This is a genomic window from Mesorhizobium sp. P2_E9 (assembly GCF_056403815.1).
Window position 1 is genome coordinate 398,297 of the sequence record NZ_JBFUET010000002.1, and the last position, 57,671, is coordinate 455,967.

The following is a 57,671-nucleotide window of genomic DNA, read 5'->3' on the forward strand; positions in this document are numbered from 1 at the left end:
ATCCTGATGGCAGGCTTCCTCGCCATTAATCTGTCGCTGGCCGCCCTGTTCAACCGCCTCAACAAGGCCATTGCCCTCAAGGGCAATCAGTTGAGGGGCTGAGCCATGGAGATTGCCGCTCCACCCGCCCCCGGAAAGCTCGAGGATTTGAGGCGACGTTTTTTCGCGACGCCGCTTCAGGCCGTGATGTCGCTGATCTCCCTGGCGATCATGGCTTTCATCGTCTGGAAGCTGCTCAACTGGGCTGTCTTCTCGGCCGTCTTCACCACCAGCGGCGGACCGGAGGCCTGCCAGGCCGCGGCCGGGGCCTGCTGGTCGGTCATCGCGGCCAGGTGGCGCATCATTCTCTTCGGCCTCTATCCCTACGAGGAGCAGTGGCGCTCGGCACTGGCCTGCGTGGCCGTGGTGGTGATGACGGTGCTGAGCTGTATTCCAGCCTTCTGGACGGGCCGCCGCATCGCGCTGGTCTGGGGGATCGGAACCACCGTCTTCTACGTGCTGATGAAAGGCGGCGTGCTCGGCCTGCCCTTCGTCGGTGAGGAAGCGTGGGGCGGGCTGGCGCTGACCTTGTTCATCTTCGTCACCACCTGCCTGATCGGCTTCCCCCTGGCGATCTGCCTGGCTTTGCTGCGCCGGTCGGAGCTGCCCTGGATTTCGCGCACCACCGGCCTGATCATCGACGGGGTGCGTTCGCTGCCGCTGATCTCGATCCTGTTCACCTTCGCCATCGTGCTGCCGTTCGCGCTGCCGCAATGGCTGCAGGGCGACAAGCTGTACCGGGTGATCCTGGGTTCGGCGCTGTTCTTCTCCGCCTACCAGGCGGAGATCGTGCGCGGCGGCATGCAGGGCGTCGCCAAAGGACAGGAGGAAGCCGCCATGGCGCTCGGCATGCGCTATTGGCAGCGCATCGGCCGCATCCTGCTGCCACAGGCCATGCGCAATGCACTGCCGGCGACGATCAACCAGTTCGTCATCTCCTTCAAGGAGACCTCGCTGGTAGTCATCGTTGGCTTCTTCGAGATCCTGGCGTCCGGCAATGCGGCCTATGGCACCGGCGAATGGCGCTTCGCCTATGTCGAGGTCTACGCCTTCATCGCCTTCATCTACTTCGTGTTCGTTTTCAGCCTATCCCGCTACGGCGCCTTCCTTGAGCGCCGCATGTCGGTCAGCGAACGGTAGGGGCGCGGACATGATTTCAGGTAAGTCCACGCAATCGGCCGGGCCTGCGCTCCGCATCGAAAATCTCGACAAATATTACGGGTCGTTTCGCGCACTGCGGGGCGTGAACCTGTCCGTGGAGCGCGGCGAGAAGATCGTCGTCTGCGGTCCCTCCGGCTCGGGCAAGTCGACCATGATCCGCTGCATCAATCGTCTCGAACAGCATAATGGCGGCCGCATCACCGTGCTCGGCACCGAGCTCAACGACGATGTCGGCAACATAGACGAGATCAGGCGGGAGGTCGGCATGGTGTTCCAGCACTTCAACCTGTTTCCGCACATGACGGTGCTGGAGAACTGCATGCTTTCACCGATGATCGTGCGCAAGCAGCCGCGCGCTCAAGCCGAGGCGACCGCCCGGCGCTATCTGGAAAAAGTCCGCATTCCCGAACAGGCGATGAAGTTTCCCGGCCAGCTTTCCGGCGGCCAGCAGCAGCGGGTGGCGATCGCGCGCGCCCTGTGCATGCAGCCGCAGATCATGCTGTTCGACGAGCCGACCTCGGCGCTCGATCCCGAAATGATTTCGGAAGTGCTCGACGTCATGGTGACGCTGGCTTCCGAAGGCATGACGATGATCTGCGTCACGCATGAGATGGGCTTTGCCCGCCGCGTCGCCGACCGCGTGGTCTTCATGGATGGCGGCGAGATCGTAGAGGAGGCGCCGCCGGACGAATTCTTCACCGCATCCCGCAACGAGCGCACCCGACAATTCCTGTCGCAGGTGCTGGGCCATTGAACGGCATTTTTGAAGATGCAACGTTCAGCACGATGCACACCTTCAGGTATTTCCATGACTGATCCCACAGCCGCGTTGCGCGCGATCCTCGGACCGAAAGGCTGGCTTTCGGGCGACGATGCCGCGCCCTACCAGCGCGATTGGCTCAACCGTTATGGCGTCGCGCCGCTGGGCGTTGCGAGACCCTCGACCACCGCTGAAGCGGCCGCGGTCGTCGCGGCATGCCGGGAGGCCGGGCTGGCGGTGGTGCCGCAAGGCGGCAACACCGGGCTTTGCGGCGGTGCCGTCGCGGAACAGCCGAACGCCATAATCGTCTCGCTGTCGCGCATGACGGCGATCGGCGAACCGGATCGGGAGAGCGGATCGATCACTGTCGAGGCAGGCGTCGTACTTGCCGCGCTGCACGAGGCGCTGGAACCGCATGGCCTGATGTTTCCGATGCATCTTGGGGCGGAAGGCAGCGCTGGGATCGGCGGCCTGGTCGGCACCAATGCCGGCGGCAGCCAGGCGTTCCGCTACGGCATGATGCAGGATCTCGTGCTCGGCCTCGAAGTCGTCACCCCGGACGGCGCCGTGTGGGACGGGATGCGCGCGGTGCAGAAGGACAATGCCGGCTATCAATTGCGCAAGCTGTTCTGCGGTGCGGAAGGCACGCTCGGCATCGTGACGCGCGCGGTGCTGCGGCTCTACCCCACGCCAAGGCAGCAGGCGGGCGCGCTTCTCGTCATGCCCGACTTCGCCGCCGCCGTTTCGTTCGGCGCCTTCCTGCGCGGCGAGGCCGGCGAGTTTCTCACCGGCCTCGAATTCTTCAGCGATGTCGGCTTGACACTGGCGCTCAAGCACTTGCCCGATCTCGCCTATCAACTGGGGACACGGGGCGATGTCTATCTGCTCGTCGAACTGGCTTCCGGCTCACCCAGAGTTCCCCTCGACGAAATCCTGAATTCGGCGTTGGAATGGGGGATGGAGGAAGGCCTGGTCCTGGATGGGGCGCTGGCAACATCGGGCGCGCACCGGGCGCAGTTCTGGCGGCTGCGCGAGGAACAGCCGGAAGGGCAGCGTCTGGAAGGCGAACAGCTCAAGCACGACATCTCCGTGCCGCCGGGCGCGATCGCTCGCTTCATCGAGGCGGGCGCGACGATCTGCCAAGACATTCTGCCCGGCGTGCGGATCAACCCGTTCGGCCATCTCGGCGACGGCAACATCCACTACAATCTGTCGCCGCCGGAAGGCCGTGCCGATTTCGACAGCAAGGCCGGACGGTTTGCCGAGGCACTGTCGGCGCTTGCCACCAAGATGGGCGGCAGCTTCGCGGCCGAGCATGGGCTTGGCCGCGCCAAGATCGCGCTGGCAGAGCGCAATCGCGGCGCGGTGGAGCGGGAGCTCATGGCGCGGCTGAAGGGCGCGCTCGATCCGCTGGGCACGATGAACCCCGGTGTTCTGCTACGGACTGCTGAGTAAAGAAAAACTTTCGAATAGACGGCATTTCTTGATTTCGTCCCACTGCGCCAGCGTGCAGGTATAAATCCGAAAGGCAGGCCGGATCCGCTTGCCGCCAGACCGAGGATGTCGAAAACATGATCCGCAACGGCGGCCGCCTTCTTGTCGAATGCCTGATCGCGCTCGGCGCGACCAAGAGCTTCGGTGTGCCCGGCGAAAGCTATCTGGCAGTTCTCGACGCGCTGCACGACACGCAGGGCAGGCTGGACTATGTGCTGTGCCGCAACGAGGGGGGTGCGGCGTTCATGGCATCCGCCTACGGCAAGCTGACGGGATCACCGGGCATCTGCTTCGTCACACGCGGCCCGGGCGTCACCAATGCCAGCATAGGCGTCCACACGGCCATGCAGGACAGCTCGCCAATGATCCTGTTCGTCGGCCAGGTCGGCACCGACATGAAGGGCCGCGAAGCTTTTCAGGAGATCGACTACCGGGCCGTCTACGGCACGGTCGCCAAATGGGCGGTCGAGATCGACGACGTCTCGCGCCTGCCCGAGATCGTCGCGCGGGCCTGGACCACCGCCCTGACCGGACGGCCCGGCCCCGTGGTGGTCGCGCTGCCGGAAGACATGCTGACCAGCCTGACCGAGGCCGCCCCGCTCAGCGGGCCGGCCACGATCTTCGAGCCGGCGCCGAGCGCGGACGCGATTGTCTCGGCACTCAAGCTGCTGGCCTCGGCCGAGAGGCCGGTCCTGCTGATGGGTGGCGCCAACTGGACGCAGGAAGGGCGCACGGCGCTGCAGGCTTTCGCCGAGGCGTCCGACATCCCGGTCGTGGCCGCCTTCCGCTACCAGGACCAGTTCGACAATCATTCACCCGCCTTCGTCGGCGAGGCAGGTGTCGGCATGGTGGCGCATGTCAAAAACCTGATCCGCGATGCCGACGTGATCCTGGCTGTCAATGTGCGCTTCGGCGAGATGACCACGGATGGCTATACGCTGCTGTCGGTGCCGCAGCCGCGCCAGAAGCTGATCCATGTCCATGGTTCCGACCGCGAGATCGGCAAGATCTATGTGCCAACGATTGGTATCCATGCCGGCCCGAACGCCTTCGCCAAGGCGCTGACGCCGGTCAAGGGCGCCTGGACGGAATGGCGTGCGGCGGCGCGCAAGGCCTATGAAGCGACATTCGCGGCACCCGTCCAGCCCGGCCCGGTGGATATGGTGGCGGTCAGCGCCTGGCTGCGCGAGACCTTGCCCGCCGACGTCATCCTCACCAACGGCGCCGGCAATTTCACCGTGTGGCCAAACAAGTTCTTCAAGTTCGGACCGCAGGCGCGGCTGCTTGCGCCGCAGTCCGGGGCGATGGGCTACGGCCTGCCGGCGGCCATCGCGGCGAAGGTCGCATTCCCGGAGCGCGCGGCGGTCTGCTTTGCCGGCGACGGCGATTTCCAGATGAATTGCCAGGAACTGGGAACCGCCATGCAGGCGGGCGCGCAGCCGATCGTGCTGATCCTCAACAACGGCATCTACGGCACGATCCGCGCGCACCAGGAACGCCACTATCCGGCCCGCATTTCAGGAACCTCGCTCGAAAACCCCGACTTCGTCGCGCTGGCGAAGGCCTATGGCTTCCATGCCGAGCGGGTCGAATCCACCGGTGATTTTGCCGCCGCCTTCGGTCGCGCGCTCGCCTCGACGACGGGCGCGGTTCTCGACATCGCCATCTCGGCGGAAGCGCTGACGCCCCGACAGACCCTCTCCCAGATGCGCGAAGCCGCGCTCGCTTCGCAGAAGGCCAAGGCATGACCTCAGGAATCGACGACATCCGTCTTGGCGCTGACATAGGCGGCACGTTCACCGACATCGCGCTTGAGCTCAGGGGAACGCTGTTCTCGACCAAGGTGCTGACCAATTATGCAGCGCCCGAGCAGGCGATCCTCGACGGCATTGCCGTCGTCACCCGCGATGCCGGCATTTCGCCGTCCGAGATCGGCATCATCATCCACGGCACGACGCTCGCCACCAACGCCCTGATCGAGCGGCGCGGCGCGAAGACCGCGCTGGTCACGACCGAAGGCTTTCGCGACGTGATCGAGATGCGGACGGAAAACCGCTTCGAACAATATGATCTGAACCTGCAGCTGCCGACGCCACTCATCCCGCGCGAGCACCGCTTCACGGTCAAGGGCCGGATCGGCGCCGAGGGACAGGAGTTGCAGCCGCTCGACGAAGCCGCGCTGGAAGAGATTGCAGAGCGGATCGCGGCCGGCGGCTTCGGCTCGGCGGCGATCGGCTTCATCCACGCCTACGCCAATCCGGCGCATGAGCGCCGCGCGCGCGAAATCCTGTCCCGCCAGCTCAACATCCCGATTTCGATCAGCGCCGAAGTGTCGCCGCAGATGCGCGAGTTCGAACGCTTCAACACGGTCTGCGCCAACGCCTATGTGCGGCCACAGATGGCCGACTATCTCGCCCGCTTCCAGACGCGGCTGAAAGATATGGGCGCCGAATGCCCGGTCTTCATGATCCATTCGGGCGGCGGCCTGATCTCGGTGGAGACCGCTTCCGAATTTCCGGTGCGCCTGGTCGAGTCCGGCCCGGCCGGCGGCGCCATCTTCGCCGCCGATATCGCCCGGCGCTTCGGCCTGGAGAAGGTCGTTTCCTACGATATGGGCGGCACGACCGCGAAGATCTGCCTGATCGAGGATTTTGCGCCGCGCACGGCGAGAACTTTCGAGGTGGCGCGCACCTACCGCTTCTGCAAGGGCTCGGGCATGCCGATCTCCATTCCCGTGATCGAGATGATCGAGATCGGCGCTGGCGGCGGTTCCATCGCCTGGGTCGACGCCATGGGCCGGATCCAGACCGGGCCGGAAAGTGCCGGCTCGGAGCCGGGACCTGCCTGCTACGGCCGTGGCGGCAAACGCCCGGCGATCACCGACGCGGATCTCGTGCTGGGCAAGCTCGACCCCGACAATTTCGCCGGCGGCGCGATCCGGCTCGACACGACAGCTTCCGAACAGGCGATCCTGCGCGATGTCGGCGAGCGGCTGTCGCTCGACGCCATGTCGACGGCCTTCGGGATCTGCGAGGTGGTGGACGAGAACATGGCCAATGCCGCCCGCGTCCACGCGGTCGAGAACGGCAAGAACATCTCCGACAATGTGATGATCGCCTTTGGCGGTGCTGCGCCCCTGCACGCGGCACGGCTCTGCGAAAAACTCGGCATCGAACGCTGCATCGTCCCCAAGGGGGCGGGTGTCGGCTCGGCGATCGGTTTCCTCAAGGCGCCATTCGGCTACGAGGCGCTGGCGTCGAAGCTGACCCGCCTGTCGCGGTTCAAGCCGGCCGAAATCAATGCCTTGCTCGGCGACCTCAAGGCATCAGCCGAAAGCTTCGTGCGCAGCGGCGCCAGCGGCAGCATCACCTGCGAAATCACCGCCTTCATGCGCTATGCCGGCCAGGGCTGGGAAATCCCCGTGCCGCTGCCGGACAAGCCGTTCGGCGACGATGCCGCCACGGGGCTCAAGGATTTGTTCGAGGCGAACTACCAGCGCTTCTTCGGCCGCGCCATCGAAGGGCTCGACGGGCTGGAGATCGAGATCGTCACCTGGTCGGTCAAGGCGACGGATATAAGGCCTGATGTCGCCAGGCATGAGCTCACGGCAGGCACACGGACCAGCCAGCCGGCCACCACCCGCGCGGTGTTCGATCCGGCAAGCGGCGCACCGCAAACCTACGGTATTGTCGAACGCGATACGCTCTGCGCCGGTGATCGCGTTGCCGGTCCGGTGGTCATCGTCGAACGCGAGACGTCCACCGTCGTCACCACCAGTTTCGACGCCGTCATCCAGAGCGACGCCGCCATCCTTCTGATCCGCAAAGGCAGCCAGTCATGAGCGACATCAGCGACATCCGCATGCAGGTGATGTGGAACCGGTTGATCTCGGTGGTCGAGGAGCAGGCGCTGACCTTGCTGCGCACCGCCTTCTCGACCTCGGTGCGCGAGTCCGGCGACCTGTCGGCCGGCGTGTTCGATCCACGCGGCCAGATGCTGGCGCAAGCGGTGACCGGCACGCCCGGCCACGTCAACACCATGGCCGAGGCCGTGCTGCATTTCATGCACGAAATCCCGCGCGACACCATGTTCGAGGGCGATACCTATGTCACCAACGACCCCTGGCTGGGCACAGGCCATCTGCACGACATCACCATGGTGTCGCCATCCTTCCTGAACGGCGAGCTGGTGGCCTTCTTCGCCTGCACGGCGCATGTCGTCGACGTCGGCGGGCGCGGCTTCGGCGCCGACGCCAAGTCCGTCTACGAGGAAGGCATCCAGATCCCGATCATGAAATTCGCGGAAAAGGGCAAGGTCAATCTCGACCTGGTCAGGATCCTGCGCGCCAATGTCCGCGAGCCGAACCAGGTGGTCGGCGATTTCTATTCGCTCGCCGCCTGCAACGAGGTCGGTCATCGCCGCCTCGTCGACATGATGAAGGAGATCGGGCTCTCCTCGCTCGACGGGCTCGGCGACTTCATCTTCTCACGCACACGCGACGCCATGCTCGAGCGCATCAAGGCGCTGCCGAAAGGCAGCTGGTCGAACGAGCTTGTCACTGACGGCTATGACGCGCCGGTGAAACTGGCGGCAAAAGTGTCGGTCCGTGACGACCATGTCGAAGTCGATTTCACCGGCACCGACCCGATGAGCCGCTGGGGCATCAACTGTCCGATCATCTACAGCAAGGCCTATGCCTGCTACGCGCTGAAATGCGTGGTGGCGCCCGACATTCCCAACAACGCCGCCTCGCTTGCCTTCTTCACAGTGACGTCGCCGGTCAACATCCTGAACGCGGTGCGGCCGGCGCCGGTGGCGCTCAGGCACATCTTCGGCCACATGGTCCCCGATCTCGTGCTGGGCGCGATCTCCCAGGCGCTGCCGGGCAAGATCCTCGCCGAAGGCGCCGGCGCGCTGTGGAACATCCACATCTCCGTGCGGCCGGTCGCGGGCGGCCAGGGCCGGCGTGCCGAAGTGCTGATGTTCAACTCCGGCGGCATGGGAGCCCGGCCCAGCCTCGATGGCCTTTCGGCGACGGCGTTCCCCTCTGGCGTCCACACCATGCCGATCGAGGCGACGGAGCACACCGGGCCGATCGTCATCTGGCGCAAGGAGCTGCGGCCGGACTCCGGCGGCGACGGCGAATTTCGAGGCGGCCTGGGACAGATTATCGAGATCGAGGCGATCGAGGGCCATGAGTTCGACTTCTCTGCCATGTTCGACCGCGTCAATCACCCTGCCCACGGACGCAATGGCGGCGGGCCCGGCGTCGCCGGCGTGGTCAAACTGGACGATGGCACGCAGATGCGGCCAAAGGGCTGGCAGCATGTTCCGGCCGGCCGGCGGCTGATCCTCGAATTGCCGGGCGGCGGCGGCTATGGCGATCCGGCCAAACGCAGCACCGAGGCGCGGGCGAACGACCGCTCCAAGGAATATATTTCGGAGAACGGCAAATGAGCTACATCGCCTCGCGCCTGTCGGCGGTGAAGCCCTCGGCTTCCATGGCGGCCTCGCAAGCCGCCAAGGCGCTGCGCGCCAAGGGCGTCGACGTGATCGATCTCGGCTTGGGCGAGCCGGATTTCCCGACACCCAGCCACATCATCGATGCCGCTCATGTCGCGGCCAAGGCGGGACAGACGCTGTACACGGGTGCGGCCGGCACGGCCGAGGTGCGTGAAGCCATTGCCGGCAAGTTCCGACGCGAGAACGGGCTGGATTACACGGCCGACGACATTGTCGTGGCCAACGGCGCCAAGCAGATCATCTTCAACGCGCTGATGGCAACGCTGGAGAGCGGCGACGAGGCTATCCTGCCGGCCCCCTATTTCGTCTCCTATCCGGAAATGGTGAAGCTGCTCGGTGGCACGCCCTTCGTCGTCGAATGTCCGGAGACGTCGGGCTTCCGGCTGACGCCAGAAGTGCTGGAGGAGGCCATCACGCCGAGAACGAAGTGGCTTTTCCTCAACATGCCGGGCAACCCGTCCGGTGCGGTCTATTCGCAATCGGATCTGCAGGCGCTGGGCGCGGTGTTGGCAAGGCACCCTCAGGTGCTCATCCTCTCAGACGAAATCTACGAGCACATCCTGTTCGACGGACGCGAATTCGTGTCCTTCGGCAAGGCCTGCCCGGAACTCAGGGATCGCACACTGATCGTCAACGGCGTTTCGAAATCCTATGCGATGACCGGCTGGCGTGTCGGCTACGCCGCCGGACCGGCGCCGCTGGTGAAAGCGATGTCGACCATCCAGAGCCAGTCCTGCACCTCCGTCTGCTCGATCTCGCAGGCAGCGACGGTCGCCGCGCTCAACGGCCCGCAGGACGAAGTGGCGCGTTTCCGGCAAGCGTTCGAGGCGCGCCGTGATCTGGTCGTCGGCGGGATCAGGAAGATCAATGGCCTCGCGCTGTCGCCGCCGGATGGCGCCTTCTATGCCTATATCGGCTGCGCCAGCCTGATCGGCCGCAAGACGCCCGGTGGTGTCGTGCTGGACGACGACACGGCGGTGGCAAACTATCTCCTGAACGAAGGCCGCGTAGCTTCGGTGCCGGGTGCTGCCTATGGACTTTCACCCTATTTTCGTATCTCGACCGCGACCAGCGAAGAGGTGCTGACCGAGGCGATCGCGCGGATCAACGCCGCCGTCGCGCAAGTGGAGTAGATGATGCCGCATTACGACCGTATCCTGATCACCGGTGCTGCCGGCCGCCTCGGCTCGGAACTGCGCAAGGGGCTGGGGCCGCTGGCGAAGACGATCCGCCTGGCAGGACGTGAGCCGTTCGACGATCTGGCGCCGCACGAAGAAGAAGCGGTGTTCGATCTCGCCGACATGGAGGCGACGATCGCCGCCACCAGGGACTGTGACGCGATCGTGCACTTCGGCGGCGCGCCGCTCGAATGCGAATGGCAGACCATCCTCGATTCCAGCATCCGCGGCTCCTACCATATCTACGAAGGCGCCCGGAAACACGGTGTGAAGCGCGTCATCTACGCCTCCTCCGTACACGCCATCGGCTATCATGAGGTCGAGGCCCATATCGGTGTCGACGCGCCGGTGCGCCCCGACAGCCTCTATGGTGTCTCGAAGAATTTCGTCGAAAGCCTCAGCCGGCTCTACTGGGACAAGTTCGGCATCGAGACGGTGTGCCTGCGCATCTTCTCATCCTTCCCCGAACCGGCGGACCGCCGCATGCTGTGGTCCTACCTCTCCTTCGCCGACTGCGTGCGCCTGGTCGAGGCAGCGCTCACCGCGCCGCGCGTCGGCCACACGATCTCGTTCGGCATATCCGACAACAGGCTGAAGATGGTCGACAACAGCGGCGCCAACCATCTGGGGTACATCCCGCAGGACAGCGCCGAGCCGTTCCGCGCCGCCGTGGAAGCAAAGACCCCCGTCCCCGATCCGAAACGGCCGTCGGTAAAATATCTCGGCGGCTGGTTCTGCGAGCTTGGCCATCCGGACGACAAGCCGGCGTGACGGTCAAGTCGCGTCACAGCCGGCCAGTTGCGATGCGCGTTGCACGTCTGCGCCGCCTCAAAAGGTACCGTCACCACCCCTATCGCGGACGCAGCCTACATCCTGGCTTCGAAATCGAACCGGCAATGGTCATGCTGGCCGTCGCAGGCACAATACGTCTCCTCGCATGCGACTGCCGTTGGATCGGCAATGCCGAGCAGGAATGAGAAGGCGCCGGTGACGAAGCCTTCGAACATGTAGCAGACGCGCTGGCCGGGTTGCTGCCCGGCCTCCAGCGCGAAGATCGAATTGCGCAGGCTGATGCTGCCGCGACGGCCGGCGACATCCAGCACGTCGATCGAGAACTGACCCCAGCCGCGCTGCGACAGGCGCTGGAAATAGTGGCGGAACGTCGCCTCGGGATCGAGGCCCCTGACCCGCACCTGCGCCTGGCACCATTCGATGGCGGACTTCGCCGTCGAAATCAGCAGGATGGCGCGGTAGGCGTCGCGGCCGAGGGCTGCCTCAACCGCGAGATGATTGTTGACCAGGAAATGCCTGGGCAGATAGACCATCGGCAGCCCGTCGGTCCGCCAAATGCCGGTCGTCTCGTCGACATCGATCGGAACCACGGGCTGCATGATGGCTAGGCCTAGGCCGCTTGCCGCTGCAAAGCGACCGAGGCCGACTGGTCCTTGTAGAGCTCGCCATCCTTCATGATGACGATGAGGTTCTTCTCATGCACCATCATGTCGAGGTCCTTCAGCGGATCGCCATTGACCAGCAGCAGGTCGGCGATGAAGCCTTCCTTGACCATGCCGAGTTCGTCGCCGAGGCCCATCACCTGGCCGCCGAGCCGCGTGCCGCATTGCAGGGCTTCGCTGGGCGAATATCCGAGCAGGTCGACGAAGTGCTTTAGATCCCGCGCGTTGGTGCCTTGCGGCGTCTGCGCGAAACCATAGTCGCCGCCGATCAGCGCGCGCACGCCGCGCTTGCGCAGTTCGGTGTAGACCTTGCGGCTGTCGTCGAGGATGCGCTGCATGCCGAATTTCACCGCCATCTCATGGGTGAAGCCGAAGGGCTCGCCCTCATAGAGCGTGCCGTAGATGATGCCGATGGCCGGGCCGACGAAGATGCGGTCCTTTGCCGATTCCAGCGCGTCGAGCGCTTCCTCGTCGGCGGACTCGCAGTGGTAGATGACGTCGACGCCGCATTTGACGGCGCGCTTGACCGAACCGGCGGCACGGGCATGGCAGTTGATCTTCTTGCCGAAGTCGCGCGCCACCGACACCGCCGTCATTACCTCGGCCTCGCTCATGACGGTGAGGCCGCCATGCGCGGCCGGGCTCAGATCATCACCCGAAATGTTGATCTTGATGTTGTCGGCACCTTCGCGGCAGCACAGCCGCACCGCCTTGGTGATCTCCTCGACGCCGTCGGCGATCATGCCGAAGCTCTCGTGGTACATATGCTGCTGGCGCTCGTCGCCGAGGCCGCCGGTGACCGTGATCTCCGGGCTGCCGGCGCGCATGCGCGGGCCCGGCAAGCGGCCGGCATTGATTTCGTTGCGGATGACGATGTCGAGCCTGAGCTTCGAGGTCGCGGCGCTGTAGGCGCTGGTGAAGCCGTGGTCGAGCAAGGTCTTGGCGTTGCGCATGGTGAGCAGCAGATGCTCCTCGGGCGGGATCAGGCCGAGGTCGGAATCCTTGATCGCGCCGCCGAATGAGATGTGGGCATGGCCTTCGACAAGGCCGGGCATCAGCGTCATGCCGCGGCATTCGACCGTCGTCGCGCCCTCGCCCGACAATTGTCCCGGCGTGCGCGCGATGGTGACGATGCGGCCATTGTCGACCAGCAGATCGGCCGGATAGGCGTCAGCGCCCGTGCCGTCCCAGATCATGGCATTTCGAAACATCACTCTTGTCATGACTTCGTCCTTTCGGAGTTGGCGAGGGTTATTGGTTGACGGCCTGCGCTGCGATGACGTCGTCGGCCACGACATTGGACAGGATGCCGACGCCTTCCAGTTCGACTTCGCAGACATCGCCATGCTTCATGAACAGCTGCGGCTTGCGCGCCACGCCGACGCCGGACGGCGTGCCGGTGACGAGGATGTCGCCGGGCTCCAGCGTGATCGCCTCGCTGATGATCGAGATCAGCGAGACGACATCGAAGATCATGTCATCGGTCGTGGCGTTCTGGACGATCTCGCCATTGAGCCGCGTCTGGATGCGCAGGCCCTTGCCGCCCGGCGGCAATTCGTCCGCCGTGACGAAGATCGGCCCGAACGAGCCGGTGCCATCGAAATTCTTGCCGACGGTCCACTGCGGCGCCTTGGTCTGGAAGTCGCGGATCGAGCCGTCGTTGAAGATGGAATAGCCGGCGACGTGGCTCAGCGCCTGGCTGGGGGCAATGTGGCGGCCGGCCTTGCCGATGACCGCCACCATCTCACCCTCATAGTCGAGCTGGATCGAGGCCTCCGGCCGGCGGATCGCGGCGCCATGGCCGATCAGGCTGGTCGAGAAGCGGGCGAACAAAGTCGGGTAGGTCGGCGGCACGAAGCCGCTCTCGATCGAATGGTCGACATAGTTCAGGCCGACGCAGATGATCTTGCCCGGCCTCGAGATCGGCGGCAGCCATTCGACGGATTTCGCATCGATTTTGCGCCCACAGGCCAATTTCTCGCCGGCGGCCTGCAGTGCCGGCGTGCCTTCGGCGATCAGTTGGTCCAGCCATCCGGGAAACATCGCATCGCTGGCGTCGATGCCGCGGAATTCGCCTCCGGGCAAGGCGATCGCCAGCCCAGGTCCCCGCGACGATTTATAGGCTGCAAATCGCACTGGCCACATCCTTGCTCGTGAAGACTGGACTTTGTTGAGAAATTATATATCTGTCAACAGAGAATATATTATTTTCCATTCTGATTTTCCGCTGAGATAATGTATCAAGGCCCCTCGAAGGACGGATTCGCCCGCAGGCAAACGAATGGCTAGGGAAGGCTCGATCAATCTCACCCAGGGCGCGTATGAGGATCTGCGCGCCGACCTGCTGTCGTGCCGGATCGCGCCCGGCAGCCGGCTCAAGGTCCAGGAACTCTGCGACAGGCTGTCCGTCAGCCTCGGCGCCATCCGCGAGGCATTGTCGCGGCTGACCTCCGAAGGCCTTGTCGTGGCCGAACCGCAGCGCGGCTTTCGCGCCGCACCGATCTCGGCCGAGGACCTGCTCGATCTCACCAAGACGCGCATCCAGATCGAAACGCTGTGCATCCGCCGCGCCATCGAGGTCGGCGATGTCGCCTGGGAATCGCAGTTGGTCGCAGCCCTTCACCGGCTGTCGCGCACGCCCGAGCACACGCCGGACGATCCGGTGCATTCGAGCGACGAATGGGCGACCGCGCACGCGGCCTTCCACAAGGCGCTCGTCGCCGGCTGCGACAGCCGCTGGCTGCTGCGCCTGCGCGACCAGCTTTACGACCAGAGCGAGCGCTATCGCCGTCGGTCGGTCTCGCTGGCGCCAAAAGCCCGCAACATCAGCAAGGAACATCAGGACCTCGCCCATGCCGTGCTCGACCGCGATGCGGAGAAGGCATGCGAATTGCTGGCGGCGCACCTGGCTGTCACCACCGACATCCTGCTGGCGGCCGAAGCCGACGACCTGCCGGCGCGCAAGACGATCGAGCGGGCATAGCGTTTCATTCGATCTCCTCGGACAAACGCCGCCCGCGCGAGCGGGCGGCGTTTTGCGTCGCGCCCTACTGGCGCAGATTGGTCCAGATCCGGTCATAGGCGCGGATCGCCTTCTCATCGCATGACGGCGCGAAGGTGATCTTGAGATCGGCCGGCGGATTGAATTCAGGCGAGCCGCCAACGTCCGGCGCCAGCAGTTTGTTCGATCCGGCGATCCCGCTCTGGTAGCCGGTGTATTTCTGCTGCAGCGCGATGTTTTCGGGATCCATCAGGAAGTTGAGGAATTTCTTGGCATTGTCGAGATTGGGCGCCGTCGAGGGAACCGCGACATTGTCCATCCAGCCAACCACGCCTTCCTTGGGGTAGACATATTTGACCGTCGACTTCTGCTGGCGTGTCGCCAGCGCCTTGCCCGACCATTGCTCGTGCATGACCGTCTCGCCGGCGACCTGACGCTCGACGATGCCGTCGGAATTGTAGACCTTCACGAACGGCTTCTGCGCCTCGAGCAAGGCATCGAGTTCCTTGAGGTCGGCCGGATTGCTGTTGCACTGGTCCTTGCCCAGATAGACCAGCGCCAGCGATATCACCTCGGTCGGCGAGCCGAACATGCCGACCTTACCCTTGAGCTCGGCTGGCGGATCGAACAGCGGCTTCAGGCTGTCGGTCGGGCCCTTGTAGACGGCGGTGTCGACCGAATAGGAGGTGGTGCCCCACACCCATGGCACGGTGTACTTCGCATCTGGATCCCACGGCCGGTGCTGCCATTTCGGATCGACGTTCTTGAAGTTCGGCATCGCCGCAGCGTCGACCTCCTGGAACAGCTTCTGCTTGACGAAGATCGGCACGAAGTCGTTGCTGATGATCATCACGTCGTAGCCGGCGGCGCCCGAGCTCAGCTTGGCGAGCGCGGTTTCGTTGGAATCATAGGTGTCGATGGTCACATTGATCCCGGTCTCCGCCTCGAACTTCTTGATCATTTCGTCCGACGTGTAGTCGGTCCAGTTGTAGATGTGCAGTTCGCCGGCATCGGCGAGCGCGCTGGTGGTGATTGCGCTGAGCATGGCGGCGGCTAAGGCTATTCCTGAAAGTCCTTCTTTCCATTTGGTCACGGTCGTTCTCCTCTGGTCTGGTTCTTTATTTTTCTAGGCAAGTTTGTTGCGTCGTCCGACGAGCAGGGCGGCGGCGACGAAGATGATGGAAACGGCAAGCAGGATGGTGGAGATGGCGTTGACCTCGGGCGTCACGCCAAGCCGCATCATGCCGTAGATGTAGACGGGAAGCGTGGTCGAGCCGGCGCTCGACACCATCATCGAGATCAAGAAATCGTCGAGCGAGACGACGAAGGCCATGATGGCGCCCGCCGAGATCGCAGGCCGCAGCAAGGGCAGCGTGACGCGCCGAAACAGCCGCCATTCGTCGGCATAGAGGTCGCGGCCGGCCTCCTCCAGTGTGCCGCCCATGTCGCGCAGCCGCGCCTGGATCGGCAACAGCGCGAACGGGATGCAGAAGACGGTGTGGGCTATCATCAGATTGATCAGCCCGTGATGCATGCCGAGCCCGGAGAAGAAGATCAGCGTGGTGATCGCCACGACGATCTCCGGCACCACCAGCGGCATGGCGATCAGCGCCGTTGCCGCCCCTCGCCCGAAGCGCAGCCGGCCGCGTTCCAGCGCAATGGCGCCGGCCGTCGCGATCGCTGTCGAGGCGATGGTGGCGACGATGGCGATGATGACGCTGTTGAAGGCGGCGTCGCGGATCGCCTCGTTGTTGGCGACGGCGACGAACCATTTGAAGCTGAAGCCGGCCCAGACGGTGACCAGCCGGCTGGAGTTGAAGGCGTAGATCACCAGGATCAGCAGCGGCGCGTAGAAGAACACGAAGATCAGCGCCGTGTAGGCCGACAGGCCGGGCGTATGCCGCCAGTCGAAAGGCTTTGCGCCGTTCATCGCCGCTCCTCCTGTACCCTGCGCGAGCGGATGACGAAGACGGTCAGCACCACGACCGTCACGACGGTCGACAGGGCCGCGCCAAACGGCCAGTTGCGCGAGGAGGTGAACTGCATCTGGATCAGGCTGCCGATCAAAAGCTTCTTGCCGCCGCCGAGCAGGTCGGGCGCCAGGAAAGAACCCAGCGCCGGCGCAAAGACCAGCGTGGCGCCGGCCAGCGCGCCGGGCCGCGCCAGCGGCCAGACGATGCGGCGAAAGACTGCGGCGCGGCTGGCGTAGAGATCGTGCGCCGCCTCGATCAGCCGGGGGTCGATGCGCTCCAGCGTCGAATAGATCGGCAGCACCATGAAGGGCAGGAAGGTGTAGACGAGGCCGAGCAGGATCGAGCCGTCATTGTAGAGCAGTGGCAGCGGATCGGAGATGATGCCGGCATGGCGTAGCGCGCCGTTCGCCAGCCCCTCGTCGCGCAAGATCAGGATCCAGCAATAGGTGCGGATCAGCGTGTTGATCCAGAACGGCAAGGTGACGGCGAACAGAAGGATGCGCCGCCGCTCCGGCGTCTGGCAGACGATGTACCAGGCCACGGGAAGGCCGAGCACGAGGCAGATGATTGTGGTAGCGATGGCGAGGTAGATCGAGCGCAGGATGATCAGTGCGTAGCTCGGCGAAAACACCAGGCTGTCGTCGAAGTCGCGCTGGTAGAGGAACTGCAGATAGGCATCGAAGGTCGCCGGTGCAGTGACGCCGCCATAGGGGTTGGCGGTCATGAAGGAATAGGCGACCGCCAGGAACAGCGGCAGCACCATGAAGATGCCGATGACCAGCATGGCCGGTGCAATCAGGAGCCAGGTGCGGTTCGGACCCATCTCAGTTCGCCAGCTCGCGTTCGACGGCATGGGCCCAGTCGACGACGACCTTGTCTCCTGTTGCGAACGACGCACCGCCGCGCGAGCGCGAATGCAGTTTTGCCCCCTCCTCCAGCACGACCTCATAGAGCGTGTCGGAGCCGAGGAAAGTGATGGCCGAGACCGCGCCCGTGGCGTGGCCCCTGGCGCCGTCCGATATCGGCGACACGACGATGTGTTCAGGGCGCACGACGATCGTCTTTGCCGGATCGCGGCCAAGGGCGGCGCCGGGTAAAAGGTTGGACTCGCCGATGAAGTCGGCGACGAAGCGATCCTGCGGATTGTCGTAGATGTCCCTCGGCGTGCCGACCTGCAGCACGTCGCCGCTGCGCATCACCGCGATGCGGTCGGACATGGCCAGCGCCTCTTCCTGGTCGTGGGTGACCAGCACGAAGGTGATGCCGGTCTCGCGCTGCAGCCGCTTCAACTCGCTCTGCATGCCCTTGCGCAGTTTGAGGTCGAGGGCCGACAGCGGCTCGTCGAGCAGCAGCACGCTTGGCTTGGGTGCGAGCGCGCGCGCCACCGCGACACGCTGCTGCTGACCGCCCGACAATTGTGCGGGGCGCCGCATGGCGAAGCTTTCGAGCCGGACCATTTCCAGCGCTTCCCGGACGCGCTCCTCGATCAGCGTTTTCGGCGCGTTCTGCATTTCCAGACCGAACGCGACATTCTCGGCGACGCTCATATGCGGGAATAACGCGTAACTCTGGAACACCGTGTTGACCGGCCGCTTCTGCGGCGGCAGGGCGGCGACATCCTTGCCGGCGATACGGATGGCGCCCGTGCTTGGCGCCTCGAAACCGGCGATCAGACGCAGCAGGGTCGTCTTGCCGCAGCCCGACGGGCCGAGCAGCGTAAAGAACTCGTTGTCGTAGATTTCCAGGCTGACCTTGTTCAGCGCATGCACTGGATCGGCGTCCCTGGTCACGAAGGATTTTGACACGCTTTGGATGTCGATCATGACCGGCGAATTCCTGCACTGCGTTGACATGGCGTTGCGTGTCGAAGGCCATCACGGCCGTCTGGTGCCGCGCCTAAAAATTCGCTCCAAAATTATATTTGTCAACAAATAATATATTGTTTTCGTATTTCGACACGCGAATGTGTGGCGCTCAGAGAACCTTGCCGGTTTCCAGCTCGAGCAGGTGCATGTGGGCCATGCCGAGTGACAGCGTTGCCGTCTCGCCAGGCCTCGGCGTCGCTGCCGGATCGATGCGCGCCGTCGCCTCGGCCCCGGCGACCAGCACATGCAGCAGCGTCTCCATGCCCATCGGCTCGACCACCTCGACCGGCACCTTGATGTCGACGCTTTCGGGCCGCTCGCGCTGCTCGGTGATGTGCTCGGGACGCAGGCCGAATTCGAGCGCGCGCCCGACATGGCCGGCATAGCGCGCGGTGCGGGCAGCCGGAACGCCAAGTGCCGTGCCATCGCCGAGCACCACCGCCAAGCGGTCGCCACGCGCTTCCAGCCGGCACTTGAAGAAATTCATGCCGGGGCTGCCGATGAAGCCGGCGACGAAACGGCTGGCCGGCTCATGGTAGAGATCGTTGGGCGGGCCGATCTGTTCGATGCGGCCCTTGTTCATCACCACGACGCGATCGGCCAATGTCATCGCCTCGACCTGGTCGTGGGTGACGTAGACCGTGGTGGTGGCGACCATCTGGTGCAGCTTCTTGATCTCGGCGCGCATCTTCACCCTGAGCTTGGCGTCGAGATTGGAAAGCGGTTCGTCGAACAGAAAGACTTTCGGCTGGCGCACCATGGCGCGGCCCATGGCGACGCGCTGGCGCTGGCCGCCGGACAGTTGGTGCGGCTTGCGCTGCAGCAGCTCGCTGAGATCGAGGATGTCGGCGACACGGGCGATGCGTTGCGTCACCTCGGCGTCCGGCACCTTGCGGATGCGCAGGCCGAAGGCCATGTTCTGCGCCACCGTCATCTGCGGATAGAGCGCATAGCTCTGGAAAACCATGGCGATGTCGCGGTCCCTGGCCTGGACGTCGTTGACCAGCCTGCCGCCAATATGGATCTCGCCGCCGCTTGGCCTGTCCAGTCCCGCCACCATGCGCAGCGTCGTCGACTTGCCGCAGCCGGAGGGGCCGACGAGGACGACGAACTCGCCCTCGACGATCTCGAGATCGATATCGTGCACGACCTTCAGGTTCTGAAAACTCTTGGAAATCTTGCGCAGTTCGACATCGGCCATGGCGCTATTCCTTTGTCGTGGGCGCGAACATGTCGAGCGCCAGTGCCGCGGTGCCGATCACGCCGGCATCGTTGCCGTGCTCGGCCGCCACGATCACCGGCGGGCGGCCGGGCTTGAGCAGCACGAAATCTCTGACATTTTTGGCAATGCGATCGATGAAGAAGGGACCAGCCAGCGACAGGCCGCCGCCGATGATCGCCGCCTCGATGTTGAGCATGTTCGACATGATGCCGATCATCTGGCCGAGCCAACGGGCCACCTCGTCGACCACCTGCAGCGCGATCGGCTCGCCCTGTTTGGCGAGATCGACAACAGTCTCGGCATTCGTGGCGTCGGCATCAGGCTTGAGCTGGCGATAGCGGTTGACCAGCGCGCGGGCGCTGGCCAGGTTCTCGACCATGCCCGGCACCGGATCGGCGATGTCGGTGCGAGCCGGATCGAGCGAGATGCAGCCGAACTGCGGCGGCAGTCCGTCCGGGCCGTCAATAACCTTGCGGTCGATGACCATGGACCCGCCAATGCCGGTGCCGAGGGTCAGCAGCGCAAAGCGCGAGTACGGACGCCCCGCACCATGGCGCATTTCGCCATGGGTGGCGCTGACGGCATCGTTGCGGACAACGGCCGGCACGCCGAAGCGGATAGCGAACAGCTTTGACAGCGATCCTTTCAACAGCGCCGGGATTGCCGGGCAGCGGCCGTTGAGCATGCCGGTCTCGGGATTGGGCGTGCCGGGCACGCCGATGCCGATGGCGGCGATGTCGGGAAACGCCTTTTTCAACTCTTCGGTCGCCTCGGTGACCAGATGGACGAAATCCGAGAATTCGATGTCGCGATGCACCGGGACAGTGCCGCGCGCCAGCACCTTGCCTGAGCCGTCGACGACACCGAGCTTGACCAGGCTGCCGCCAATGTCGATTCCAACAGCGGTTACCATCAGGCCTCCTTGCGGATGCGCACGTTGAGCCGCCGTCCGAGGTTGGGGTAGATCATCTTGTCGGGATCGATGCCGCGCGCGATCGCCAGTTCGCAGCCATACCATTGCAGCGGCATCGGCGCCCAGCAGCCGGCGAGCCATTGCTGTTTTGGCTCCGTCGGCCAGCTCACCGCCAGGTCGAAGCGGGTCGGGTGGCCGGAGAGGTTGAGGACAACTGTGCGCGGTCCGAGCTCGGCCAGCGCTTCGCCGAGATTGGCGGCGACCTTCGCCTCGGCCTCGGTCTGCGCGATTGATATCACCAGGCTGTTGTTGGTCGTGCCATAGACATGGCCGTGCAAGGCCTCTTCGGTGTCGAAGGCCGATGTCGGTACGCCGCTGATCTCGGCGATCTTGAGCGATGCCTCGAGCGCGGTGCCGAGATGCGTCGCCTGGCCTGCGACCAGTATGTAGTCGGGCACACCGAACCGGGCGACTAGGTCTTTCGCAGCCGCCAAACCGGTTTCGGCTGTCTGCTCCAGTTGCGCGACCAGACCCGACAGATCGATCGTCTTGTCGGCGAGCTTGGCGGCGACCGCCAGCACCGAGATGACGGTGGCGGTATAGCCCATGGTCTTGGGGCCGACCGTCTCGGGGCCGATCGGCATGACGATGATTTCGGCGCCGGTCTCGGTGATGAGGCTGCCGGCCTCTCCGGTGATGACAAGGGTGGGGAAACCCAGCTGTACCGACAGCCGCACCGCCTCGATCGTGGTGATGCTCATGCCGGACTGCGAGGCAGCCAGCACCAGCGTGCGCTGGTCCGATACTTTGGGCGGCAGGCGCAGGAAGGCTTCCGGCTCCTTGGCGATCACCGAGGCACCCGTGCCCTCCTCCAGCGCCTCGGCGCCGGCCAGAAGCGCATTCATGGACGAGCCGGTGCCGAGCAGCACGATCCGTTCCGGCCTCTGGCGCAAGCTGGCGAAACCAGCGAGATCCGCGCCGATTGCCGCTGGCAGGCCGGTGAGGGTCGCGGGCTGGCGGCGGATGTAAGTGCCTATCTGCATCTCAGTGTTCCATCAGTTCGAAATGGGTGGTGGGTATGAAAAATCGTCTGTCGTGATCGTCCGGTTATTTGCTGTAGCCTTTGCTCAGGCCGCTGATGAATTGCCGCGAGAACAGGGTGAACAGCAGCACCAGCGGCACCGCGCCAAGCGTCAGTGCGGCGAGCAAGGCCGGATAGTCGTTCATGAACTGGCCGACGAATTGCTGCACGCCGAGCGTCACCGTCTGGTTCTGCCGGCTTGGCGCCAGGATCAGCGGGAACCACAGGTCGTTCCAGACCGGCAGCATGGTGAGTGCCGCGACCGCCGCCAGGCCCGGCCTGACCAGAGGCAGCACGATCCAGAAGGTGCGCAGCTCGCTGGCGCCATCCATGCGCGCCGCTTCCTTGAGATCGGTCGGCACGGTGCGGAAATAGGTGACCATCAGCGTCACCGCGATCGGGATGCTCATAGCCGTGTAGACGAGGATGAGTGCGACAAGCGTGTCCATCAGCCGCCAGGCCAGCATCATCTGGATGAGCGGGATGGTGCCGAGCCTTATCGGCAGCATGATGCCGAGCACGAACAGTCCGCTGAGCAACGAGGCGACGCGCACGCGGTATTCGACCAGCGCAAAGGCGGCTAGCGTCGACAGTACCACCGTCAGCACGATGGTCGTCACCGTGACGATCAGGCTGTTGCGGTAGTTGACGATGAAATTGCCGCGCGTGAAGACCCGCTTGTAGCCTTCGAGGCTGAAGGTCTTGGCCGTCGGCAGGTCGAACGGCCCGCCGAAAATCGCCGGCGTCGTCTTCAGCGAGTTGATGATGACTATCAGCACCGGTCCGATGGCCAGCAGCACGAAGAGGATTAGCAGCGCGTGCACGATGATGCGCTCGACCGTCCAGGGCTCGCGGTCCTGGCGGCGGCGGGCGGCTGGTATTGTGAGGTCCGGGGCGCTCATCTCAGCTCCTAGACCGAATAGGATTTCAGGCGGCGCTGGATCAGCCAGAAATAGGCCGCGGTGACCAACAACACGGTGAGGAAAATGACCGTTGCAACCGCGCTACCCAGATCGAGATCGGCGAGCTGTCCGCTGGAGCCGAAGAAGGTGCGGTAGAAATAAGTGCCGAGAATGTCGGTGCTGTAGTTCGGGCCGGGCGCCGAGCCGTTGAGCGCGAACACCAGGTCGAAACCGTTGAAGGTCCAGATGTAGGTGAGGATGGCGATCAGCCCGAATTGCGGCGCGATCAGCGGGAACTTGATCTTCCAGAACGTCGTCCAGCCGCCGGCGCCGTCGATGTTGGCGGCCTCGACAAGCTCGTTGGGCACCGCCAGCAAGGCGCTGTAGAGGAAGACCATGGGGATGCCGAAATACTGCCAGACCGACATCAGCGAGATGGTGGTGAGTGCGGTCGATTCCGTGCCCAGCAAGGGAAAGCCGACCAGGCCCCAGAGCGGGTTGATGATCAGGCGCCAGACGAAACCGACGATGACCACCGACAGCGTCGCCGGAATGAACAGCAGCGTGCGGTAGATGCCTTCCGAGCGCGCCAGCTTTCCTGACGTCAGCAACGCCGCCAGCAGCAGGCCCATCGGCACTTCGACAATCAGATGGATGGCGAAATACTGCATGTTGTTGAGCAACGCGTTCCAGAAGCGGGCGCTGATGGTCGGGTGGGTGAACAGCCGCTCGTAATTGGCGAGGCCGACGAAGACATCACCCGAAGCGCCGTTGGTCTGGAAGAAGCTCATGACGATCGAGGTCGCCAGCGGCAGCACGGCAAAGACCAGATAGACGGCCAGCGCCGGCAGCACGAACAGCAGCAGGTTTCGATAAGCGGCAGCGGGAGATATCAACTTAAAACCTCATCTTCACGCCGGCATGGATATGCCGGCGTGCCGAGAAGCTTCGGGCACACCTTGCCGACTGGCAAGGCATGCACGAGGCGTTCGTGGATTACTTCTTCTGCGGTCCGTACCAGGAGGCGAGGCCGGCCTGGAGTTCGGTCGCGACCTGCTGCGGCGTGACGTCGGACTTGGTGAACATCACCTGCAGCAGACGCCAGGTCTCGTCATCGAGCGGCGGCGTGCCGGCACTCAGACGATCCAGCGCCAGGCGTGGCGTCAGCTCAGCGCCCTTCTTGAGGTCGGCAAAGTCCTGCGCCAGCTTGTTCTTGTAGGTCACCGGCTTCGAGCTCATGGCAAAGAAGCCGGGGGCTGCGTTGACATAGAGTTCTTGGAATTCAGGTCCGGCGACCCAGTCGAGGAAGGTTTTTGCCGCTTCCTTGTGCGTGCTCTTGGCGTTGATGCCGATGCCCATGTCAGGCATCTCCTGCAGGTAGCGCTGGTCGCCGGCCTTCGGCACCGGCGGGCCGAACACGCCGACATTGAGGCCGGTCGAGGTCGCCTGGTTGATGTCCCACGAACCATCGGGAAGGATCGCCGCCTTGCCGAGCGTGAACAGCTGCGTCATGTCGGCATAGTTCAGGCTCTCCTGCCCGGCGGGCAGGAACGGCTTCCAGGCCGCGAAGGCGGCGATGGCATCGACGAATTCGGGATCGGTGAGCTTCTTCTTGCCGTCGATCAGGCCAAGCCGGCCCTCCTCACCTTTCCAGTAGGCGGGGCCGATCGAGTAGAGGCCGTTATAGGCGAGCTGCCAGGATTCGGCCGCGCCATAGGCCAGCGGCGTGTAGCGGCCATCCTTCTTGATCGCCTGGAGGACATCGATGAACTCGGCGCTGGTGGTCGGCACCTTGAGGCCCAGTTCCTTGAAGATGTCGGCGTTGTAGTAGAAGCCGGCGAGCACGGCGGCGACCGGCAGGCAGTAGGCCTTGTCGTCGGCACCGCTCCACGCGGCCCGCGACGTCTTGTCGAAGTTCGCCAGGCCCGGCAGGCCTTCCAGCAATTCGAAATAGCCGCGCTTGATCCATTCGCGGTTCACGTCGAAAGGCCGGCAGGTGATCAGGTCGCCACCGGCGCCGCCTTCGATCTGCGACTGGATGGCGGCGTTGTATTCATTGGTGTTGATGGGCGCGAACTCGACCTTGATGTCGGGATGCTTGGCCTCGAAGGCAGGCAGGATGGTGTCCTGCCACACCGCGATGTCCTCGGTGCGCCAGCTGTTCAAGGTGATGGTGACCGGGTCGGCAAACGCGGCACCGACACCGCCTGAAAACATCACGCCGAGCGTCGCCGCCAGCGGGATCGATACATTTATGGAACGCATTGTCCTGCTCTCCCTCGAGATGGTGCCTCGTGTGGATTCACGATTTTGCACTGTTGCCTCGGACCATACCTACTGATACATCTTGTGACAAGTGGTATTGTGTTGTCTTTTCCATCGAATGGTCGCTGCCGGGCTGGGCAGCAGCAGGCTGAAGGACAAAAAAGCCGGGAGGATTTGAATGATTGGTGTTGGAATTCTGGGCTCGGGCTTCATCGCCGAGACCTATGCCGACTCGCTGCTCGACGTGCGCAATGCCGAACTGGTGGCCTGCTCGTCGCGCAATTTCGAGCGCGGCACGGCCTTCGCGAAGAAATGGGGTCCCAAGGTCACCGCGCACAGGGATATCGACGCGCTGTGCGCAGATCCGGCGGTCGAGCTGGTGGTGATCGCGCTGCCCAACGAGATCCATCTCGAAGCCGTCCGGATTGCAGCGAAGCACGGCAAGGCCGTCATCTGCACCAAGCCGCTGGCGCGCACCGGCAAGGAGGCGCAGGAGATCCTCGACATCGTCCAGCGCGCCGGCATCTGGCACGGCTATGCCGAATGCGCGGTGTTTTCTCCCAACATCGCAAAGGCCCACCAGATGATCCAGGCCGGCGGCATCGGCAATCTCTTGACCATGCGGGCGCGCGAGGCGCATTCGGGGCCGCATGCACCGCATTTCTGGAATGCCGAACTCGCCGGCGGCGGCGCCCTGCTCGACATGGGCTGCCACACCGTCGAGAGCGCGCGTCACTTCTTCGGCAAGGACAACGAAATCACCGAGGTGATGGCGTGGGGCGCAACGCTGGTCCATGGCGACAAGACGACCGGAGAAGACACGGCGATCGCACTGTTGAAATTCGCCGGCGGCCAGCTCGCCACGATCGAATCCTCATGGATCGAGAAAGGCGGCATCCAGCTTCGCCACGAACTGGTCGGCTCGGCCGGTCGTATCGTCACCGACACGTCGGTCGGGCCGGTCTGGGGCTTCATCGAAAAGCCGGTGGGTTATCTCGTCGAGAAGGCGGATGCCGAGACCGGCTGGGTTTATCCGGTGCCCGAGGAAACCCGCGCCTACGGTTTTTCGCAACAGATGCGCCATTTTGTGGAACACTTCGCGGCGGGGACGACACCGCTGGAAACGTTCGAGGACGGCGTCATCGTCAACCACATAATTGACGCCTGCTACCGTTCGATGCGAACGGGCATGTGGGAAAAGATCAGGGGTGACTGAGATGGAGGGCTCGCCACTGCAGTCGGACGGACCGGAGCCACTCTGGCGGCAAGCGGCCGATGCGATCCTGCAGGAGATCGCCAGCGGCAAGCTTGCCTCGGGCGCGCGCCTGCCGGCCGAGCGCGACCTGTTCACGCGCATGTCGATCTCGAGGGTAACGTTGCGCCGGGCCCTTCAGAGCCTCGTCGAGGAGGGCGTGCTGACGCCCTCGCATGGACGCGGCTGGTATGTCTCGGCCAAGGTGCCGAAAGAATTTCCCAACACGCTGGAATCGTTCAGCGAGACCGCCAGGCGTCTTGGCCTGACGCCCTCCTCCGACGTGCTGCGCGCCGAACAGGCGCCGGCCTCGCTGGATGAGGCCGAGGAACTGTCGATCGCGCCCGGCGCGACCCTATTCCACCTGCAAAGAATCCGGCGCCTCGACCAGGTTCCGGTCGCCGTCGACACCTCGTTCTTCGCCGCAGCGCTTGTTCCCGATCTCAGCCGCATCGACTTTCGCAACGCGTCGCTGTTCGGCCTGCTGATCGATGCCGGCGTCGACCTGGCGCGCGCCGAAACCACGATCGAAGCGCATGACGCCGATCCTGTGCTGGCGCGCCATCTCGACATCGATGTCGGCAAGTCCACGCTGGTCATGCGCCAGCTCATTGTCGATACTGCCGGGCGACCGCTGCTGTCCTCGACGATCCGCTACGCCGGCGATCGCTACCGCCTGCGCACGTCGTTCTCCCGCACCGGCAAGACCGCCGCCCCTCGCATTGCGCCGGCACGGGTGGATCGCGAGTAGCGACCCGGGACGGCAGGAGCAGAGGGCGAAGAGGTCATATCGGGTAAGCCAGCCACGATCAGAACCTACTCGAAGGAATAGGTGAAACCTTCCTTGGAGGCGCCGACGGTGACCTTTGTCATCTTTTCGCCGCCGAGCGAGCGGTTGAGCACGCCGCGGCTCAGTTCCGGCAGCAGCGTGTTGGTCAGGATGGCATCGATCATCCGCCCGCCGGATTCGATCTCGGTGCAGCGCGCCTTGACCAGATCCATGACACCGTCTCCGATCACCAATTCCGCATCGTTGGTTGCCCGTAGCCGGCGAGCGATCTTGGCAAACTGGTGACGGGTGATCGCCTCGATCATTCCATCTGAAAGCGGATAGTAGGGAATGGTCACCACCCGGCCAAGGAAGGCGGCAGGGAAGACCTTCAGCAGCGGGCTGCGCAAGGCGGTATCCAGATCGTCGAGGCCGGCCCGCAGCGTGCCATTCTTCGTGCGGTCCATGATGACCTCGGAGCCGACATTCGAGGTGAGCAGGATCAGCGTGTTCTTGAAATCGATCCGCCGGCCCTCGCTGTCGTCCATCATGCCCTTGTCGAAAACCTGGAAGAAGATTTCGTGCACGTCGGGATGCGCCTTCTCGACCTCGTCGAGCAGGATCACCGAATAGGGTTTTCTGCGCACCGCCTCGGTCAGGATACCGCCCTTGCCGTAGCCGACATAACCGGGCGGCGCGCCTTTGAGTGTCGAGACCGTGTGCGCCTCCTGGAACTCGGACATGTTGATGGAGATCAGGTTCTGCTCGCCACCGTAAAGTGTTTCGGCCAGCGCCAAGGCCGTCTCGGTCTTGCCGACGCCCGAGGGGCCGCAGAGCAGGAAGACGCCGACCGGCTTTTCAGGCGCGCCGAGCCCGGCGCGGCTGGTCTGCACGCGTTTGGCGATCATCTCCATGGCGTGATCCTGGCCGACGACCCGCTCCGAAAGCGTGGTGGCGAGCTTGAGCGCCTTTTCGGTCTGGCTGGACAGCATCCGTCCGGTCGGGATTCCGGTCCAGTCCTGAACCACGGCCGCCACCGCATTGCGGTCGACGGACGGCAGGATCAGCGGCGTCTCGCCTTGCGCCTCGGCAAGCTCAGCCATGAGTTCGCGCAACCGGGCGAGATCGGCGGCAGGATCTGACGGCAAAGGATCGGCAACCGCCGGCGCCTCGGCCTTGGCTTTGGCCGCTTTGGTCTTCGTGGTTTCAGCCTTCCCCGTTTCAGCCTTGGGCGACCCAGTCTTGGGCACCTTGGTCTTTTCTGCGTCCGCCGCTGGCGTTTCGGCATCAGCCTCAGCGGTCGCCGCCGTATCGAGCTGCACGCCCTCGCCGCGCAGCCGCGCGCGCAATTCGAGGATATTGGCAACCAGCGCCTTTTCGCGCTCCCAGCGCCCCTCGGCGGCGGCCAGCGTGGTCTCGGTTTCGGCTAGCCCGGTGTCGACCCGCGCCTGCCGGTCAGTCACCTCGATGCCGATCGCGGCCTCGCGACCAATGATGCCGCGCTCGACCTCCAGCGCTTGGCGGCGGCGCATGATGTCCTCGACCTCGGCCGGCGTGGCATGCTGCGATATGGCGACACGGGCGCAGGCGGTGTCGAGAAGGCTCACGGCCTTGTCAGGCAGTTGCCGTGCCGGGATGTAGCGGTGCGACAGGCCGACCGCCGCCTCGATCGCCTCGTCGAGTATCTGCACCTTGTGGTGCTGCTCCAGGACGCCGGCCACACCGCGCAACATGAGAACGGCCACCGCCTCCGACGGTTCGTCGATCTTCACCACCTGGAAACGGCGGGTCAGCGCCGGGTCCTTCTCGATGTGCTGCTTGTATTCGGCCCAGGTCGTTGCCGCGATGGTGCGAAGTTCGCCGCGCGCCAGCGCCGGTTTCAAGAGGTTGGCGGCATCGCCGGTTCCGGCAGCACCGCCGGCGCCGATCAGCGTGTGGGCTTCGTCGATGAACAGGATGACCGGCGTTTCGGACGATTGAACCTCGTCGATGACGGCCTTCAGCCGTTTTTCGAATTCGCCCTTCACGCTGGCGCCCGCCTGCATCAATCCGACGTCGAGCATGCGCACGCTGACATTCTGCAGGGTGGGCGGCACGTCGCCCTGGGCGATACGCAAGGCAAAGCCCTCGACGACCGCGGTCTTGCCGACCCCGGCCTCGCCGGTCAGGATCGGGTTGTTTTGCCGGCGCCGCATCAGGATATCGACGATCTGCCGGATCTCCGGATCGCGGCCGACGACCGGATCGATCTTGCCGTCGCGGGCGCGCTGGGTCAGGTCGGTGGCGTATTTCGCCAGCGCCGAATCCCCGCCTGGCCCCCGTTTAATCGGCGTTTCCGGGGCGGAGACCGTGGTCGAAGCGCCGGCTTCGAGTGAGCCCTCCATGACATCGGCGAACCGCGCGATGACCGCGTCGGCGTCGATCTTGTCGAACTCGCCGCTGATCTTCGACAGCAGGCCCTCCAGCACCGGCGTCTTCAGGCAGGCAAGCAGAATATGGGCGCTGCGGACTTCCTCGACGCCGAACTCCAGCGTCGCCAGATTCCAGGCTTCCTGAATGGCATGAAAGATATGGTCGGAGAACTCCTCGATCGATGTGGCGCCATAAGGCAGCTTGTCGACGGCGCGGGTCATAGCGGCGGTGATCCGGCTCGCATCCACGCCAGCATCGGCGATGATCATTTGCACGTCCGAGCGGTCGGACAGCACCAGTTGCTCGATGAAATGGACGAGTTCGACGTAAGGATTGCCGCGCAGTTTGGCGGTGTCGGCAGCAGCCTTGAAGGCGCGGACACCAACAGGATTGAGCTTGCCGACCAGTTCCTTGCGTTTGAAGGTCTGCGATGACCGGCGCTGTTCCATCGAACGTGCTCCTGCAGTCTGCCAGCCGACAAATTGCCACATAAGCCATCACTTGACAAAGCGATGTCGCGATGCCCGGTTTAGCCGGCTCCTTTCCATTTGTGGAAAGTCCCGCACCACCGGCTGTAAACAGCCACGGAACTGGGCACCGCTCCGCGATGCGGTTCGCCTTGCAGCTTCGGCAACCACACCAAGGATTTCGGCACTCTGGCGGCGATTGCGTTTAGCCTCTGTTAATTTTTGAGCCGTCCTTGAATTGTGGTAAAGTACAACCGTGTGTTAACGTCGCGTCACTTACGGTTTGAGGTCGGTCGCTGGGGGTTTGAGTGATTGATGCCGCGCTCTGGCTTAGTCCGCTCGACGGTGGAAACCCGTCCGGGGAGGACTTGCGCAACGACCCGGCTTTTCATGAGCTGGAGCGCCTGACCGAGCCCGAGGTCAAGGTCGTCCACGACGGCAACAACAAGCCCACGTCGCAAAGCACCATTCCGGTCGACTGGTCCGCGGTGCTGGCAAAGGCGGCGGACTTGCGCGCGCATGGCCGCGACCTTCGCCTGCTCGTCATCGTCACGCGCGCACTGGCCAATGAAGAAGGGCTGGCCGGGCTCGCGCAGGGTTTGACACTCATTGCGCAGACGTTCGATCAGCATTGGGAAACCATGCATCCCGCCCTGCGGCCCAATGCTTCGCCCCGCGATGCCGCCTTGCGCCGTATCAACGCGCTGCTCGACCTGCAGAATGGTCAGGACGGGCTGCTGGCGAATCTCAGGCAAATGATTTTCTTTACGCCCCGCTCGATCGGGCCGATCAGCGGCCGCGACCTGGAACAAAGCGCGCTCGACGACCGTGTCATGCTGCAGGAAGCCGCCTCGGGATTGAACACAGCGGAAAAGGCCGCACTGGTCAGCGCGCATGGGCAACTCTTGAACCGGGTGAGAGCCGGATGTGCGGCACAGATCGATCAGGCCGGTGCGGAGATGGTCTCGCTGGTCGCCGACGCCCGGGCGGCGATCGCAGCGCTTGACGCGGTCGAAACCGCCCTCAACGCCCGCCTCGAAGGCGGCGGCGCTCCCGTTCCGGAATTAAAACGGTTTCTGCAGCGTTTGCTGACGACCCTCGAACGGAACGCGGCAGCGGGTGCGGTGGCGAATGGCGCGGCTAGGCAGCCCAACCCGGCAGAACCGGCAACGCCTGCTCGAAACGGTCATGGAGCCGAGACTATGGCAAGTGCGGCAAGCTACACGGACTCGAACACAGGGCTTCCCGACCGGATTTCCTCGCGCGACGACGTGGTGAAATGCCTCGACCTGGTCGTCGCCTTCTATGACCGCACCGAACCGTCGAGCCCTATCCCGCATCTGGCGCGGCGCGTGCGCCGCATGGTGCACATGGATTTCGTTGAACTGATGGAAGATCTCGCCCCGTCTGGGCTGAAGGAATTCCGGCTCCTTGCCGGTGTTCCCGATGTCAAGAAGACGGCTCAGAAGGATGAAAGGTAACAGCACATGCCAGCCGAAAGCAAAGCGAAGGTCATCGAACGAAATCGCGCGCCGCGGGTGCAGATCGCCTACGACGTGGAAACCTACGGTAGCCCGACGACGATCGAATTGCCGTTTGTGATGGCCGTGATGGCCGACCTTTCCGGCGCTTCGCAGACCAAGGAAGCATCAAAATCGGTGCTGGACCGATCCTTCGTCGAGACCGACGCGAACCGCTTCCCCAAATTCATGGAGGCGCTCGGGCCGCGCGTCAAAGCCCGGGTTAAGAACACGCTGCCGCAGGCCGAAGGCCAGGAGCGCGACGAGGAACTGGCGCTCGATCTCACCTTCACCAAGATGGGTGATTTCGCTCCCGACAAGGTGGCCGAGCAGGTGCCGCAACTAGCCGAGATCCTAAAGATGCGCCGCCAGCTCGAGGAACTGCTCGGTTTCATGGACGGCCGCGTCGACGCCGAAAAACGCATCGCGCAGCTTCTGAACAATGAGCCGCTTCTTGGCAAGATCGCCAGCCAGGCACTGGCCGACGACGACAAGGCAGGGGAGTAGACCATGGCCGAACAGCAAAAGACCGCCGCCGTCACCGCCGAGGCCGAAGCCATAAACCTCGACGAATTCAGCGGGCTCCTCGAGAAGGACTTCAAGGTCAAGAAGGACGACAGCGAGAAGCTGCAGCAACTGGTGCGCAATCTCGCACTCGCGGCGCAATCGCGTTCCGATACCACGACCATCTCGTCCAATGCGATCAAGTCGATCAAGTCGCTGATCGCCGGCATCGACAAGATGCTGACGGCACAGGTCAACGAGATCCTGCACGCGCCCGAAGTGCGCGAGATGGAAGGCACATGGCGCGGCCTCTGGTATCTCGTCAACAACACCGAGACGGATCAGAAGCTGAAGATCCGGGTGATGAACATCTCCAAGGAGCAGCTGGCCGACACGCTCGAAGACTATGAAGGCCAGATGTGGGACCAGAGCCCGATCTTCAAGAAGGTCTATACGGACGAGTATTCGATGCTGGGCGGCGAGCCGATCGGCTGCGTGATCGGCGCCTATGAATTCTCCAACCACCCGCGCGACGTCGGCCTGCTGCGCAATATCTCCGGCATCTGCGCCTCGGCGCACACGCCGTTTATCGCAGCCGCCTCGCCACGCCTGTTCCGCATGGACAGCTGGCAGGAATTGCCCAACCCGCAAGACCTGCAGCAGATCGTCTCCAACCCGGCCTATGCGTCGTGGCAGTCGCTGCGCGAGAGCGAGGACGCCCGCTATATCGGCCTGACCATGCCCCGGGTTCTGGCCAGGCTGCCCTACGGCACCGATACGGTTCCGGTGAAGGGCTTCACCTTCGAGGAAGAGGTGCAGGGCGATCACAACAAATATGTCTGGATGAACGCCGCCTTCCCGATGGGCGTCAACATCAACCGCAGCCACAAGCTTTTCGGCTGGGGCACGCAGATCCGCGGCGTCGAGAATGGCGGCACGGTGCTTAACCTGCCGGTGCACAGCTTCCCGACCGACGATGGCTCGATCGCGATGAAATGCCCGACCGAAGTCGCCATCGACGACCGGCGCGAGGCCGAACTGGCCAAGCTCGGCCTGATGCCAATCCTGCACCGGAAGAATACCGATCTGGCGGCTTTCATCGGCGCCCATTCGCTGCAGGACGACGAAACGCGCGCCGGCCGGCTGGTCGACCCCGACGCCCAGTCGAACGAAAGGCTGAGCGCCAACCTGCCTTACCTTTTCCCGGTCTCGCGCTTCGCGCACTACCTTAAGGCGATTGCGCGCGACAAGGTCGGCTCGTTCAAGGAGCGCTCCGACATGCAGATCTGGCTGACCGAGTGGATCAACCGCTACGTGCTGGCCAACCCGGCCTTTGCCGACGACAAGGCGCGCGCCAAGCGCCCGCTTGCCGCGGCCGAAGTCCAGGTGGACAGCGTGGAGGGACGGCCGGGCTACTACAATGCCCGCTTCTATCTGCGCCCGCATTACCAGCTGGAAGGCATCAACGCCTCGCTGCGGCTGGTATCGGAACTGCCGTCCGTGAAGACCTGATTGCAGCAACCAGACCTTGTTTTGTTTGAAAGCGGTGGAGAAAGACAATGCCAGTCAAGATCGATGGTTTTCTGAAGGTTCCCGACATTAAGGGCCCAAGCACCCGCGACGGCCACTCAGACGAAATCGAAATCCATGGCGTCGACTACAAGATGGTCGCGCCCTATGACCCGAATTCACTCTCACGCCGTGGCCGCGTGTCGATGGGCATGATCAAGTTCATCAAACATTACGACAAATCCTCGCCCTATCTGAAAAAGGCCCTGTTCGAGAACAAGGCGCTCGATGAAGTGGTGTTCTCCGCACGGCGGACCATCGATGGCGAGACCAAGGATTATCTGGTCGTCACGCTCACCGACGCCTCGATCATGGAATACGACATGTCGCAGGCCGAGGATGAGGAGGACCTGATCCAGGAAGAGGTCAGCTTCGCCTACAAGAAGATCAAGTTCGTCTATGACGGCAATGATGAAGCCGAAATGGATGTCTATGTCGGCAAGTGAGGTTCGGCGGCCCGGCGCGGGCAAGCAACAGATCGCGGGCAGCCTGCGGGCGAAAAGCGAGGCGGTCCAGCCGTCGCTGTGGGATCGCCTCGTCAACGACCTGCCGGGCCTGACCTCGGAGATAGACGGGCTGCGCCATGTCCTGCTGGACGAGCTTGGCGCAGACCGTCTCGACACCCTTGTTGCCGGCAGTGCGCGGACCATCGACGCCGATGCGGAGCTGACGCCCGATCAGAAACGACGTCTGCATCGCCTGGCTTTTCAGACCCAGCACCGCGTCGAGATCGAAAGCCGTGGTGTGGTGGTATCGGCCCGCGTGCTCAGGGAGGCGGTGCGGCGCGACATCGAAGCTCTGTTCAACACCGAGCGCTTCGAGGCCACGCCGCTGCTTTCCGACCTGGAAAACGAGCAGATGGCGGACAATCCGCCGTCACTCGCCGATTTTCCGGAGGTGCGTCGAAGCGTGGTCAATTACGGCGTGCCGTCCTTCTCGGGCCGGTCGTCCCGCGACTTTGACCGCGACGTGCTGGCGCGCGAAATCCGCTCGGTGCTCGCCACCTTCGAGCCCCGCCTCAAGGACAGCGCGACGAAGGTTACTGTCACCCTGGGCGACAAGACCGTGGGCCTGAAGATCGAGATCGATGCCGTGCTGATCATGACGCCCACACCGGAACGCATGCGCCTGCGCACCACGATCAATCTCGACAACGGCTTGGCGCGGACCGAAATTAGGGACGCCTGAGATGGATCGGGTTTTCGTCGAATATTACGAGGAGGAACTGACCCATATCCGCGGCCTTGCGGCGGAATTTGCCGACATGCATCCGGCGGTGGCGCGCAACCTCTCCCTCGATACGGTGCCCTGCCCGGATCCCTATGTCGAACGGCTGCTGGACGGCGTCGCCTTCCTCGCCGCGCGCACCCGGCTGAAAGTCGACGCCGAGCGCTCGCGATTTTCGCGCAGCGTGCTCGATGTCCTCTATCCCGATCTGGTCACGCCGGCGCCGGCGACGGCGATGGCCGTGCTGAAACCCGGCCAGCAGGTGCAGACCATGCCCGCCGGCCACGTCGTCAAGCGCAACACGCGGCTGGTCTCCAGCCTGCAACCCGGCCTGTCGACGCGCTGCACTTTCTCCACCGCGCAGGATATGACCCTGTGGCCGATAGCAATCACGTCGGTCAGCTATTTTCAGGATCGCAGTGCGCTGGCCGCGGCCGGCATAGGGCCGATTGGCGGCACCGGCGGCGAGGCGGCGCTGCGTCTGGCGCTGACGCGGACCGGAAAAGGCAAACTCGACGAATTGGCGCTCGACCGGCTTGACCTCTATTTCGCCGGACGCACCAAAGCGCCGCTTCTGTTCGACGCGATTTTCGGCGCCTGCGTGGCCATTGGCGCACGACCGGAAGGCAAGACCAACCGGCTGTCGCCCTTGCCGGCACCCGAAATGGTCGGCATCAGCGACGACGAGGCGTTGATGCCGCGCACCCGCCCGACATTCGAAGGCTACCGCCTGCTGCGCGAATACTTCGTCATGCCGGAGCGCTTTCACTATGTGCGGGTCCAGGGGCTGCGGCCGGTGGTGCGCAAATGCGAGGCAGGGCTGGAGATCATCTTCCTGTTCCGCCGCCCGGCGCCCGAACTCGCCGACCTGACGCCGGCGGATTTCGAACTTTTCGCGACGCCGATCATCAATCTGTTCGAGCGCGAGTGCAACGTCGTCGAGCTCGATCAGCGCAAGACGCGGCAGGTGCTGCACGCCGACCGCACGCGGGCGCGCGACTTCGAGATTTATCGTGTGCTCCGCGTCGAGGATGCCGACAGTGAAGGCAGCGACGCCGAGATACCGGAGCTGTTCAGCCTGGGGCAGAACCGCGGCAGTGGCTGGGTCTATTCGACGGAACGGCGCCCTCGCCGGGCGACGGAGGATGAGCGGAGCGACGGCCTGACCCGCACGTCATACACCGGGGACGATGTTTTCCTGGCCGTATCCCGGCCGCTTGGAAGCCCGGCGAACCGGCCGCTCAAGCGGCTCGACATCATGGCGCTTTGCACCAACCGTGACCTGCCGATCCTCGATGACAATCCGACCTTGACGCTCGAGGCCGGCGACCCGGTCGAATCCGTTCGGCTGCTCGGTGCGTTGCGTCCGCCGCAGCCGGCCATCCCCGCGGCATTGCCCACCGGAGCCGACGATGAATCCCGCGCCGACGATCTCGCCTGGCGGCTGGTGGCGCAGCTGGCGCTCAATTTCTTGAGCCTCGCCAAGGAAGGCCGCGGCGTCGATCCGCTGCATGCGTTGCTCGATCTTTATGCCGATCGCGGCGACCCGAGCCTTGCCCGCAATGTGCATTCGATCGTGCGCATCGACTCGCGGTCGGTGATCGAACGGCTGCAGATCGACGGGCCGATGTGCTTCGGGCGTGGCACTGAAGTGACGCTGCATGTCGATCAGTCGGTGCTGGCCGGGCAAAGCACCTTGCTGCTTTCGGCCTTGCTGGCGCGGCTGTTTGCCCGCCATGCCGGAATAAACGGCTTCGTGCGAACCCGTACGCGGCTGCTGCAGAAGCAGGAGGATGTGCCATGGCCGATGACGCCCGGCAATCGCTACCTGATCTAGACAGGCCTAGCCTCGACCGGGCCGAAGGTCTGTCCGAAGCGTTCGACTTTTTCGAACTGCTGCGCCGTCTCGAACAGCGGAGCGGTCTGTTCGGCCATTCGGGGCGCCCCGACCGCGAGCCGGCACGGCTCGGCCAGCATGTGCGGCTCGCCTTTTCCGCGCGGGACCTGGTGCAGTTCCGCGAAGCCAGCGACAAGGCGCCGGCCCGGGTCACGATTGCAAATCTTGGCCTGTTGGGACCCGAGGGGCCGATGCCGCTGCATCTGACGCGCTGGGTGCTCGACCGCCTGTCGCAGCGCTGGTTTGCCGGCGCCGACGCACAGCAGACCAGCGACACGACGTTCGTGGACTTCGTCAACATCCTTCAGCACCGCATGATCGCCCTCTACTATCGGGCCTGGGCGGATGCGCACCCCGCGGTCCAGGTCGAGCGCGCGGTCGGCGGCCGCGTCCGCGCCATGCTGGAAGCGATGGCGGGGATCGGACTTCCGGGCACCCAGAACCCTGACCTCGACACCGTCAAGCTTCGCCAGGCGGCGTCGCTGGCCAGTCAGGTCGATGGCCCGGAGCGGCTGACGCTGTTCCTGGCGGAAGCGTTCAGGGTGCCGGTCCAGATCAAGGAGTTCATCGCCGCCTGGATAACCATACCGACCGGGCTGCAGACCCAGCTCGCCAAAGCCTATGCGGGGCTCGGCCGGGGGGCGACGATCGGCCCGCGCGTTTTCAACCGCCAAAGCAGGATCGAGCTGCGCGTCGGCCCTCTCGGTTTCGAGGAGTTCAAGGCGTTCCTGCCGGGAGGACCGCGCCTCAAACTGTTCAAGCAGGCCGTTCGCGACATGGTCGGGGAGTCGCTCGACGTCGATTTGCGCATCGTGCTGGCGCGCGAAGCGGTGCCGCCGCCCCGCATCGGAACGGTCCAGCTCGGCCGGACCGCCTGGCTTGCGCGGCCCGCCGAAAGGGGCGATGCTGACGAATTGCGGCTGCGAACAATTGTCGGATGGCGGCCGAAAATGGCGGGGGTCGCGGCATGAGCCTGCTGCTGACGCTGGAGCAAGGGCCACGCACCCAGGCGGTACGGCAGACCCGGCTGGACGAAGGCGAGCTGGTGATCGGCCGCAGCGCCGACGCAGGCTGGCAGATCAACGATCCCGACATGTTCGTTTCCCGCGCCCATTGCAAGATCACGGGCGGGCGAGACGGCTATTTCGTTACCGACACGTCGAGCAGTGGGCTGTACATAAACGACTCAGACAGCCCGCTTGGTGCCGGCCAGTCGACGCGCCTTCAAAGCGGCATGCGGCTGAGACTTGGCGACTATGTCGTCTATGTCGACCTGCAGGCGCCAACCGCCCAGGCACCGGCAGCCAGCCAGCCGGTTCCCGAACGCCTGCCGCCGGCATCGCGGACGCCGATAAGCATCGGCAGTGACGACTTCTTTTCCGCCAAGGTCGAGGAAGAGCCGCGACGGCCACGTCCGGCCGATCTGCCAAACCCGTTCGAGCAGCCGGTTGCGGGCGCGTTCGAGCGTGCCGCCTCCGGCCAGCGCAGCTCGCCTGCTTTCGATGATCCGTTCAGCCTCGATCCGGTTTCGACGCCTGGGTCGATGGGCGTTGGCCCTCGTCCCGAAACTGGCAACACACCAACCTTCGCGGATCCGTTCAGCCTCGACCCGGCGCCTTCTGTTAACCGCCCAACCGAACCCGCCGCCGGAAAGCCATCCGAATTCAAGGATGACTTTGGTTTTGGACCAGCGGCCGTTTCCAGTTCGGCAAACGGCGTCGTCTCGAACGCACAGCGTGAGCGCATCGCCCCACGACCGCAATCCGCCAATCCCTGGGATCTGCCTGTGCCGGCAGCAGACGCCCTTCCTCCAGTGCGGACGGGCGCTGCCGCAAAACCTGCCCGCCTGCCGGCAGCGGCGCAACTGGGGGACATGGCGCTTCGCTCCGCATTCCTGCGCGGCATGGGCATCGATGAAGCTGATTTCCCGGAGCGCGACAGTATCGCGGAAATGGAGAAGTTCGGCCGCGAATACCGGCTGATGATGGAAGGCCTGATGCAGCTTCTGCGCAAGCGGGCCGAGGAAAAGGGCAACGCCCGTGTCGCCCAGACCGTGGTCGGGGCTTCCGAAGTCAATCCGCTCAAGTTCCTGCCGACGGTCGACGACGCCATCGTCACGCTTATCGCCGAGCGCAGCCCCGGCTTTCTCGCCGGCGAAGCGGCTATCGCCGACGCGGTCCGCGATCTCGCGCAACACCACGTGCGCGCCTGGCGCGGCGTGCAGGCTGCCTTGCGTCGGATGGTCGACCGTTTTGACCCGGCAGCAATCGAGGAAGAGCTGAAATCGAATTCGGCGATCGGCACGCTACTTTCGGGCGGGCGCGGCGCCAAGCTGTGGGAGCTCTACCAGAAACGCCATCGTGAAATCGCCGAGAGCGCGGAAAAGAGCTTTCTTGGCGAAATCGGCGCCGATTTTCGGGACGCATATGAGGAGGAGTAAGACATGATCGACCGACGCGAATTTATCGTTGCCTTGGGCGCGACCGGACTGCTTGCGGCTTGTCAGAGCGGTCCGCCGAAACCTTCGGTGATCACCGTCAACGTGACCGGCGGGGCCGGCATGAACCCGGGACCGGGCGGCGGCGACCGGCCGGTGACAGTTCTCGTCATGCGGCTGCGCAGCACCGGCAAATTCAACTCCGCCGACTACTTTGCCCTGCAGGGCGATGCCGGCTCGGCGCTGGCAGGCGATCTCATCGGATCCGACCAGATCGCCGTCGGGCCGGGTAAATCCGCGTCCAAGACCATCACCGTCGAGCCGGACGCGACGGCGCTGGGCTTCGTCGCACTGATCCGCGACCCCACCGGCAGGAACTGGCGCACGACCAAGTCCGTGTCGTCGGGATCGAAATTCACGATCAATGTCTCGCTTGGCAGCGGCGGTATTTCCGCCTGACGGCCAGGGCAAGGGGAGCTCGATGCAGAGAGTAGCGGCATGAGCGATGCAAACAGGGTGCTGTGGTCCGAAGGGCTTTTCCTGCGGACCCAGCATTTCCAGCAGCAGGATCGCTTCTTCGAGGCGACGGTGCGCGGCGTGTTGCAGGCCGGGCAGTTGCATACGTTCGGCTTTCAGCAGCTGACGCTGGACCAGGCGCTGCTCGACGCCGGTCAGGTCGCCATCCTGTCGGCTCGCGGCATCTTCCCGGACGGGACGCCCTTCGCCATTCCAGAGATGATGGACGCACCGCGGCCGTTGCCGGTCACCTCAGATACGGCTGCGGGACCGGTGCTGGTCGCCTTGCCGCTCGAGCCTCCCGGCGGTGTCGGCTTCGATCCCGCACACGCCGCCGCCTCGGGAGCGCGCTACCATGGGCGGATCGTTTCGGTACGCGACGCCGTCCAGGGCGGTTCGGACCCTGAAGAAATCGAAATCGCCCGTCCGCAGGCGCTGCTGCTGGCGCCCGGCAAGTCGGTCGGCGGCTACACCGCCCTGCCGATCGCCGACCTCAAGGGTGTTCGAGCCGATGGCGGCGTCTCGCTGGACGAGACCTTCCTGCCGCCGACGCTGGTGACCGGCGCGGTGGCCTGGTATCGGCAATTGCTGCTGGAAGTCGTCACCGGCCTCGACCAGATCGCCGAAGCGCATGGCAAGATGGTCATGGGCGGACCGGGGCGCAGCGTCGAAGACCTGCTGATGCTCAACCTCGCCAATGCGGCTCGGCCGCGGCTGGCCCACATGCTGGCGCAGGATGTCTTCCATCCGGCCGAGCTTTACCTGGAGCTTGCCGGGCTCGCCGGTTCGATGGCGACCTACGGCTCGAGCGCGCGGCGGCTGGGCGAGTTGCCGGCTTACGATCACATGGCGCCCGGCCCCGCCTACATGGCGCTGGCGGATGCGCTGCGCTCGCTCATCCTCAGCCTGCGCTACATCGAGCCGAAATCGCGTGCGCTGCCGGTCATGCGGCATTCGACCAATGTCTGGAAAATCCGCATCGACAACCCGAAGCTGCTGGTGGCCAGCCGCATCGTCATCCGCGTCGGTTCGGAGCTGTCGGAAGACGCGCTGCGCAAGATCTTCGTCAATCAGGCGACTGTCGGCTCGGCCGACCAGTTCGAGGGCCTGTGGAAATCGCGTCTGCCCGGCATTCCGCTGAAGCCGCTTCATTCCCAGCCGCGCGAGATCCCCTACGACGGCGATCGGCTGTGCCTCGAACTGGATCAGAAAAGCGAGCACTGGGCGTCGCTGCTCGATGCCCCCGGCTTCGTCATCGGCGTTTCGGGCGTGTTGCCAAGCGAGCCGCAGGTGGACTGCTACTCGGTGAACAGGTGAGATGATGAGCCGCGATGATCCTTTCGGACTGTCGGAGGATCGCGAGCGCACCCGCATACGATTGTCCGGCGCGCCGACGCCGCGGCCGATGGCGCCGCTCTTGCCGGGCGCGGCGGTGAAGCGGTCTCGCACCCATCCGAACGCGCTCGTCAACGCATTCGCGCCCCTGCTTGAATTCGCGCCCGAGCTTGAAAGCGCGCTGGCGCCGGAAAACCCGGAAGCACTGCGCACCCGATTGCTCGAAGAACTGGTTCGGGCACGCGATACGGCAATGTCGACGGGATCCTCGATGGAGCGTGCCGATCAGGCAGCCTGGGTCGTGGCGGCGTTGCTCGACGATCTCGCCCTGAACACGCCCTGGGGCGGGGCCAGCGCCTGGCCACGGCAGCCGCTTGTGGTCATGCTGCGTGGCGACGTCGATGCCGGCACGCAATTCTTCACGCGTCTCGACGAACTCGAACGCCATCCCAACCGCGATCGCGAATTGCTGGAGCTGCAGTATGACTGCATGGCGCTCGGCTTCCGCGGCAAGTATCGCGTGCCCGGCCGCTCAGGCGACCGCTCGCTCAACGCCGTTCGCGTGGCCGCAGCACGCTTCCTGCGCGATGCCGACGCCGAGGGCGCGCCGCTGTCGCCAAACTGGAAGGGCGTCATCGCCTCCGACGAACCGCAGCGCTTCATCGTGCCGATCTGGGTCATGGCGCTCGGTGCGGCGGTTGTCGCCACGGCCATCCATATCGGGCTGTCGATGGGCCTGAGCAGCCAGGCGGTCGAACTATCAGCCCTTGTGCGCGCGCTGCCGCCGCCCGAACGCGGCGACATCAGCCGGACGTCGCCCAAGGTCGACGCCCCGCCGCCGGAAAAAGTGGATTTTGCGCTGTTGCCGGAATTCCAGGCCGGGGCGCCGGCCGACCTCAAATCCGCGCTCAGCGGCACCGAGAGCGTCTCGCTGGCCAAGCTGATCATCCAGGCTTCCAACCCCGAACTGTTCCAGTCGTCGCGGCCGCAACTGAGCGACGGCTTCGAGCCCTTGATCGCTTCGATCGCCAAGGTGATCCTGGCCAATCAGGAGTTGATCGGGAACATCACGGTGATAGGTCATACGGACGGCGTTCCCCTGCAAAAGACCAATCCGCTGTCGACCAACCAACGCCTGTCGGAGGCGCGCGCCCAGACGATCGCCGACATGCTGGTCCAGAACGGGGTGCCGCAGGACCGCGTCCATTCCGAGGGCCGTGCGGCCACGGACCCGGTGGCCAGCGACAGCACGCGCGAGGGGCGAGCCTTGAACCGCCGCGTCGAGGTGCTCGTCGAAAAGAGGCTGTGAGATGTTCATCCTGCGCTTCCTCTGGGCGGTCCTGACATCGCGCTGGCTGTGGACGCTGATCGGCATCACGCTGCTTTCCCTGGTCATCTGGGTGTTCGGTCCGATCGTCAGGGTCGGTCCCTATTCGCCTTTCGATTCCGACAATGTGCGCATTGCCATGATCGCGGGGCTGATCATCCTGTGGCTGATCTGGCTGATCGTCGCCCAGCGCCGGGCGATCCGCGCCAACCGCATGTTCGTCGCCGAGATCGCAGCACCCGTGGCGGAAAAGCCGCTCAGTCCCGGCGAAGAGAACGTCGCGGCCGTGGGGGCCAAATTCGCCGAGGTGATGGCCGAACTGAAGCGGCGCAAGCTCGGCGGACGCAAGTTCCTGCGCGAGATGCCGTGGTACGTGATCGTCGGGCCGCCGGCCACCGGCAAGACCACGGCCCTGCGGCAGTCCGGACTGAATTTTCCGATCGACCTCACCGACGATTTGCAAGGCGTCGGCGGCACGCGCAACTGCGACTGGTTCTTTTCCGAGAGCGCGGTTCTGATCGACACCGCCGGCCGCTATGTCCAGCAGGAGAGCCAGCCTGACGTCGACGCGGCGGAATGGCTGGGCTTCCTCGACCTTCTGAAGAAGCATCGCGGCCGCCGCGCGCTGAACGGCGTGATCGTCGCGCTCTCGATCGATGTGCTTTCGGAGGGCGATGAAGCCATCAAGGCGCACGGCCGCAAGATCCGCCGCCGGCTGGCCGAACTCAACGACCGGCTCGAAATCCGCCTTCCGGTCTATCTGATGCTGACCAAGGCCGACCTGATCAAGGGTTTCGAGGCTTTCTTCGGCGGCCTGTCCACTGCTTCGCGCGAGCAGGTCTGGGGAACGACCTTCGCGCTGGATGCGCGCGTCGATGCCAAGACCATCGAACGCGAAATTTCGACGCTGGCGACGGAACTCGAGCGGCGGCTGGTGCCGCGCCTGGAGGACGAGGACAAGCTCGCCGCCCGCGCCGAGATCTTCAGGTTTCCAGCCCAGCTTTCCAGCCTGTCCGAACCGATCCAGGTGCTGGTCGAGGCGATGTTCGGCGAAAGCCGCTATGAAGAGGCCGCCTGGCTGCGCGGCCTCTATCTGACATCAGCAACGCAGGAAGGCGCGCCCATCGACCGGCTGACCGCGGCGCTGTCGTCGTCCTTCGGCCTGCCGCCACGGCGGGCGCTGCCCGCACCAAGGGTCGAGAAACGCAGCTTCTTCCTGAAGAACCTGCTCACCGAGGTCATCTTCAGGGAAGCCGGCCTCGGCACGTTCGACCCGCTGGCGCAGCGCCGCCGCGCCTGGATCTGGCGCGGTGCGGCGGCTGCATGTGCGGCGGCGGCCTTGCTGGCCGGCGGGCTGTTCACCTGGTCCTATTTTGACAACCGCAACGCGATCACGGCGCAGGCGAGCCAGTTCGAGGCTCTGCAAACGCCGCTGACCGCAACAGCCGCAAATCCGGCGTCGGTGCAGCAGCCTGCCATCGACGGCGCGCTCGAGGCGATGGACGCGGTCGCGAATGCCCGGACAGCACCGCCGGGCGCCCCCCAGGATCTGCTGGGGCCATCGGCCTCGGCGGAACTGGTGCGGGCACAGACCGACACATACGACCATGCGCTCCGCAACGTGCTCGAGCCGCGCATGGTGGCGCTGCTCGAGGCGACCATGTGGCGGCAGATCCGCGATCCTGACTTCATGCTCGGGGCTCTCAAGACCTATCGCATGATGACGGGCCTGTCGCAGATGGACTCCGACTTCGCCCAGAACTGGTGGGTGAACAGCCTGCAGGAATTCGCGGCCGCGGCACCCTTTCCGACCGCCGATGCCGAAGAGCATCAGCTTGCCGCCATCCGCCGCATGGCGGTCGACGAAAGCTATGTCGCGCCCGACCAGGCGCTGGTCGCCGAAGCGCTGAAAACAGTGTGCACGATCTCGTTGCCGGCACGGGCCTACAAGCAGTTGCTGGCCGATCCGGAGGTGGCCGGGCTCAAGGAGTGGATCCCGGCCAATTTCGCCGGTCCCAATGGTGGCAAGGTGTTTGCGCGGCGTTCCGACAAGACGCTTCGCGTCGGCATTGCCGGCGCCTTCACCTATGCCGGCTTCCACGACGCCATTCTCGACCGCATCGACGATGTCGCCGCCCAGGCGGCACTCGATCGCGCGGTTTTCGCCGGCGGCTGCTCGGAGAATTCCGAGACCTCGGTCTCTGCGTTGTCCGAAGATATTCTGAAGCTCTACTATGACGACTACATTGCGCAATGGGACAGCTTCCTGCGCGACATGCGGCTCGCGCCATTGACCGATCTCAATGTCGCCAGTGAAAATCTGAAGGATCTCTCGAGTGCCGATTCAGCGCTGAAGCGGCTGCTGACCGCGGTCGTGCAGGAGACCGAATTGACGCGCTCCGACGACGCAGCCGCCGACGACAAGGCAGCGGCCAAGGGCGCCTCGAAACTGCTCGGCAAGCTGGGCAAACTCGGCAAGCTGGCGACAAGCGGTGCGAAACTGCTGCCCCGCGCCGGATCCGCCAGCGAGGTGGACCTGACCGGCAATCTGGTGGCCGAACATTTCAAGCCGCTGAAGAGCACCATTGCCGAGGTCGACGGCCAGCCGCCGGCGCTCGATGCCGCCGTTGTCGCCCTGACCGCGCTGTCGAATGTGCTGCAGACGGTCACCGCCAACCCCAATCCGCAGGACGCCATCAAGAAGCAGGGTGGCCTTGCCGAGCTGACGGGTGCGGTCGCCAGGCAGGCACAGATCCTGCCCGACCCTATCAACGTCTGGCTTAGCGGCATTGCCGGCGACACCAGCAATTTGACCCAGAAGGCGGTCACTTCGGAGCTCAACGCCATCTGGCGGGCGGATATACTGCCGTTCTGCCAGGCCGCGCTCAACGACCGCTATCCGTTCAGCCCCGACAGCGCGGTGGACGTCAATGTGCGAGATTTCGCCCGCCTGTTCGGACCGGCCGGGCTGATCGACGGCTTCATCAACGACCACCTGATCAACTATGTCGACACCACCAGCCAGCCGTGGAAATGGCGCGCCGATTTCGGCCTCGATCCTTCGGCGCTGGCGGCGTTCGAGCAGGCCAGGCATATCCGCGACGATCTCTTTCCCGGCGGGACCGGACCGGTGATGAGCTTCACGCTCGAACCGAAGGACCTGTCTCCCAACGTCACGCGGGTCACGCTCAATCTCGATGGTCAGACCCTCGTCTATTTCAACAACGCGACGCGGCCGCAACCGATGACCTGGCCGGGCAAGGACGGCACCGGGGTCATTTCGCTCGCCTTCCAGCCGATCGACGGTTCGCCCGAAATCATGCTCAACGAGACTGGCAGCTGGGCCTGGCTGAGGATGCTGCGCAATGGCCGTTTCGCCGGCACGTCGCTGTCCGATGTCTACAGCCTGCGCCTGGGCACGAAGGGAATGTGGGCCGATTTCGAACTCAAGGCCGCCAGCGTCGAGAACCCCTACAATCTGCAGATGTTCAAGAAATTCTCATGTCCGCCGCAGATATGAACACCGGATACTTCGGCAAGATCCCGGCGACCGGAGATTTCGTCGCCGCCAACCTGCCGCGGACTTTCATCGACCGCTGGGACCGCTGGATATCGATGGAATTACGCGCGCGGCCGGACGAGCACGAGGACCTCGATGACCGCGTCTGGCGCTTCGTCATCCAGGGCGCGATTTTTGGCGAAAAACCCTGCGCCGGTGCCTGGCGCATGAGCCAGGACCGTGTCGGTCGCCGCTATCCTTTCGCTGTTGTGAGCATTGGCGCAATGCCAGAGGCAGCGGATCCCTGGTTCAAGGGCATGGCGGACATCGCCAATCTGACTGTGAAGGAGCTTTGGGACCAGCAATACATCGCGGCGCGCCTGCGAGCGCTGGAACCGCCAAGACAGTTCTCCGCACTGAAGCGCATTGTTTTCTGGACGGATGACTGGGAGGTGCGTGAACTCGCCTTCGCTGACATTCATGACCTCGCCAACAACGCGCTGCCGGCAATGCGCGCGGCGCGTGCCGTGTCACAGGAGTCCTGATCATGGGGCTCAGCGTCTATGCCGAGAAGATGGGCTTTTTCCACAAGGGCAGCAACGGCCAGGGCATTGCGCCCGGCGATGTCTGTCTGTCGCCGCCATCCCCACCCGCGGGTCCGGTTCCGGTTCCCTACGTCAATATGCTGTCGTCATCCGACCTGACCAAAGGCACCAAGAGCGTCAAGATCGACGGCGAGCCGACAGCTATCGAGAATGCGTCGGAAATCTCGACCAGCACCGGCAACGAGCCGGCAACGCAAGGCCTCGGCGCGGGAGTCATAACCCATCAGATCAAGGGCAAGGGCGTCTTCAAACTATGGTCGTTCACGGTGAAGGCGGAAGGCAAGGGCGTCGATCGTCATGGCGACACGATGGACCAGAACACCGCCAGTGACCCGCCGCCCAATTGCGTCAACCCGGCCGCGTTCAACAAGTTTCTGGCAACGTTGACCACGGATCAGAAGACGACGAAATGCGCGGTCAAATATGACCGGGTCGCGCACCGTCCAAAACGCACCGATGACCAGTCGGCCAAGGTCAACGGCAAGGCCTGTTGGCAATGCAAGAAGACCCGACGGGGTCGCTACTCAAAACTGGTTCCAACACCTCCCAACGACGAGATGAAGCAGGAGATGGTCCATGATCATCAACCGCCGCTCTGCGTTGCGTGGGAGATGGGTGGGTGTAACATGGAGAAATCGCCCGACGCCTTCCTGGCTCATTTCTCGACGCCGGAATCGGTCAAACCCCATTGTGGTCGATGCTCGACGTCGCAAGGCTCTCCGGCCGCGAAATATGCCAAGAACTTTATCGACGATATGCCCGTGGCAATTGGGTGACGAGTGATGCGCGGTATAGAAGAAATCAGAGACAGCTACATCAGCGAACTTATCGCCATCCAGCCCGAATTGGAGGATTGGTGGGATGACATGATCGCCGACGAAGGACAGGCCGTCTGGAAACGCTGGCCGACCGGGATCGCGGGGCACCCACGGGTGCTGGCGATCTTCCGCAAGCATTACCTTGAGATTGTGGCCTGGAACAATGCGCAACGCCCCGAGGGCGATGAGCCCGAAGAGAAGTGGGGCGTCGATAGCGGTGGCCGAAGTCGGGCTTTCGAGTGGCCGGTCGAAATCCTCATCATCAATGTCCGGCATTTTGCCCCGGAACTCCAACCCCTCATCGATGGCCTGTGCTTTGTGCCGATGGCCATGAACCCCGAAGACGAGGTTGAATAGTGGCCCTGATCACACGCTACAGTTCAGATCTCGGTATCAGACGCTTGCTCGCGCAGCCCCGTGATGTCGCCCCGCCGCAAGATATCCGCGTCGCTCGCAAGCACGACGAGGCCAGCCCGACGCACAGGACCTTGTTCGCCGAGTATGAGGCGGAGTTGACGGACGCCTACGACATCGCCGTCGAGTGGTGGGCAGACATCATTTCCACCGAAGAGGAGCTCCAGGGCAGCCGCGAGAAGGCCCTCGAGAAAGCCTTCGATGACCGCGTCGCGGGTGCGGCGGCCAGTCCGCAGGTGGTCTGGGTGATACGCCGCTACTGGCTGAAATGCGTCACGATCAACGTCAGCGCGGGTGAAGAAACTGGCGTCGCGGCCGAAATCTTCCTGCTGCAATGGCTGATCGATGCAGGCAAGACCGAGTTGGTCAAGCTCGTCGCCTGTATGCCCTACTGGCCGATCGGCCAGAACGAAAAAGGCAATTGGTGCTGATCCATGATGTTCGCGGTCTGGATCGAGAATCGCACGCCGTTCGTCGCCGGCACCTTTGTCCAGGCAAATGCTGACGGTAACGAGGTTTTCCTGGCGGTTTTCTCGGCCAGCTTCGATATGCCGGGGGATGCCACGCGATTTCAGCCAGCGGTGCAACAACTGCCGGTGAGCTTCGGCGACGTGCCATTCGGCGACCCTGCCTGCTCGTCAACCCGCTATGAAGGCGAGATCGCCTGGACCAAGCCGGGGATCGACATTATCTTGAACGGCCAGGCATATGCGCCGCGCGAGGGGCGCGTCCAAGAGATGCAGGTCGGGTTGAAGGTGGCCAGCATCCGTAAGGTACTCAACGTGAGCGGCGATCGCCTCTATGATGCGGGCGGCTACAGCCAGCCACATCCCTTCGCGAGGATGCCGATCATCTACGAGCGCGCTTACGGCGGTACCGATGACCGCGGCAGGACTGATCCGCGTAACCCGCTTGGCGTCGGCTTCCATCATGCGCGCTCCGCTGACAAGGCCGTGAAGACGCATGCACCCAACGTCACCTATGCGAGTGAGCCGTTCCGTAGCCCGTCCGATCGGCCAAGACCGGCCGGGTTTGGCGTGATCGGACGTGGCTGGCATCCAAGGCTGCCGCTAGCGGGCACTTACGATCAAGCCTGGATCGACAATCAGTGGCCTCTTGCGCCAAGGGATTTCGATCCGCGCCACAATCTCTGCGCGCCCGCCGATCAGCAGTTGCAGTATCTGAACGAAGGCGAGGAGGTCAGCGTCATCGGCATGACGCCAGACGGCCGCTGGAACTTCCGGCTGCCGCGTGTCATGGCTCCGATCCGCCTTCTTTACGACGACCGTGCGGAGGATTGGGCTTTCCACATCGACACGGTTGTCATCGAGCCGGATTTGCGCCGCGTCACGCTGAAGTCGCGCTTGTCCATCGTCACCAGGCGCAACACGCCCGCGCTCAGGGAGATCGTCTTCGGCCATGTGACGCCCGCCTTTCTCCTCGCGCGACGCAAGCGCAAGGCCTATCTCAGCCCGCGCGGCGACGACGGACTGATCGCCGCGAGGGCGACATGGCTGGGCTGAGGGCTCCGATCTACATCATGGGCGGTGGCGCCGTGACACCAGCTGGCCTCAATGCGCGCCAGACACTTGCGGCAATCCGGGCCAGTCTTTCAGCGTTCGAGCGGCGTACCCTAACCGACCCGTTCGGCGAAGATCAGACCGTTTCCCGCATCCCCTCGCACTATTCCCTTCGCCTCACCGAGAACGTGTGGCTCACTAGCATGGCTGCGCGCGCGGTCGGCGAGGCGCTCGAAAAAGGCGGTGTTTCTGCTGGAGCCAGCGCTCTGCTGTTGGTAACGCCGGAGGCGTTCCGGGACCATCTGGCTTTCTCGGAGATACCGGCCAGCCAGTTTCTTGCCGGTCTGCAAGACAACCTGGGCGAAAGGTTCCATCCCTCCTCGCGCGTCTTCGACGGTGGCGCCGCGGCCTGTATCGGGTTGCTGGATCGGGCGGCGGACCTCCTGGCCACGCCAGGAGTCGAGCAGGTTCTGCTGGGTGGCGTCGACAGCCTGGTGAACGACAAGGATATCGCCCGGCTCATGGCCGCCAACCGCCTGAAGGCCGAGGACAATGCGCAGGGTCTTGTGCCGGGCGAAGGTGCCGCCGTCGTCTGCCTGCGCCGCTCGCCCGGTCGCGGTTTGGCCGCCCAGTGCGCCATTCACGGGGTCGGCGCCGCGATGGAGGAAAACTCCGTGTTGTCGGAGAACAACAGCCAAGGCAGGGCGTTGGTGGCTGCCTGCCGTACCGCGATCGAAGACAAGGGGCCGACCGAGTCCGACATCAAGTTCATTGTTGGCAACGACAATGGCGAACGGTACAGCGCGTGGGAGACATTGATCGGGCGTGCACGCTTCTACCGAACGCGCCGCGAGACCTTTCCGATGGCCTATCCCGCAATGACGATCGGCGACATCGGCGCCGGTGCCGGTGCGCTGACCCTGCTCATTGCCGCCGACAGTTTCGCCAAGGCCTATGCTCCCGGCCGTGTCGCCATGTGCGAGGCCGCATCCGAAGCCGGCATGCGTGCCGCCGCGCTGGTCAGCCAGGTCGTCAGTGGGTGATTGAACCGCCTCGCGCCCTCGGGCGGTTCTCACATCCAGGCCGGAATCGGGCGAGAACGCCGCCAGTTGACCATCGCAAGCTCCGCGTTAGCAAGCGCCTTCCTCATTGCATCCAGCTTCAGCCTCCGCATTGACTGAAATTTATCGAACCTCGCCGGGCCTTTCCCATTGTCCCACCAGGCTTGGGCCCGCGAAGCGGAAGGCAGCGGCGTCACCTCTATAGTCTCGAACTCCGGCCCCAGCTTGGCTGGGTCCGTGACGAACACGTCGGTGTCGTTGAAGTCAATCTCGATCAAGTCGCGCAGGGCGAGCCCCGCTGCATAAACGAGTTCCGGCGACTGCATCTTCTCGATCAGCCAGGGCATGATCGCCATGTCACCCATCAGTCCGCTCGCCGCGACTGCCGCCTCCCGCGTTGCCGAGGTGGATACGAACTGCTGCCACCATGACCGCGTCGCGATCGACGGCGTGGTGAGCAGCCGAATGTCCATGACGGCTCCAGCAAACTCCGGATAGCCTAGCAACATCTTGTCTAGCACGGGTTGCGCCAGCCGAGCCTCGCCCAGCAGGCATGCCGCTACCGCCGCCTGCAGCCGTTCCTCCGCGCCACGCGCTTCCATACATGCCGCAACCTCGACGATCACATCCCGACGCCGCCGCGCACCCGCGAGCTTCAGCGCCCTGCGCCGCACTTCAGCGTCGCGGTCAGTCAGCAGTTCCGCGAGCCTAGGCCCGGGATCGACTTCATGGTGGTACAGCGCGCCAACCCCCAATGCACGCTCCGTTGCGACCGTCGAATTCAGCCAACGCGCAACGAACGGCTTCAACCTGTCCGGCGAGCTGCGCGCAACCGCGCCGGACAGCGCCGACAACCCGGACTTCCCAAGCGGTCCCGCGCTCTCAAGGGCAAACCTGATGGCGGGCGCGGATTGCCATTCGAACGCCAAGGCCCCGAGTAAAAACAGTTCGGGCGGCTCCTGGTAGTCGGCAAAGCGTGCCGTCACGAGGTCCCACGCCGCCTGGCCGGCTGCGAACAGCCCGTCGAGATTGGCGTCGAGCCGCTGGTCGATGCGGCCTATATCGAAAGGCCCCATCAGGTGGCCATCGATCTCCCGCGCACGACGGTGCCACAGGAACGCGGCGTCCTCGACATGCTGCTCAATAATCGCCGGGATCGTTGCAATCCGCTGCATGGAGTTCTCAATTGAGGTGAACAGCCGCGCCCCGCACACGGTTCACGCCGCTTGCCTGGCTGCTCAGCTGACTGCCGCGTATCGAGATGCGACCATTCTTCTCCAGAATAATGGAGGCCAGGCCGCAACGCAGTTCAATGCGCTCCTTGGCATTCAGCGTCACTGTTTCGCCGTCGCGAACCACCTGCACTTGGTCACTCGGGTGTGCAGGATCCACAATACGTCCGACGACGAGCGGGCGGCTCGGATCGCCACCTTCGAAGAGCAGCGCCACCTCCGCGCCGACCGCCGAGGAGTCGAGCCTTGCCAGGCTGCGGGCCCTGAGTGCCGTCTCGCCGGGATTGCCGACGAACACCACGAGCGGCGCGCCATCCTCGAAGCCGATCAGCAGCCCGATAACGACACCGTCGATGCGTTCGACCGATTCGTCGCGTCCAGTCATTTCAGTTGTTGAAGACATTGCTACCCTTGATCTTGACGTCGCCGTCAGCTTTGACCTGGACATCGCCGCTGCCTTGGATGCGGATATCCTTGCCTTTGATGGAAATCGTGCCATCCTTTTTCATGGTGATGGAGGCGTCGCCGCATATCAGCGTGATCTCGTCGCCGGCATCGATCATCAACTTCTTGCCGACCTTGATCGAACTGTCTTCGGCAACTTGAATACCGCTGCCCTTGCCGACCTTGAGTGCGTGGCCCCCGCCGATTTCGGTGCTGTCGTCGGCGGCAATGCTGACGCTACGTGCCGCGCCGACGCTGAAGGTTTGGGCGCTGCCAACGGTGATACTCTGGTCAGCTCCGACATTGATCGTTTGCGCCGCTCCCACGTTCCAGCTATCCGCGGTGCCGATGCTATGGCTCTGACTGAGCCCGACAGTGACGGACCGTGTTGCGCCGATGGTGTTTGTTTGCGGCCCGCCAACGCTTCGTGTCTCGGATGCACCGACCGTATCGATGCGGGCAGCGCCAACAGTCACCGTCTGGACAATCCCCACCGTCTGAGAGTGGTTGGAGCCGATCGTCTCCGTCGAGTTCGAACCGATGCCTATCGTCTCATTCGACCCCACCGTCAGCGACCGGTTCTTGCCCACCGTCTCGGTGTCGTTCGAGCCGATATTCGTGGTCTGGTCGACGCCGACCTTAACCGTCTTGTTGTTGCCGACGTCCTCGTCGAGGTTGTGGCCGACGGAATGCTTGGCGTCATGGTCGATGCGGTCGGACTGGTCGTGCTGGACCAGCTTGGTGCGGTCGTGCTTGATGAGAAGGTGGTGGTCCTTCTGCGCCTGGAAATTGACCAGTTCGGAGCCGGCCTTGTCCTCGAACATCAGCTCGTTGTAACCGCCGCCACCTTTCGAAGAGTTGGATTTCCAGCCCGATTGCGTTGCGTTGCCCGGCAAGCCGTAGGGCGGCATCTGCGAGGCGTTGTAGACCCTGCCGGTGATGATCGGCAGGTCGGGGTCGCCCTCAAGGAAGTCGACGATCACCTCCTGGCCGATGCGCGGTATCTGGATGAAGCCCCAGCCGCTGCCGGCCCAGGTCTGCGAAACACGCACGAAGCAGGAACTGTTTTCGTTCTTCTTGCCCAGACGGTCCCAGTGGAACTGCACCTTCACCCGGGCATATTTGTCGGTGAATATCTCCTCGCCCGAAGGGCCGACCACCGTCGCCGTCTGCGGCCCGCGCATGATCGGCTGTGACGTGATGCGTGGCGGGCGATAGGGCAAGGCAGTCGGCGCGACACCCAGCACGATCTTGTAATTCTCGATGTGGGCCTCGTTCTGGGTTCTGTAGCCCGGATCGAACAACCTGTATTCGGCGCTGACCACCAGATACTCCTGGTTCTGGTCATCGCGCGGAAAGCTTTCCAACTTGAAGGTGCAGCCGGAATGGAGGCCGCGCACGGTTCCGACCGCAGTGATGCGCTGGTGCACGGCCTGGAGTTCCTCACGCCGGATACCGGCCAGGGTGTCGCCGCGCCCGACATCGAGATGCGCGCCAGGCTGGCGATAATTCTCGCCGGAGGCTTCCTTGTGGCTGAACGGCTGGGCAGACTTCGCCATCAGGTCGGCGCCAGGCTTCTTGAAATCATAGTCGGTGTGGGCATAGGCGCCGGGCCGCACCGAACTGCCCGGAATCCATTCGGTGATGTATTCGACGTCGCGCCGCGAGCCCTGTCCCTCGAAATTATAAGGTATCTTCTCGTAACCCGGCGCCGGCTTCAGCTTGCTCATCGCGTCGCACAGCACGAGCGTGTGCTTGCCCTCGTCATGCTCGAAGAAATAAAAAATACCTTCGTGCTCGAGCAGGCGCTGCACGAAATCGAGATCGCTCTCGTCGTACTGGACACAATATTCGCGCGACGGGTACGAACCCTGCAGCCGCTTCTCGAATTTCGCCGTACCGTATTTCGAGAAGATCTTTTCGACGATCTCGACGGCCGTCATGTTCTGAAAGATCCGGCAATCGGTTGCATTCCCGAGGAACCAGAGCCACGGCCTGACGATCGCTTCGTAGTAGGCCAGCCGGTCCTCGATGCGGGTCAGGCGAAATTCGGACACCAGGCCGCTGAACCACCGTTTCGGATCGGATTCGCCTTCGACCGAAACCACGCCGCCCAGCATCTTCAGCGGATCGATGTCGGAACTGGGCCCGACGAAGCCAACCGTATAGGCAAAGCAGCGGCTGATCTCGTCGCGCCCGACAAGATGCGTGAAGGTCAGCTCGGCGCCGACCGGTGTCTGCACAACCGTGGCACGTTCGTTCGGCATGGGTCGTGCCCCTCCTGGACGCGGCCGCCGGCGCGGTGGATTTGAAGTTCCCGCCATCTCATCAGGAACTTTCAGGCCCGCCGCACCAGGCCATGTTGAGCCTACCACATGTTGTCGCGCCGACCAAAGAGGACGCACGGCGGAAAAACCTTACCATGTCGACGCATCGCCTCGAAACGCTGCTGTCCTGTTGGATGTGCAAACTGCTAGAATGTGGAGTATCGGTCAGTGTTCGACGGCGATCCTGGATGTACATCAGTCTGCAAATCAACAATGTCGACGCCTTGCCTACGGGCATCTCGACCGGCTACGCGGCGCGGGATCGCAGCTTTGAGATCGGACGCGATGCTTGCGACTGGACCTTGTCGGACCCCGACAAGTTCATCTCGGGCCGGCATTGCGAGGTCCGCTACGAGGCAGGCGCGTTCTGGCTGCACGACGTCTCGCGCAACGGAACCTACATCAACGGATCGAGCCAGCGCATGACCGGCCCGCATCGGCTGGGCAACGGCGACCGGATGCTGATCGGCCGTTATGTCATCTTCGTGTCGATCGACGAGGAGCGCGTAACGACCGGCCATCCCAGCCACGGTTCGACGCAGCACGAAATGCCGGTCGCGGCAGGCCGGTCGCTGGAATTCGGAAATGGACCGCTCTTCGATCCGGCGGAGCAACGGTCCGGGCAGCGCGGTCCGGCATCGACGTTCCCATCGCAACCGCCTTTGCCCTCGACCAGAGACGAAGTGCTGCGGGAGATCGCGATCGCGGCCGGCATCTCGCCGGAATTGCTGCAATCGCGCGACCCGCATGAAGTTGCCGCCGAAATCGGTGCGGTGCTGCGGACGGTAGTCGAGGAACTGACCTTGCTGCTGAAGGCGCGCGCGGCCGCGAAAATGCTGGCCAAGAGCACGCAACGAACGATGATCAGCGCCGCCGACAACAATCCCCTGAAGTTCGTTCCGGGAACCGACGACATCCTCGAAATCATGTTCGCACGGCGCCGGGCCGGCTATCTCGATGCCAGGCGCAGCATCGAGGATGCATTCCGCGATCTCAAGACGCATGAATTCGCCACCTATGCCGCCATGCAAGCGGCGCTGTCGCGGCTGCTTGACGACTTATCCCCGGAAGCGATCGGAAGAAAGCTTCCGCCGACATCGTTCTCGTCGAAAAAGAGCCAGGCCTGGGACGCTTTTGTCGCGACCTGGCGAACCATGGAGGAAGCACACGAGAACGGCATGCTGGACATATTCCTGGCCTATTTCAGCGAAGCCTATGCCAAAGCCGACAAGCAGAAATAGGCGCTTCAGGGGAGCACTGCAGCCGACGAAGATACGTCTTCGGCGCGCGGCATCCGGTTCCAATCGAGGGTTTCCGGGATTACGATCGCATACGACAATTCGCCAAGCGGGTAAGGCTCATCGACCTGGGGGTCTACGGCAAATGTCATCATACGGCGGGATAGTAAGGTGTAGCCGACCGTCCTCAAGACACTGCCCTGGCCTGCAGGGCTCGTCTTTGCTTTACCTGACCACGAACCGCCTTGCGCCCGCCCGGCAAGAGCGCGGGTGCCGGGCGCGAACGGACGATCGGCCATGAGCTCGAAGGACGATCCTTTCGGCCCGGTGGACAAGACCGTCATTCGCGCTACGCCACGGCGCGAGCGAAAGCCGGCGCCGGTCGCTCAGGAGCCCGTCGCGGATGGCGGGCAACCCTCGCCGGTCAAGGAATCGACCGTGTTCGATCCCGGTGTCGGCCGGCATACACCGCCGGGCTGGACATCCGGGACCGTGATTTATCAGGGAACTCCTCCCGTGGCGGCGGGAGGCGGCGCTTCCGCGGCGGCGCCGACGTTGGCTCTGCGGCAGGAGACCCTGCTCAATGTCACCGACAGCGTCCGATATTCCGCGGCAAACCCGATCCTTGCAGCGGCCGCACCGTTGCTGATGCTGTTCGGCCAGCTCAGGCTTGTCCCCGTCGAGAGACAGGCGGAGCCGTTGGCCGAACATGTCGCTGAGGCGATCGACAAGTTCGACAGGGCATTGGAGAAAGCAGGCGTTGCCGAAGAGGATGCGCGGATTGCTAAGTTCGTCCTCTGCGAAACCGCCGACGATCTTATCGGCAACCTGCCTTGGCCGCGCAAAGACGCCTGGGCGCAGCACAGCATGCTGTTGCAGTTCTTCCACGTCGAGCCCAACGGCACGGGCTTCTTCGAAGCGCTGAACAAGATCCTGGCCAGTCCGGAGGCACATTACGACCTGCTGGAACTGATGCATGTCTGCCTGTCGCTGGGGTTCGAGGGGCAGTATAGAGGCCTGACACGCGAAGACACCAATCTCGAACGCGTTCGGCGCGACGTCTACGAAACGCTTCGCTATTTCAGGCCCCGCGCCGACGAGGACATCTCGCCGCGCTGGCAGGGCCTGGCGGCGACGATGTCGCAGTCATCGACACGCCTGCCGCTCTGGGTTGTTGCGGCAGCGGCGACGGCGCTGCTGACAGCGGCATTCTTCACGCTGCGGGTCTTCATCACCAATGAAGGCGACGCCACTGCCGGCGAATTGCTGGCACTCAACCCATCGACGCCGATCGCCATCGAGCGCGCCAGCGTGGCGCCGCTGGCCGAACAGGTGAAAGTCACCCCGCCTGCAGCCACGACCACGCAGATCGATCGCATCCGTTCGGCACTGGCCAAGGACGTCGAAGCCGGCGGGCTGACCGTGGGCACGAAGGGTGACTTCATCGTCGTGGAAATCAACAATCTCCTGCTGTTCCAGTCCGGCAAGGCCGATGCGAAACCGGAGTTCCAGCCCATTGCCGCTGATATCGCAGCCGCCCTGGAACCCGAGCGCGGACCGATCAGGATCGTTGGCCATACGGACAATGTGAAGCCGCGAAAATCGAGCCCGTTCAAGTCCAACTTCGACCTGTCCGTCGCCAGGGCGAAGGCCGTCGAAACGATGATGGCGCCGGAGTTCAGCGATCCCTCGCGACTGACCGTCGACGGCAAGGGCGAGGACGAGCCGATCGCCGACAATGCGACGCCGGAAGGCCGCGCCAGGAACCGCCGTGTCGATGTGATGATCGCCAAGGAGGAAACATTGTGAGCGCGGCCGGTTGGGAGCGCCGATGACGCGTTGGCTGCTGCGGATCTTCAGCATGATCGCGCTCGCCGGTTTTTCGGCGGCAGTGTGGTTTGCCGGACCTTTGATCCGCTTCGCCGATAGCCGTCCTCTCGGGCCTGTCTGGCTGCGTGCGACAATCATCGGCGTGATCGTGGCGGCCGTGGCGCTGTTCTATGGATTGCGTTTCTGGCGGATGCGCAAGGCGCAAAAGGCGCTGGAGACTGCCGTTTCCCGCAATGACGACAGGAACGACGACTCGCAGGTGCTCGAGGCGCGCATGAACGAGGCTATCGCCGCGCTCAAACGGTCGAGCGGCAAGCGCAATTTCCTCTATGAGGTCCCCTGGTACATCATCATCGGTCCGCCCGGCGCGGGCAAGACGACGGCACTGGTCAATTCGGGCCTGAATTTTCCGCTGGCCGGTTCGGGTGATGCCCAGCCGGTCGCCGGCGTTGGCGGAACGCGCGCCTGCGACTGGTGGTTCACCGACCAGGCCGTGCTGATCGACACCGCCGGACGCTACACGACGCAGGAGTCCCATGCCGAGAGCGACAGCAAGAGCTGGCTCGCCTTCCTGTCGCTGCTCAAGAAATACCGCACGCGCCAGCCGATCAACGGTGTCA

50 protein-coding genes (2 of these 50 running past the window's edge) are annotated in these 57,671 nt (G+C 64.0%); 33 read left to right on the plus strand and 17 right to left on the minus strand.

The window, feature by feature from the left end; genetic code table 11:
• The 9 genes from AC1D05_RS05110 to AC1D05_RS05150 form a co-directional block, all read left to right on the plus strand.
• Nucleotides 1–102 carry the final stretch of an ABC transporter permease subunit gene (locus tag AC1D05_RS05110; RefSeq protein ID WP_477438800.1) on the plus strand. The gene continues 1,062 nt to the left of window position 1, outside the view, so the window shows 102 of its 1,164 coding nt (coding positions 1,063–1,164); the start codon falls outside the window, past its left edge; its stop codon occupies nucleotides 100–102.
• Nucleotides 103–186: 84 nt separating this feature from the next.
• Nucleotides 187–1,179: an amino acid ABC transporter permease gene (locus AC1D05_RS05115; RefSeq protein WP_477438802.1), complete on the plus strand. Its 993-nt coding sequence runs from the start codon at nucleotides 187–189 to the stop codon at nucleotides 1,177–1,179.
• A 10-nt stretch (nucleotides 1,180–1,189) separates the two neighbouring features.
• Nucleotides 1,190–1,954, plus strand: a complete 765-nt coding sequence (locus tag AC1D05_RS05120) for an amino acid ABC transporter ATP-binding protein (RefSeq protein WP_477438804.1) — start codon at nucleotides 1,190–1,192, stop codon at nucleotides 1,952–1,954.
• A 54-nt stretch (nucleotides 1,955–2,008) separates the two neighbouring features.
• Nucleotides 2,009–3,415 (plus strand): FAD-binding oxidoreductase, encoded by a 1,407-nt coding sequence (locus AC1D05_RS05125; protein WP_477438806.1) that lies wholly within the window; start codon nucleotides 2,009–2,011, stop codon nucleotides 3,413–3,415.
• Nucleotides 3,416–3,531: 116 nt separating this feature from the next.
• Nucleotides 3,532–5,202, plus strand: a complete 1,671-nt coding sequence (locus AC1D05_RS05130) for a thiamine pyrophosphate-binding protein (RefSeq protein WP_477438808.1) — start codon at nucleotides 3,532–3,534, stop codon at nucleotides 5,200–5,202.
• Entirely contained in the window at nucleotides 5,199–7,295 is a 2,097-nt protein-coding gene (locus AC1D05_RS05135; RefSeq protein ID WP_477438810.1) for a hydantoinase/oxoprolinase family protein, read from the plus strand. Before AC1D05_RS05130 ends, AC1D05_RS05135 begins: the two co-directional genes overlap by 4 nt.
• Nucleotides 7,292–8,911: a hydantoinase B/oxoprolinase family protein gene (locus tag AC1D05_RS05140; protein WP_477438811.1), complete on the plus strand. Its 1,620-nt coding sequence runs from the start codon at nucleotides 7,292–7,294 to the stop codon at nucleotides 8,909–8,911. The genes AC1D05_RS05135 and AC1D05_RS05140 overlap by 4 nt, the downstream gene beginning before the upstream one ends.
• On the plus strand, nucleotides 8,908–10,110 hold the full coding sequence (locus tag AC1D05_RS05145) for a pyridoxal phosphate-dependent aminotransferase (RefSeq protein ID WP_477438813.1): 1,203 nt from the start codon (nucleotides 8,908–8,910) through the stop codon (nucleotides 10,108–10,110). The genes AC1D05_RS05140 and AC1D05_RS05145 overlap by 4 nt, the downstream gene beginning before the upstream one ends.
• 3 nt (nucleotides 10,111–10,113) lie before the next feature.
• Nucleotides 10,114–10,926 (plus strand): NAD-dependent epimerase/dehydratase family protein, encoded by an 813-nt coding sequence (locus AC1D05_RS05150; protein ID WP_477439123.1) that lies wholly within the window; start codon nucleotides 10,114–10,116, stop codon nucleotides 10,924–10,926.
• A gap of 95 nt (nucleotides 10,927–11,021) precedes the next feature.
• On the opposite strand, the gene AC1D05_RS05155 is transcribed toward AC1D05_RS05150, so the two are convergent.
• The 3 genes from AC1D05_RS05155 to AC1D05_RS05165 are packed head-to-tail and all read right to left on the minus strand — an operon-like array spanning nucleotide 11,022 to nucleotide 13,745.
• Nucleotides 11,022–11,546 carry a DUF5943 domain-containing protein gene (locus tag AC1D05_RS05155; RefSeq protein WP_477438815.1) on the minus strand — a complete coding sequence of 175 codons (525 nt, stop codon included), beginning with the start codon at nucleotides 11,544–11,546 and terminating at the stop codon, nucleotides 11,022–11,024.
• An 11-nt stretch (nucleotides 11,547–11,557) separates the two neighbouring features.
• The gene (locus AC1D05_RS05160; protein WP_477438817.1) at nucleotides 11,558–12,832 is read right to left on the minus strand and encodes a metal-dependent hydrolase family protein; all 1,275 of its coding nucleotides are present in this window, start codon (nucleotides 12,830–12,832) and stop codon (nucleotides 11,558–11,560) included.
• Nucleotides 12,833–12,860: 28 nt separating this feature from the next.
• Nucleotides 12,861–13,745 (minus strand): fumarylacetoacetate hydrolase family protein, encoded by an 885-nt coding sequence (locus AC1D05_RS05165; protein WP_477438819.1) that lies wholly within the window; start codon nucleotides 13,743–13,745, stop codon nucleotides 12,861–12,863.
• Between the two features lie 145 nt (nucleotides 13,746–13,890).
• On the opposite strand from AC1D05_RS05165, the gene AC1D05_RS05170 reads away from it, so the two are divergent.
• Entirely contained in the window at nucleotides 13,891–14,592 is a 702-nt protein-coding gene (locus tag AC1D05_RS05170) for a GntR family transcriptional regulator (RefSeq protein ID WP_477438821.1), read from the plus strand.
• Between the two features lie 64 nt (nucleotides 14,593–14,656).
• On the opposite strand, the gene AC1D05_RS05175 is transcribed toward AC1D05_RS05170, so the two are convergent.
• The 10 genes from AC1D05_RS05175 to AC1D05_RS05220 form a co-directional block, all read right to left on the minus strand.
• Nucleotides 14,657–15,703 carry an extracellular solute-binding protein gene (locus tag AC1D05_RS05175; protein WP_477438823.1) on the minus strand — a complete coding sequence of 349 codons (1,047 nt, stop codon included), beginning with the start codon at nucleotides 15,701–15,703 and terminating at the stop codon, nucleotides 14,657–14,659.
• A 33-nt stretch (nucleotides 15,704–15,736) separates the two neighbouring features.
• Nucleotides 15,737–16,540 carry an ABC transporter permease gene (locus tag AC1D05_RS05180; RefSeq protein WP_477438825.1) on the minus strand — a complete coding sequence of 268 codons (804 nt, stop codon included), beginning with the start codon at nucleotides 16,538–16,540 and terminating at the stop codon, nucleotides 15,737–15,739.
• Nucleotides 16,537–17,406, minus strand: a complete 870-nt coding sequence (locus tag AC1D05_RS05185; RefSeq protein ID WP_477438826.1) for an ABC transporter permease — start codon at nucleotides 17,404–17,406, stop codon at nucleotides 16,537–16,539. Before AC1D05_RS05185 ends, AC1D05_RS05180 begins: the two co-directional genes overlap by 4 nt.
• Before the next feature lies 1 nt (nucleotide 17,407).
• Nucleotides 17,408–18,406, minus strand: coding sequence for an ABC transporter ATP-binding protein (locus AC1D05_RS05190; protein ID WP_477438828.1), 999 nt, complete (start codon nucleotides 18,404–18,406; stop codon nucleotides 17,408–17,410).
• Nucleotides 18,407–18,557: 151 nt separating this feature from the next.
• A complete protein-coding gene (locus tag AC1D05_RS05195; RefSeq protein ID WP_477438830.1) occupies nucleotides 18,558–19,649 on the minus strand; it encodes an ABC transporter ATP-binding protein in 1,092 nt (363 codons plus the stop codon).
• 4 nt (nucleotides 19,650–19,653) lie between these two features.
• Nucleotides 19,654–20,583 carry an ROK family protein gene (locus AC1D05_RS05200; RefSeq protein ID WP_477438832.1) on the minus strand — a complete coding sequence of 310 codons (930 nt, stop codon included), beginning with the start codon at nucleotides 20,581–20,583 and terminating at the stop codon, nucleotides 19,654–19,656.
• Nucleotides 20,583–21,626, minus strand: coding sequence for an SIS domain-containing protein (locus AC1D05_RS05205; protein ID WP_477438834.1), 1,044 nt, complete (start codon nucleotides 21,624–21,626; stop codon nucleotides 20,583–20,585). Before AC1D05_RS05205 ends, AC1D05_RS05200 begins: the two co-directional genes overlap by 1 nt.
• Nucleotides 21,627–21,690: 64 nt before the next feature.
• Nucleotides 21,691–22,566 (minus strand): carbohydrate ABC transporter permease, encoded by an 876-nt coding sequence (locus tag AC1D05_RS05210; RefSeq protein WP_477438836.1) that lies wholly within the window; start codon nucleotides 22,564–22,566, stop codon nucleotides 21,691–21,693.
• Between the two features lie 8 nt (nucleotides 22,567–22,574).
• Entirely contained in the window at nucleotides 22,575–23,462 is an 888-nt protein-coding gene (locus AC1D05_RS05215; RefSeq protein ID WP_477438838.1) for a carbohydrate ABC transporter permease, read from the minus strand.
• 100 nt (nucleotides 23,463–23,562) lie between these two features.
• Nucleotides 23,563–24,831: an ABC transporter substrate-binding protein gene (locus tag AC1D05_RS05220; protein ID WP_477438840.1), complete on the minus strand. Its 1,269-nt coding sequence runs from the start codon at nucleotides 24,829–24,831 to the stop codon at nucleotides 23,563–23,565.
• Nucleotides 24,832–25,009: 178 nt separating this feature from the next.
• On the opposite strand from AC1D05_RS05220, the gene AC1D05_RS05225 reads away from it, so the two are divergent.
• Together AC1D05_RS05225 and AC1D05_RS05230 are read left to right on the plus strand one after the other, a co-directional pair.
• Complete coding sequence (locus AC1D05_RS05225) at nucleotides 25,010–26,047, plus strand: Gfo/Idh/MocA family protein (protein WP_477438842.1); 1,038 nt, start codon at nucleotides 25,010–25,012, stop codon at nucleotides 26,045–26,047.
• A gap of 1 nt (nucleotide 26,048) precedes the next feature.
• On the plus strand, nucleotides 26,049–26,834 hold the full coding sequence (locus AC1D05_RS05230; RefSeq protein WP_477439125.1) for a GntR family transcriptional regulator: 786 nt from the start codon (nucleotides 26,049–26,051) through the stop codon (nucleotides 26,832–26,834).
• A 65-nt stretch (nucleotides 26,835–26,899) separates the two neighbouring features.
• Here AC1D05_RS05230 and tssH read toward each other — a convergent pair whose 3' ends face one another.
• Complete coding sequence (gene tssH / locus AC1D05_RS05235; protein ID WP_477438844.1) at nucleotides 26,900–29,713, minus strand: type VI secretion system ATPase TssH; 2,814 nt, start codon at nucleotides 29,711–29,713, stop codon at nucleotides 26,900–26,902.
• 326 nt (nucleotides 29,714–30,039) lie between these two features.
• Here tssH and tssA point away from each other — a divergent pair, with 326 nt between their 5' ends.
• Genes tssA through AC1D05_RS05325 form a run of 18 tightly spaced genes read left to right on the plus strand, consistent with a single transcriptional unit; the run spans nucleotide 30,040 to nucleotide 49,962 of the window.
• Entirely contained in the window at nucleotides 30,040–31,212 is a 1,173-nt protein-coding gene (gene tssA / locus AC1D05_RS05240; RefSeq protein WP_477438846.1) for a type VI secretion system protein TssA, read from the plus strand.
• A 6-nt stretch (nucleotides 31,213–31,218) separates the two neighbouring features.
• Nucleotides 31,219–31,758, plus strand: coding sequence for a type VI secretion system contractile sheath small subunit (tssB, locus tag AC1D05_RS05245; RefSeq protein ID WP_023767752.1), 540 nt, complete (start codon nucleotides 31,219–31,221; stop codon nucleotides 31,756–31,758).
• A 3-nt stretch (nucleotides 31,759–31,761) separates the two neighbouring features.
• Nucleotides 31,762–33,267, plus strand: coding sequence for a type VI secretion system contractile sheath large subunit (tssC, locus tag AC1D05_RS05250; protein WP_477438848.1), 1,506 nt, complete (start codon nucleotides 31,762–31,764; stop codon nucleotides 33,265–33,267).
• Nucleotides 33,268–33,314: 47 nt separating this feature from the next.
• Entirely contained in the window at nucleotides 33,315–33,770 is a 456-nt protein-coding gene (locus AC1D05_RS05255) for an Hcp family type VI secretion system effector (protein WP_027042794.1), read from the plus strand.
• A complete protein-coding gene (tssE, locus tag AC1D05_RS05260) occupies nucleotides 33,757–34,512 on the plus strand; it encodes a type VI secretion system baseplate subunit TssE (RefSeq protein WP_477439126.1) in 756 nt (251 codons plus the stop codon). Before AC1D05_RS05255 ends, tssE begins: the two co-directional genes overlap by 14 nt.
• A gap of 1 nt (nucleotide 34,513) precedes the next feature.
• Nucleotides 34,514–36,388: a type VI secretion system baseplate subunit TssF gene (gene tssF / locus AC1D05_RS05265; RefSeq protein ID WP_477438850.1), complete on the plus strand. Its 1,875-nt coding sequence runs from the start codon at nucleotides 34,514–34,516 to the stop codon at nucleotides 36,386–36,388.
• A complete protein-coding gene (gene tssG / locus AC1D05_RS05270) occupies nucleotides 36,352–37,419 on the plus strand; it encodes a type VI secretion system baseplate subunit TssG (protein ID WP_477438852.1) in 1,068 nt (355 codons plus the stop codon). Before tssF ends, tssG begins: the two co-directional genes overlap by 37 nt.
• A complete protein-coding gene (gene tagH / locus AC1D05_RS05275; protein ID WP_477438854.1) occupies nucleotides 37,416–38,888 on the plus strand; it encodes a type VI secretion system-associated FHA domain protein TagH in 1,473 nt (490 codons plus the stop codon). Before tssG ends, tagH (AC1D05_RS05275) begins: the two co-directional genes overlap by 4 nt.
• 3 nt (nucleotides 38,889–38,891) lie before the next feature.
• On the plus strand, nucleotides 38,892–39,344 hold the full coding sequence (tssJ, locus tag AC1D05_RS05280) for a type VI secretion system lipoprotein TssJ (protein WP_477438856.1): 453 nt from the start codon (nucleotides 38,892–38,894) through the stop codon (nucleotides 39,342–39,344).
• A 39-nt stretch (nucleotides 39,345–39,383) separates the two neighbouring features.
• Nucleotides 39,384–40,718, plus strand: a complete 1,335-nt coding sequence (tssK, locus tag AC1D05_RS05285; protein WP_477438858.1) for a type VI secretion system baseplate subunit TssK — start codon at nucleotides 39,384–39,386, stop codon at nucleotides 40,716–40,718.
• Nucleotides 40,719–40,722: 4 nt separating this feature from the next.
• Nucleotides 40,723–42,045 (plus strand): type IVB secretion system protein IcmH/DotU, encoded by a 1,323-nt coding sequence (gene icmH / locus AC1D05_RS05290; RefSeq protein ID WP_477439128.1) that lies wholly within the window; start codon nucleotides 40,723–40,725, stop codon nucleotides 42,043–42,045.
• Nucleotide 42,046: 1 nt separating this feature from the next.
• Nucleotides 42,047–45,583, plus strand: coding sequence for a type VI secretion system membrane subunit TssM (tssM, locus tag AC1D05_RS05295; RefSeq protein WP_477438860.1), 3,537 nt, complete (start codon nucleotides 42,047–42,049; stop codon nucleotides 45,581–45,583).
• On the plus strand, nucleotides 45,565–46,107 hold the full coding sequence (gene tagF, locus AC1D05_RS05300) for a type VI secretion system-associated protein TagF (protein ID WP_477438862.1): 543 nt from the start codon (nucleotides 45,565–45,567) through the stop codon (nucleotides 46,105–46,107). Before tssM (AC1D05_RS05295) ends, tagF begins: the two co-directional genes overlap by 19 nt.
• A gap of 2 nt (nucleotides 46,108–46,109) precedes the next feature.
• A complete protein-coding gene (locus AC1D05_RS05305; protein ID WP_172232278.1) occupies nucleotides 46,110–46,943 on the plus strand; it encodes a PAAR-like domain-containing protein in 834 nt (277 codons plus the stop codon).
• 6 nt (nucleotides 46,944–46,949) lie between these two features.
• Nucleotides 46,950–47,342, plus strand: coding sequence for a hypothetical protein (locus tag AC1D05_RS05310; protein ID WP_477438864.1), 393 nt, complete (start codon nucleotides 46,950–46,952; stop codon nucleotides 47,340–47,342).
• Nucleotides 47,342–47,830, plus strand: a complete 489-nt coding sequence (locus AC1D05_RS05315) for a hypothetical protein (RefSeq protein WP_477438866.1) — start codon at nucleotides 47,342–47,344, stop codon at nucleotides 47,828–47,830. The genes AC1D05_RS05310 and AC1D05_RS05315 overlap by 1 nt, the downstream gene beginning before the upstream one ends.
• 3 nt (nucleotides 47,831–47,833) lie before the next feature.
• Nucleotides 47,834–48,922, plus strand: coding sequence for a DUF2169 family type VI secretion system accessory protein (locus AC1D05_RS05320; protein ID WP_477438868.1), 1,089 nt, complete (start codon nucleotides 47,834–47,836; stop codon nucleotides 48,920–48,922).
• Nucleotides 48,923–48,939: 17 nt separating this feature from the next.
• Nucleotides 48,940–49,962, plus strand: coding sequence for a hypothetical protein (locus AC1D05_RS05325; protein ID WP_477438869.1), 1,023 nt, complete (start codon nucleotides 48,940–48,942; stop codon nucleotides 49,960–49,962).
• Nucleotides 49,963–49,991: 29 nt separating this feature from the next.
• Here the strand turns inward: AC1D05_RS05325 and AC1D05_RS05330 are convergent, their stop codons facing one another.
• The 3 genes from AC1D05_RS05330 to AC1D05_RS05340 are packed head-to-tail and all read right to left on the minus strand — an operon-like array spanning nucleotide 49,992 to nucleotide 53,923.
• Nucleotides 49,992–51,155 (minus strand): hypothetical protein, encoded by a 1,164-nt coding sequence (locus tag AC1D05_RS05330; RefSeq protein WP_477438871.1) that lies wholly within the window; start codon nucleotides 51,153–51,155, stop codon nucleotides 49,992–49,994.
• Nucleotides 51,156–51,162: 7 nt separating this feature from the next.
• Nucleotides 51,163–51,597 (minus strand): DUF6484 domain-containing protein, encoded by a 435-nt coding sequence (locus AC1D05_RS05335; protein WP_172234891.1) that lies wholly within the window; start codon nucleotides 51,595–51,597, stop codon nucleotides 51,163–51,165.
• Between the two features lies 1 nt (nucleotide 51,598).
• Nucleotides 51,599–53,923, minus strand: a complete 2,325-nt coding sequence (locus AC1D05_RS05340) for a type VI secretion system Vgr family protein (RefSeq protein ID WP_477438873.1) — start codon at nucleotides 53,921–53,923, stop codon at nucleotides 51,599–51,601.
• Between the two features lie 248 nt (nucleotides 53,924–54,171).
• Here AC1D05_RS05340 and tagH (AC1D05_RS05345) point away from each other — a divergent pair, with 248 nt between their 5' ends.
• From tagH (AC1D05_RS05345) to tssM (AC1D05_RS05355), 3 genes are all read left to right on the plus strand, one after another.
• Nucleotides 54,172–55,224: a type VI secretion system-associated FHA domain protein TagH gene (gene tagH, locus AC1D05_RS05345; protein ID WP_477438875.1), complete on the plus strand. Its 1,053-nt coding sequence runs from the start codon at nucleotides 54,172–54,174 to the stop codon at nucleotides 55,222–55,224.
• Nucleotides 55,225–55,518: 294 nt separating this feature from the next.
• Entirely contained in the window at nucleotides 55,519–57,030 is a 1,512-nt protein-coding gene (gene tssL / locus AC1D05_RS05350) for a type VI secretion system protein TssL, long form (RefSeq protein ID WP_477438877.1), read from the plus strand.
• Nucleotides 57,031–57,052: 22 nt separating this feature from the next.
• On the plus strand, nucleotides 57,053–57,671 hold the start of the coding sequence (tssM, locus tag AC1D05_RS05355) for a type VI secretion system membrane subunit TssM (RefSeq protein ID WP_477438879.1). The gene runs 2,930 nt beyond the window's last position; the window shows 619 of its 3,549 coding nt (coding positions 1–619); its start codon is at nucleotides 57,053–57,055; the stop codon falls past the right edge of the window.

Bases quoted from the DNA above. Each gene is read 5' to 3' on its own strand.
- AC1D05_RS05190 (WP_477438828.1), bottom strand. From the start codon at position 18,406: ATGATCGACATCCAAAGCGTGTCAAAATCCTTCGTGACCAGGGACGCC.
- AC1D05_RS05200 (WP_477438832.1), bottom strand. From the start codon at position 20,583: ATGGTAACCGCTGTTGGAATCGACATTGGCGGCAGCCTGGTCAAGCTC.
- AC1D05_RS05210 (WP_477438836.1), bottom strand. From the start codon at position 22,566: ATGAGCGCCCCGGACCTCACAATACCAGCCGCCCGCCGCCGCCAGGAC.
- tagF (WP_477438862.1), top strand. From the start codon at position 45,565: ATGTCCGCCGCAGATATGAACACCGGATACTTCGGCAAGATCCCGGCG.
- AC1D05_RS05145 (WP_477438813.1), top strand. From the start codon at position 8,908: ATGAGCTACATCGCCTCGCGCCTGTCGGCGGTGAAGCCCTCGGCTTCC.
- AC1D05_RS05255 (WP_027042794.1), top strand. From the start codon at position 33,315: ATGCCAGTCAAGATCGATGGTTTTCTGAAGGTTCCCGACATTAAGGGC.
- AC1D05_RS05180 (WP_477438825.1), bottom strand. From the start codon at position 16,540: ATGAACGGCGCAAAGCCTTTCGACTGGCGGCATACGCCCGGCCTGTCG.
- tssL (WP_477438877.1), top strand. From the start codon at position 55,519: ATGAGCTCGAAGGACGATCCTTTCGGCCCGGTGGACAAGACCGTCATT.
- AC1D05_RS05140 (WP_477438811.1), top strand. From the start codon at position 7,292: ATGAGCGACATCAGCGACATCCGCATGCAGGTGATGTGGAACCGGTTG.
- AC1D05_RS05305 (WP_172232278.1), top strand. From the start codon at position 46,110: ATGGGGCTCAGCGTCTATGCCGAGAAGATGGGCTTTTTCCACAAGGGC.
- tssB (WP_023767752.1), top strand. From the start codon at position 31,219: ATGCCAGCCGAAAGCAAAGCGAAGGTCATCGAACGAAATCGCGCGCCG.
- AC1D05_RS05150 (WP_477439123.1), top strand. From the start codon at position 10,114: ATGCCGCATTACGACCGTATCCTGATCACCGGTGCTGCCGGCCGCCTC.
- AC1D05_RS05170 (WP_477438821.1), top strand. From the start codon at position 13,891: ATGGCTAGGGAAGGCTCGATCAATCTCACCCAGGGCGCGTATGAGGAT.
- tagH (WP_477438854.1), top strand. From the start codon at position 37,416: ATGAGCCTGCTGCTGACGCTGGAGCAAGGGCCACGCACCCAGGCGGTA.
- AC1D05_RS05115 (WP_477438802.1), top strand. From the start codon at position 187: ATGTCGCTGATCTCCCTGGCGATCATGGCTTTCATCGTCTGGAAGCTG.
- AC1D05_RS05335 (WP_172234891.1), bottom strand. From the start codon at position 51,597: ATGACTGGACGCGACGAATCGGTCGAACGCATCGACGGTGTCGTTATC.
- tssE (WP_477439126.1), top strand. From the start codon at position 33,757: ATGTCGGCAAGTGAGGTTCGGCGGCCCGGCGCGGGCAAGCAACAGATC.
- AC1D05_RS05125 (WP_477438806.1), top strand. From the start codon at position 2,009: ATGACTGATCCCACAGCCGCGTTGCGCGCGATCCTCGGACCGAAAGGC.
- AC1D05_RS05230 (WP_477439125.1), top strand. From the start codon at position 26,049: ATGGAGGGCTCGCCACTGCAGTCGGACGGACCGGAGCCACTCTGGCGG.
- AC1D05_RS05155 (WP_477438815.1), bottom strand. From the start codon at position 11,546: ATGCAGCCCGTGGTTCCGATCGATGTCGACGAGACGACCGGCATTTGG.
- AC1D05_RS05120 (WP_477438804.1), top strand. From the start codon at position 1,190: ATGATTTCAGGTAAGTCCACGCAATCGGCCGGGCCTGCGCTCCGCATC.
- tssM (WP_477438860.1), top strand. From the start codon at position 42,047: ATGTTCATCCTGCGCTTCCTCTGGGCGGTCCTGACATCGCGCTGGCTG.
- AC1D05_RS05220 (WP_477438840.1), bottom strand. From the start codon at position 24,831: ATGCGTTCCATAAATGTATCGATCCCGCTGGCGGCGACGCTCGGCGTG.
- tagH (WP_477438875.1), top strand. From the start codon at position 54,172: ATGTACATCAGTCTGCAAATCAACAATGTCGACGCCTTGCCTACGGGC.
- tssK (WP_477438858.1), top strand. From the start codon at position 39,384: ATGAGCGATGCAAACAGGGTGCTGTGGTCCGAAGGGCTTTTCCTGCGG.
- AC1D05_RS05330 (WP_477438871.1), bottom strand. From the start codon at position 51,155: ATGCAGCGGATTGCAACGATCCCGGCGATTATTGAGCAGCATGTCGAG.
- icmH (WP_477439128.1), top strand. From the start codon at position 40,723: ATGAGCCGCGATGATCCTTTCGGACTGTCGGAGGATCGCGAGCGCACC.
- AC1D05_RS05130 (WP_477438808.1), top strand. From the start codon at position 3,532: ATGATCCGCAACGGCGGCCGCCTTCTTGTCGAATGCCTGATCGCGCTC.
- AC1D05_RS05160 (WP_477438817.1), bottom strand. From the start codon at position 12,832: ATGACAAGAGTGATGTTTCGAAATGCCATGATCTGGGACGGCACGGGC.
- tssJ (WP_477438856.1), top strand. From the start codon at position 38,892: ATGATCGACCGACGCGAATTTATCGTTGCCTTGGGCGCGACCGGACTG.
- AC1D05_RS05320 (WP_477438868.1), top strand. From the start codon at position 47,834: ATGATGTTCGCGGTCTGGATCGAGAATCGCACGCCGTTCGTCGCCGGC.
- AC1D05_RS05205 (WP_477438834.1), bottom strand. From the start codon at position 21,626: ATGCAGATAGGCACTTACATCCGCCGCCAGCCCGCGACCCTCACCGGC.
- tssC (WP_477438848.1), top strand. From the start codon at position 31,762: ATGGCCGAACAGCAAAAGACCGCCGCCGTCACCGCCGAGGCCGAAGCC.
- AC1D05_RS05310 (WP_477438864.1), top strand. From the start codon at position 46,950: ATGCGCGGTATAGAAGAAATCAGAGACAGCTACATCAGCGAACTTATC.
- tssF (WP_477438850.1), top strand. From the start codon at position 34,514: ATGGATCGGGTTTTCGTCGAATATTACGAGGAGGAACTGACCCATATC.
- AC1D05_RS05185 (WP_477438826.1), bottom strand. From the start codon at position 17,406: ATGGGTCCGAACCGCACCTGGCTCCTGATTGCACCGGCCATGCTGGTC.
- tssH (WP_477438844.1), bottom strand. From the start codon at position 29,713: ATGGAACAGCGCCGGTCATCGCAGACCTTCAAACGCAAGGAACTGGTC.
- AC1D05_RS05325 (WP_477438869.1), top strand. From the start codon at position 48,940: ATGGGCGGTGGCGCCGTGACACCAGCTGGCCTCAATGCGCGCCAGACA.
- AC1D05_RS05225 (WP_477438842.1), top strand. From the start codon at position 25,010: ATGATTGGTGTTGGAATTCTGGGCTCGGGCTTCATCGCCGAGACCTAT.
- tssG (WP_477438852.1), top strand. From the start codon at position 36,352: ATGGCCGATGACGCCCGGCAATCGCTACCTGATCTAGACAGGCCTAGC.
- AC1D05_RS05195 (WP_477438830.1), bottom strand. From the start codon at position 19,649: ATGGCCGATGTCGAACTGCGCAAGATTTCCAAGAGTTTTCAGAACCTG.
- AC1D05_RS05340 (WP_477438873.1), bottom strand. From the start codon at position 53,923: ATGCCGAACGAACGTGCCACGGTTGTGCAGACACCGGTCGGCGCCGAG.
- AC1D05_RS05135 (WP_477438810.1), top strand. From the start codon at position 5,199: ATGACCTCAGGAATCGACGACATCCGTCTTGGCGCTGACATAGGCGGC.